Origin of the sequence: Herbidospora galbida, from assembly GCF_005233835.1 — a bacterium.
Lineage (GTDB): Bacteria > Actinomycetota > Actinomycetes > Streptosporangiales > Streptosporangiaceae > Herbidospora > Herbidospora galbida.
Genome location: NZ_SZQA01000013.1, coordinates 1 through 57,219 on the forward strand (window position 1 = coordinate 1; position 57,219 = coordinate 57,219).

Consider the following 57,219-nt stretch of genomic DNA (forward strand, 5'->3'; position numbering starts at 1 on the left):
CGAACCCGGAAGTTAAGCCCTCCAGCGCCGATGGTACTGCACCGGGGACGGTGTGGGAGAGTAGGACACCGCCGGACAATCTTTATATCGAAGGCCCCGATCGTTGATCGGGGCCTTCGACGTTTCGTGGGGGTATTGCCCGGCCTTATGGCCGGGCTTTCTGCGTTTCAGAACAGGCGGTCGGTGGGGATGTCGAGGTTGTCCAGCAGGTGGCCGGTGAAATAGACCGTGCCGAGGGCCAGCACCTTTTCTCCCAGCGCCTCGACATAGCCGGCGTCCACGGTGTCGACGTCGGTGACGTCCCAGTCGGGCGGTAGAGCCCGGGTGAAGTTCAGGTGTGTGTCGGGGAGTCGGACGAACGTCACGGGCAGGCCCTTGAGGGCCTCGATGGCGCCGTCCAGGTCCTTGTGGTCTGGAAGGCACAGGAGAACGCGGTCAATGTCTCCCCATTCGGCCAGGGCACGGTCGACCGACATCTGCACGCCGGCGCCGGTGATGGGGGAGTCGATGATCAGGCGGGTGCTCCCTATGTCGTGGTGGGAGAAGCGGGCCGGGAGGCGTACCGACACAGGGGTTGGCTCTTCGCTGGTGAGGTGGGCGGCGGCGGATCGTCCCAGGAGGGCGTTTCTGGTCCACGGCGTAGCCTCGGGGGTGATCTCCCGGAGGCGGTCTCCTGCGCGTGCCTTCAGTTCGGCGCGGGCTTCGGGGGACTGGGGGAGGGTCACGGCCCATTTGGTCTCGGGCGTGATGACGCCTGCCTTCTCCCGGGCTATCTCGGCCACGGTGTCTCCGAGGATGCCGAGGTGTTCCGCGAAGATCTCGGTGATGGCCACCACCTCGGCGGGGAACAGGGACACCTCGTCGGAGGCGCCGCCCATGCCCGCTTCCAGGACGATGTAGTCGGCCTCCACGTCCTGCGCGTGCAGGACGCCGGCGAGGGTGAACAGGCCGGCGGGGGAGAGGTAGCCGTCGGAGGGCGGCAGCGAGACGGAGGCCAGGCGGGCGCCCAGGGCGGCCTGTTCTCCGTCGGAGATCGAGACGCCGTCGACGCGGATGCGGTCGCGGTTGGTGCGGAGTCCGGGGCTGGTCACCGTCACCACGCGGGCGCCGGTCGAGGCCAGGTAGGCCGACGCGTAGGTGGCCGTGGTGCCCTTTCCCTTGCTGCCGACGACGGTCAGCACCGGTACGGCGGCCGCCGCGCCCACGGCCTCGGCCAGGCGCCGGGCGCGGGTCAGGTCGCGGCGCGAACCGGGGGTACGGGCGGTCCATTCCTCGAAGAAGGCCTCGTCGGAGCTCATTCCCGACAGCTTAGGGAACGGGCCTAAGCTGGGCGGGTGACGATCCACGCAGTTGAGGCCGCGATTCGTGCCCGCGGTGTCGAATGGGACATCGATCCGACCCTCGACCGGATGGCGGCACTCGTCGATCTGCTGGGGAATCCGCAGGCGGCGTACCCGATCATTCACATCGCCGGCACCAACGGGAAGTCGAGCACGGCGCGGATGGTGGAGGCACTGCTCAAGGAGCGGAACCTGCGGGTGGGGCGGTACACCTCGCCCGAGTTCGCCAGCATGCGCGACCGGATCTCCATCGACGGCGAGCCGATCTCCGAGGAGCGGTTCGTCGAGGTCTACGAGGAGCTGGAGCCCTACTTCGGGATCGTCGACGAGAAGTTCGGGCGGCTGAGCTTCTTCGAGGTGCTCACCGCGATGGCGTTCGCGGCCTTCGCCGACGCGCCGGTCGACGTCGCGGTCGTCGAGACGGGCATGGGCGGCACCTGGGACGCGACGAACGTCGCCGACGGCGCGGTCGCGGTGATCACGCCGGTCTCGCTCGACCACACCGAGTATCTGGGGCCCGACGTCGAGACGATCGCGGGGGAGAAGGCCGGGATCATCAAGCCCGGGTCGACCGTGATCCTCGCGCAGCAGCAGCTTCCGGCGGCTGAGGTGATCGTGCGGCGGGCCGCCGAGGTCGGGGCCACGGTGGCGCGCGAGGGCATCGAGTTCGGGGTGCTCGGGCGCGAGCTCGCGATGGGCGGTCAGCTGCTGCACCTGCGCGGGTTGAACGCCACCTATGAAGACGTGCTGCTGCCGCTCTACGGCGGTCACCAGGCCGGCAACGCGGCGACCGCGCTGGCGGCCGTCGAGGCGCTCTCGACGGCGGCCGAGCCGCTCGGCGAGGAGCTGATCAGGCAGGCCTTCGCCCAGGTCACCAGCCCGGGGCGGCTGGAGGTCGTACGGCGCGGGCCGACGGTGCTCGTCGACGCCTCCCACAACCCGGGGGGCATGGAGGCGACCGTCGACGCGATCGGGGAGTCGTTCGGATTCACGCGGCTGATCGCGGTGCTGGCCGTCATGGCCGACAAAGACGTCGAGACGATGCTGGAGCTCCTGGAGCCCGTCGTCGAGGAGGTCGTGGTCACCCGGAACTCCTCGCCGCGCTCCATGGAGGTCGACGACCTCGCCGACCGGGCCAGGGGCGTGTTCGGGCCCGATCGGGTGCACGAGTCGCCCCGGCTCGACGACGCCATCGACGTGGCCATCGGGCTGGCCGACGAGGGCGACGAGTATGGTTCCGGTGTGCTCATCACCGGTTCGGTGGTGACCGCTGGTGATGCCCGAATTCTGTTGAAGGCCGGATGATGAACTTCGATGTGACGCCGGGAATGCGGCGGCTGGGCGCCTCGGTGCTCGGCATGGAGGCGATCGTCGTCGCGCTGATGACCCCGGTCGCGATCATGATCGGCAAGGTCGATCCGCCGATCGCCGTCGGGGTCGGCTGCGGGCTGGCCGTCCTGTGCATCGTGGCCGCCGGGCTGCTCAAGAAACCGGTCGGGTACGTCCTGGGCAGCGTCGTCCAGGTGCTCGCGATCGCCTCCGGGTTCATGGTGTCGACCATGTTCTTCCTCGGGGTGATCTTCGGGGCGCTGTGGGTGACCGCGATTCTCGTCGCTCGCCGTGTCGAAGGGGCGACGAAGCGCTAAAGTCGGTCGCCATGGCCGTCCCCCCATTTCAGCCAGCCGTGCCCCAGCGGGTCCGGGCGCTCGCGGTAGACGTCGTGCGTCTGGCCCGGCGGCCGATCGTGACCGACGCCGTCGTCGGGATGCTGATCGCGGTGGCCCTGCCGCTGGCGATCGTGTCGATTCCCAACACGATCTCTCAGGTGGCGGCGCTGCTGCCGCCCGGTGTCTCCCAGATCGACATGATGCGGGCCCACGGCCTGGCGCTGCCGGTGATGCTGTTGACGGTGCCGCTGGCGGCGGTCGCGGTGCGGCGGTTCAAGGCGGCGCCCGTCCTGGTCCTGGGGCTGGCGATGCTGGCCGCCGCCGACGCCGGCGGGGGCTACGCCGACGGGCCCGTCCTGGTGGGCGTGCTGAGGGTGGTGCACGGCGTCGGGGCCGGGCTGCTGATCCCGGCGACGCTGGTCGCGGCCGGGGAGCGGCGGGCCCGGCGCGGGCTGCTCGCCCTGTGGGCGGGGATGCTGGCCGTCTCGCTGGTCACCGCCCAGGCGCTGGCGCTGTGGCCGATCGACAACGTGCGGTCGTGGGCCGTCACGCTGCAGCCCTTCCCGCTGCTGACGGGGGTGGCGCTCAGCCTCGCCGCCGTCTATCTGGTGCTCTGGCGGCTGGCCTGGGAGACCACGGCGGCGGCGACCGACCGGCTGCTGATCTCCACGCCGCCCGGGTCGGCGGAACGTTCCCGGCTGTTGATGGCGGCGGTCCCCTCGGCGGGGATCGCGGTGCTCGCGGTCGGCACCACCTATGACTGGCCCTCGGGCCTGGTCGTCGCGGTGGCCGGGCTGGCGCTCGCGGCGATGCTCGGGCTGGCCGTCTCGGCGGCCACGTCCGGGGCACGGACCCTCGGCTTCACCTGTGTGGCCGTGGGGCTCGTCGTGCTGCCGACGGCCGCCCAGGTGACCTATGTCGAGATGCCCTGGCTCGGGGGTCCCGGGCTCGACGCGATGGCCTGGCCGCTCGTGGTGGCGGTGATCGGCGCGCTCGGGGCCGCCGTGGTCGCCGGGCGGGCGGCCGAGGAGAAGAGCGCCAAGCTCGTGGGGGCCGGGCTGGTCGTGCTGGTCGTGGGCCTGTGCGCGATCAGGCTGCTGGTGCCGACCGTCGACGGGCTGCTGCTCGCGGTGCCGTTCGTCCTTATCGCCGCCGGCGCGGCGGTGGCGCTGGTGAGCGCGCTGCGGCTGGCCGGGCCCGTGGCGGCGCTGTTCGGGCTCACCCTGCTCTTCCCGGCCATGCTGGCCGGGTTCCTGCTCGGTACGGGCATCCAGGTGACCTGGCTCCGCTCGGCCGCGCCGTCGGGGATGGCGACCTACCAGGGCATGGTCGACGGGTTCGTCGAGGCCCTGCACGTGTGGGCGCTGGTCGGCGGGTTCGGCGTGGTGCTCGTGCTCGGCCTGTCGGCGCTGTCGGCCCGCCGGGGCAACCGGGTGGCCGCCGCCGAGGAGCCCAAGGTGGTCGTTCCCGCGCCGACGCCGTCGCCCGAAGCGCTTGCCGAGGGTGACGAATCCGACCGGTAAGCTTCCCTCGGATTCCCACGAAGCCTTCACAAAGGAGTGATCCCGTGTCCGAGCGCACGCTCGTCCTCATCAAGCCGGACGGTGTCCGCCGCGGCCTCATCGGCGACGTCATCGCCCGCATCGAGCGCAAGGGCCTGACCATCGCGGCCATGGAGCTGCGTCAGCTCGACGCCGACACCGCGAAGACCCACTACGCGGAGCACTCCGAGCGGCCGTTCTTCGGCGAGCTGGTCGACTTCATCACCTCCGCCCCGCTGGTCGCCCTGGTCGTCGAGGGCCCGCGCGCCATCGAGGCCTTCCGCGGCCTGGCGGGGCTCACCGACCCGGTGAAGTCGGCCCCCGGCACCATCCGCGGCGACCACGCCCTGGAGATCGGCGAGAACGTGGTCCACGGCTCCGACTCCCCCGAGTCCGCCGCGCGGGAAATCAAGATCTTCTTCCCCGACCGGTTCTGAGGAACCCTCCTGAAAGCCCCGGCCACGCCGGGGCTTTCTTGCGTTTTCGCCGCGTGAAAGCCCGTGACCAGCGGATTTATGTAATTGGGGTGGGGTCGGTGTGCTCGGCGTTGGGTACGACCCGTTACGATTCGAGTGCGATGCGTTACTCCCGCTAACCACCTGAAGGAAGGCCTCCTTCCCTATGGGCAGCCACTTTGCTTTCCTGGGCCGCGACATGGCGGTCGATCTCGGCACCGCCAACACCCTGGTCTACGTGCGGGGGCGCGGCATCGTGCTCAACGAGCCGTCCGTCGTGGCGATCAACACCTCGACCGGCCGCATTGTCGCGGTCGGCATCGAGGCGAAACGGATGATCGGCCGTACGCCAGGCAACATCGTCGCGGTGCGACCACTCAAAGACGGCGTGATCGCCGACTTCGACGTGACGGAGCGAATGCTCCGATACTTCATCCAACGCGTGCACAAACGGCGGCACTTCGCCAAGCCACGCATCATCGTCGCGGTGCCGAGCGGCATCACCGGCGTCGAGCAGCGCGCCGTCAAGGAGGCCGGCTACCAGGCCGGCGCCCGGCGCGTCTACATCGTCGAGGAACCCATGGCGGCGGCCATCGGGGCGGGCCTGCCCGTCCACGAGCCGACCGGCAACATGGTCGTCGACATCGGCGGCGGCACCACCGAGGTGGCGATCATCTCGATGGGCGGCATCGTCACCAGCCAGTCGATCAGGGTCGGCGGCGACGAGCTCGACCAGGCGATCATCACGTACGCCAAGAAGGAGCACTCGCTCATGCTGGGCGAGCGCACCGCCGAGGAAGTGAAGATCGCCATCGGTTCGGCGTGCGCGTCGGCCGAGGAGCCACAGGCCGAGATCCGCGGCCGTGACCTGGTCAGCGGCCTGCCGAAGACCGTGGTCGTGTCGGCGAGAGAGATCCGCGAGGCGATCGCCGAGCAGGTCAGCTCGATCGTCGACGCGGTGAAGTCGACCCTCGACAAGTGCCCGCCCGAACTGTCCGGCGACCTCATGGACCGCGGTCTCGCCCTGACCGGCGGCGGCGGCCTGCTCAAGGGCATGGACGCCCTGCTGCGTGAGGAAACCGGCATGCCCGTCCACCTGGTAGACAACGCGCTCGACTCGGTCGCGCTCGGCTCCGGCCGCTGCGTGGAGGACTTCGACGCCCTGCAGCAGGTGCTCGTGCCCGAGGCGAGGAACTGAGAACGATGAAAGACAGCCGCCGCTCCCGTCTGTTCCTCGGCCTGCTGCTGGCCGTGGCCCTGGTCCTGATCACAGTGGACCACCGGAGCGAGAACACGCCCGTGTTCGGGCCGCTGCGCACGATCGTCACCTCGGCGTTCGGCGCGGTCGAGCGTGGGGTCTCCACGGTCACCGAGCCGATCGGCGGCTTCGTCGGCGCACTCGCCGGCGCGCAGGGGTCGCGGGAGCAGATCACCAATCTGAAGGCGCAGAACTCCAAGCTGGAGGGCGAACTGTCCTCGCAGCGGATCGACAAGCGCCGGTCGGCCGAGCTGCAGGCCATGCTCGGCCTGTCCGGCCTCGGCGGTTACAAGGTCGTGCCGGCCCAGGTCGTGGCCCGCCGCGCGTCGCCCGGCTTCGAAGACGCCGTGGAGATCGACGCCGGCACCGCCGACGGCATCAAGCCCGACATGACCGTGCTCAACGGGCAGGGGCTCGTCGGGCGGGTGGTCCGGGCGACCGCGTCGACCGCGACCGTGGTGCTGCTGTGCGACCCGGCCTCCTCGACCGGCGCCCGGATCGAGAACAGCGGCGAGCTCGGGGTCGTCAGCGGCCTCGGCGCCAACGGCAACTCGGGTCGGCGGATCATGTTCCGCCTGCTCGACTCGACCCTGCCGATCGCGGCCGGCACCCGGCTGGTCAGCTTCGGCTCCCAGCAGGGCGTGCCCTATGTGGCCGGTGTGCCGATCGGCGTGATCGAGAAGGTCGAGGCGACGCCGGGTGAGCTCACCCGCACCGCCTACGCCAGGCCGTTCGCCGACCTGAGCTCGATAGACGTCGTCGGCGTGGTGGTCGAGGGGCCGAAGCGCGATCCGCGTGACGCGCTCCTGCCGCCGGCGCCCAAGCCCGCGGCCAAGCCGAAGCCGAAGCCCAAGCCCGCGACGTCGATCCTGCCCGGCCAGCAGGCCCCGCCGCAGATCGCGCGGCCCGGGACGGCGAACCCGGAGACCGGCCCGGGGAACACGGTGCCTCAGAACACCCGGCCCGAGAACACCGCTCCGGAGAACACCGCTCCGGAGAACGTGAGCCCGGAGGACACCGCACCTGAGAACGTCGCTCCGGGAAACGGGCCGACGACCGATCGCGACGACCGCGGCCCCGCCGAGCCCGTTCGCGGGCGCGACGGCGAGACGTCCATATCGGACGACGAGGCGGCGTGATCTGAATGCCCCGGATCCTGCTCACCACGCTGCTCGTGCTCACCGCCCTCGTGCTGCAGGTGACCGTGGTCAACCGGCTGCCGGTGTCGGTCGTGCCCGACTTCGTGCTGCTCGTGGTGATCGCGCTGGGCGCGATCCGGGGGCCGGTCGCCGGGGCGACCATCGGCTTCTTCTCCGGTCTGGCCGCCGATCTGCTGCCGCCCGCCGACCACGCCCTGGGCCAGCACGCGCTGGTCCTGTGCCTGGTCGGCTTCACGGCCGGGCGCTGGGCCGAGCGGTGGCCGCTGCTCACCGTGGCGGCCTGCGCGGTCGTGGCGCCGGCGTTCGCGCTGGCGGTGAGCGGTCTGCTGGGTGATCCGGGAATCGATCTACGCACGTTCGAGGCGGTGTGGCCCATGGCGGCGCTGGTCAACCTGCTGGCCGCGCCCGTCGTGGTGTGGGCGGTGCTGAAGGTGTACGGGCCCAGGCCCGAGAAGGCGACGGCGGCCGCGGTGCCGGGTTGGAGGCGGGCATGAACCGGATGCGGACCCGTTTCGTGGTCCTCCACCTGACGGTTCTCGCGCTGCTCGTGGTGCTCGGCGTGCGCCTCTACCAGGTGCAGGTCGTGCGAGGGCAGCAGTACGTGGCCAAGGCGACCGAGACGCGCACCCGCGCGGTCATGGTGCCGGCGCTGCGGGGCCAGATCCTCGACTCGACCGGGCGGCCGCTGGTGCGGAACCTCACCCGGCTCGTGGTGTCGGTCGACCGCACCCAGCTGGAGCGCATGCCGCGCGGCGGGCAGGACGTGCTCGAGAAGCTCTCCGCCGTGCTCGTCACTCCGGTGGCCAAGCTGCGGGAGCGCCTGCGGTCGTGCGGGCCGGGCGTCAGCCGTCCGTGCTGGACGGGGTCGCCCTACCAGCCGATCCCGGTCGACGACCGGGTCACCCAGCGCGAGGCGCTGACCATCCTGGAGCGCCAAGAAGAGTTCCCCGGGGTGACCGCCGAGGTCCAGGCGCTGCGCGACTACCCGGGTGGGTCCGACGCGTCCCAGCTGCTCGGCTATCTTCAGCCGGTCACCCAGGAGGAGCTGGAGAAGCGGCAGGGCCTGAAGACCAGCTTCTCGGGTGTCGACCTCGTGGGCCGCGACGGCCTCGAGGCCGTCTACGACCACCAGCTACGCGGCACCCCCGGTCTGCGCCGGGTCCAGGTCGACCGCATGGGCAAGGCGATCGGCGTCGAGCAGCAGGTCGCGCCGGTGGCCGGCGACACCCTGATCACCAGCATCGACGCGCGCGTCCAGTCGATCGTCGAGAAGGCGCTGGCCGACGCCATGAAGAAGGCGCCCCAGGCCGACGGCGCCGCCGGGGTCGTGCTCGACGCCCGCAACAGCCGGGTGATCGCGATGGGCAGTGTGCCCTCCTACGACCCCCGGGTGTGGACGGGCGGCATCTCCGAGACCGAATACCAGACGCTGCTCTCGGAGAAGGCGGGCAAGCCGCTGGTCTCCCGGGCGATCAAGGGCACCTTCGCCCCCGGTTCGACGTTCAAGGTCAGCTCGGTGTCGGCGATGGTCGCCGACGGCTACCCGCTCAACGGCACCTACGACTGCCCCGGCTCCTACATGGTCGGCGCGCGGGCGTTCAACAACTTCCGGGGCATCGGCCTCGGGCCCATGAACCTGCACACCGCGCTGGTGAAGTCGTGCGACACGATCTTCTACCGTGCGGCCTACGAGATGTGGCAGCGCGACGGCGGCATGCAGCCCAAGGCGACCGCCAAAGACCCGATGGCCGCGATGGCGCGGGCCTACGGCTTCGGCAAGCTGACCGGCATCGACCTGGTCGGCGAGTCGCCGGGCCGGATCCCCGACCGCTTCTGGAAGAAGGAGCTGTGGGCGGCCACCCGCAAGACCAACTGCAACCGGGCCAAGACCGGCTACCCCGAGGTGAAGGACGGCGCCCGCGCCGCCTTCCTCAAGCAGCTCGCCTACGAGAACTGCCTGGAGGGCTTCCAATGGCGTCCCGGTGACGCCGCCAACTTCTCGATCGGCCAAGGCGACGTGCTGGTCACGCCGCTGCAGCTGGCCAACGCCTACGCCGCGCTGGTCGGCGACGGCAAGCTGCGCAGCCCGCGCATCGGCTGGGCGCTGATGCGGCCCGACGGCAGCTCGTCCAAGATGATCGACTCGCCCGTGATCGGCAAGCTGCCGATCGACAAGAAGACCCGCGACTACATCAGGAACGCCCTCAGCGAGGTCGCCTCCGACGGTACGGCCGCGGGCGCCTTCGGCGGCTTCCCGATGGACGTGGTCCGCATCGGCGGCAAGACCGGTACGGCCGAGGTCTACGGCAAGCAGGACACCTCCTGGTTCGCCTCGTTCGCGCCCACCAAGAACCCGCGGTTCGTGGTCGTCGTCATGGTCTCCCAGGGCGGCATGGGCGGTTCGGCCGCCGCCCCGGCCGTACGCCAGATCTACGAGGGCATCTACGGCCTGAACAAGCAGCCGCCCGCCCTGCCCGCCGGCCGCCCGGCCGAGCGCCTGCCGGTCATCGGCCCCGACGGGACGGTGAAGCGCTGATGTCCACGCCGATCACCCGGTTCCGCAGGCGGTCGCTGGCCAGCCGGGCCATCGGGACCGACGCCGCCGTCTGGCGGATGGACGGCCTGCTGTTCGTCGCCGTGGCCGCGCTGTCGACGATCAGCACCCTGCTGGTGTGGTCGTCCACGCGCACCTGGACGGCGGTCGAGCCGACCGGCATGCTGAAGAAGCACCTGCTCATCCTGTGTATCGGCGCCGTGCTGTGCGGTCTGGTCTCGATGGTCGACCACCGGCGGCTGCGGGCCTACGCGCCGGTCGCCTACGCGGCCGGGCTGGCCCTGCTGGCGCTGGTGGTCACCCCGGTCGGGTCGACCGTCAACGGCTCCCATTCGTGGATCATGCTCGGCGGCGGCTTCGCGATGCAGCCCTCCGAGCTGGCCAAGCCGGCGCTGATCCTGCTGCTGGCGATGCTGCTGTCGGAGCCCGCCGAGGGCACCGACCGGCCCAGGCCGCTCGACGTGGCGCTGTCGCTGGTGGCGGCGGGGCTGACGATGGGGCTGGTCATGCTGCAGCCCGACCTCGGCACCACGATGGTGCTGACGGTGATCACCGGAAGCGTGCTGGTCTTCTCGGGCATCCGCAAGCGGTGGATCGCCCTCGTCGTGGTCGTCGCCGTGGTGGCGGCGGCGCTCGTGTGGATCCTGGGGCTGCTGCAGCCCTACCAGGTGGCCCGGTTCACCGCGTTCATGAACCCGGCCAGCGACCCCCGCGGCTTCGGCTACAACGCCACCCAGTCGCTGATCGCGATCGGCTCGGGCGAGATCTACGGCAAGGGGCTGTTCGAGGGCGGGCAGACCACCGGCCGGTTCGTGCCCGAGCAGCACACCGACTTCATCTTCACCGTCGCGGGCGAGGAGTTCGGCTTCCTCGGCGCGCTGACGGTGGTCGTCCTGCTGGGCGTGGTCCTCGTCCGGGGCATCACGATCGCGCGGCAGTGCGACGACCGGTTCGGCGCGCTGGTCGCGGCGTCGATCGTCTGCTGGTTCGCGTTCCAGACGTTCATCAACGTCGGGATGACGATCGGCATCATGCCGATCACGGGACTGCCGCTCCCGTTCGTCTCCTACGGAGGCACCGCCACGTTGGCCAACATGATCAGCGTGGGGATGCTGCAGGCCATCCACAGCGGGCGGCGTACCTGAGAGTGGTCCGCATGAAGGTGCGGCGGGCTCTCACTGGTGCCGCTACCGCTCGGCGAACACTCTGGGAACGAACCTTGAATAGGCGGTGACTCCGCAGACGGAGGAAGCGTGACCCCGGACGACGAGGCGCGTGAGCGAATGCGCGCGTTGGACCTGCTCCGCAAGGCTTTTCCCGACTACCGGATCGTGTACGGCAACGGCCGGTGGGCCGCCGCGGCGGCCGGCAACCCGCCGATGGTGTGGTTCGCCGACACCCCCGGCAGCCTCTGTGGGCAGTTGTTCATGGCCCAGGTCCGGAGTGGCGGTGAGGTGGGCCCTTTCCGGACGGGCCGTGAGAGCGGCTCGCAGGCTGCGCGGTGACCGTTTCGTGACGATCGCGACGCTAGCGTGGAACCGTCCCCACCTGGAGAGAGCATGACCTACTCCGCCCGCGGCGCCGACCGTTCCGCCATCCAGTTCGCGTCGGCGATCCGTGACCGCACCCTCGCGGCGCTGGGTGAGCCGCCCTCCACGGCGATCATCCACCAGATCGCAGAGGAGATCCACGCCGGTTCCCCGCAGACCTCGCGCCTGAAGTGCATGCGCCTGGCGAACGGCTGGACCGTCGAAGAGGCGATCGAGCGCTTCCACGGCATGTGCGACCGGGCCGGCATCAAGCGGCGCGGCCTGTCCGAACGTTCCTGGCGGGAGTGGGAGGCCGGGGCGCGGCCCGACCGCGAGTACACCGACCTGCTGTGCCGGCTGTTCGAGACCGGGCCGGTGCAGCTCGGCTTCGCCCGCGACTACACACCGGAGGAGGCCCGCCGGGCGCACGCCGCGGCCGGCGCCGCCGATCCGGTCGAGGACGCCGCGCGGGAGGCCAGCGAGCACGCCGAGGAGGTCGAGAACAGCGAGCTCGGCGTGGGCGCGCTCGAACGCTTACGCACGCAGGTGGTCTGGGTGGGCCGGCGATACGTCTGGGAGTCACCGCTCCCGTTGTTCGTCGAGATGCGCGTGTTGCAGGAGCAGACCCGCAAGGCCCTCGACCGCCGCATCCACCCCGGGCAGGCGCAGGACCTCTACTTTCTCACCGGCGCCCTGTGCGGCCTGATGGCCAACGCCAGCATGGACATGGGCCGCCGGCTGCCCGCCGACACACTCGCCCGCGCGGCGTGGACTTACGGCCGCATCGCGGGGCATACGTCCCTGATGGGGTGGTCACGCGGGATGCAGGCGTCGGTGGCCTTGTGGGACCGGCGTTACGAAGACAGTTTCCGGTACGCCGGAGACGCGCTCACCCACCTCAACTCGGGGTCGGGCGGGGCGCGGCTCTACATGCTCCGGGCCCGGTCGGCGGCGATGCTGGGCCGTACCGCGGAGGCGCGGGAGGCCCTGCTGCGGGCCGAGGAGGCGCGGTCGCGGGGCGGGCGTGACGAACTCCACGACGAGATCGCCGGGGAGTTCGCCTTCCGGCCCGCCAAACAGCACTACTACGCCGCCGTCACCCATCTCCATCTGGGCGACGCCTCCCAGGCGATCCACGAGGCGACCGAGTCGATCGCCCTCTACTCCACCGACGAGCGGGAGAACCGCTCCTACGGGTGCGAGGCCATGGCCCGCGCCCATCTGGCGATCGCCTACGTCATGGAGGACGACCAGGAAGGCGCCGAGCAGGCCGTGGCCCCGCTGCTCGAACTGCCCCCCGACCGCCGCATCGACAGCCTCGGCGCCACCCTCGCGGCCAGCCGGTCGCTGGTGTCCGACCGGATGGCCCGCCAGATCGAGGGATTCTGCTCCGTCGGCCTCACCCACACCCTGGCGGCATCCGACCAGCGGAGGCTCTCCCCGTGACCGTTCCCCTCGTCGCCGGACCCCCGGCCGCGCTCATCGAGGCCTGCCGCGAGGCCGGCCTGAACTCCGCCGGAGCCCGGCTCCTGCGCAGCTTCGCCAGCGTCGTCTACCACCTGCCCGAAGAGGGCCTGGTGGTACGCATGGCGACCGCCACCACCCCCGGCAAATACGACCGCCTGGTGACCTCCATCAAGGTCACCCGGTGGCTGGCCGCGCAGGGGTTCCCCGCCACCCGGCCCGCCGAGGTCCGCCAGCCCATCGCGGTCGACGGCCACCTGGTGACCTTCTGGCACTACGAGGAGCAGGACGGCCCGCCTCCCGGCCCCGTCCCGCTCGGCCTGCTGCTCCGGCGGCTGCACGCGCTGCCGCCGGTGCCGTTCGACCTGCCGACCTACGACCCGTTCGGGACCATCAGGCGGGCCATCGCGGACGCCCGCGCGATCGATCCCGAAGAGCGCGAGTGGCTGACCGAACGGTGCTCGGCGCTCTCCGACGCCTACTACGAGCGGCTGGAGTTCTCCCTGCCGTACGGACTCGTTCACGGTGACGCGCACCGGGGAAACCTGCTCCGTACACCTGGGGGGCACCTGCTGTGCGACTGGGACTCGGTGAGCGCCGGGCCGCGGGAGATCGACCTGGCGCCGACCATGGCCGGGGTCAGGTTCGGTCTCACCGAGGCGCAGCGCGACGGGTTCGTCGAGGCCTACGGCTACGACATCCGCCACTGGGCCGGCTATCCGGTGCTGCGCGACACCCGGGAGCTCCAGACCCTGACGGCGCTGCTCAGGAACGCCCACCTCGATCGCGACACCCTCGGGGTGCTGCGCTTCCGGCTGGCCTCGCTCCGGGCGGGCGACAACCGGACCTGGCGGGCCTTCTAGCTCCTATACCCTGGGTCACATGTCTGTCGAGTCGCTGTTTCCCCGCCTGGAAGCCCTGCTGCCCAAGGTGCAGAAGCCGATCCAGTACGTCGGGGGTGAGCTCAACTCGACGGTCAAGGACTGGGACGAGGCCACGGTTCGCTGGGCGCTGATGTATCCCGACGCCTACGAGGTCGGCCTGCCCAACCAGGGCGTCCAGATCCTCTACGAGATCCTCAACGAGCTGCCCGAGACCCTGGCCGAGCGGACCTACGCGGTCTGGCCCGACCTGGAGAGGCTGATGCGGGCCGAAGGCGTCCCGCAGTTCACCGTCGACGCCCACCGGCCGGTGCGCGCGTTCGACGTGCTGGGTCTCTCGTTCTCGACGGAGCTCGGCTACACCAACATGCTGACCGCGCTCGACCTGGCGGGCATCCCGCTCAGCGCGGCCGATCGGGGTCCTGACGACCCGATCGTGCTGGCAGGCGGCCACGCGGCCTTCAACCCGGAGCCGATCGCCGACTTCATCGACGCCGCCGTGCTCGGCGACGGCGAGCAGATCGCCATCGCGATCTCCGAGGTGATCCGCGAGTGGAAGTCCGAGGGCGAGCCCGGCGGCCGCGACGGCGTGCTGCTGCGGCTGGCCGAGACCGGCGGGGTCTACGTCCCCCGGTTCTACGACGTCGAATACCTGCCCGACGGGCGGATCAAGCGGGTCGTGCCCAACCGTTCGGGGGTCCCCTCGCGGGTGTTCAAGCACACCGTGATGGACCTCGACGAGTGGCCCTACCCGAAGAAACCGCTGGTCCCGCTGGCCGAGACGGTCCACGAGCGGTTCAGCGTGGAGATCTTCCGGGGCTGCACCCGCGGCTGCCGGTTCTGCCAGGCGGGCATGATCACCCGCCCGGTGCGCGAACGGTCGATCACCACGATCGGCGCGATGGTCGACAACGGCATCAGGGAGTCCGGCTTCAGCGAGGTCGGCCTGCTGTCGCTGTCGAGCGCCGACCACTCGGAGATCGGCGAGGTCGCCAAGGGCCTGGCCGACCGCTACGAGGGCAGCAACGTCTCGCTCTCGCTGCCGTCGACCCGGGTCGACGCGTTCAACATCGACCTGGCCAACGAGTTCTCCCGCAACGGGCGCCGGTCCGGGCTCACCTTCGCCCCCGAAGGCGGCTCGGAGCGGATGCGCAAGGTCATCAACAAGATGGTCAGCGAGGAAGACCTGATCCGGACCGTCACCACGGCCTACAGCCAGGGGTGGCGGCAGGTGAAGCTCTACTTCATGTGCGGGCTGCCGACCGAAGAGGACGTCGACGTCCTCGGCATCGCCGACCTGGCGCGGAAGGTCATCCAGGCCGGCCGTGAGGCGACGGGCTCGCGTGACGTCCGCTGCACGGTGTCGATCGGCGGGTTCGTGCCCAAGCCGCACACCCCGTTCCAGTGGGCCGCGCAGGCCGACCACGAGACCGTCGACCGGCGGCTGCGGGAACTCCGCAACACCCTGCGCAACGACAAGCAGTACGGCAAGGCGATCGGCATGCGCTACCACGACGGCAAACCGTCGATCGTGGAGGGCCTGCTGTCGCGGGGCGACCGTCGCGTCGGCAAGATCATCCAGGCGGTCTGGGAAGACGGCGGCCGGTTCGACGGCTGGAGCGAGCACTTCTCGTACGACCGGTGGATGGCCTGCGCCGCCAAGGCGCTCGACGGGGAGCCGGTCGACGTCGACTGGTACACCGTCCGGGAGCGCGAGGAGCACGAGGTGCTCCCGTGGGACCACCTCGACGCCGGCCTCGACCGCGAGTGGCTCTGGCAGGACTGGCAGGACGCCGTCAACGACGTCGAGGTCGAAGACTGCCGCTGGACGCCCTGCTACGACTGCGGCGTCTGCCCGACCATGGGCACGGAGATCCAGATCGGCCCCACGGGCCGCAAGCTGCTCCCGCTCACGGTCGTATCCTGAGGAAGACGGCCCGGGGGAGCGGCTTCCCCCAGGCCCACGAAACGAGACTGGAAGGAACACGGACCTCTGAAACCCGCACCCGATGGGCCCCCGCCCGCGCCGGTGGCGCAGCGTCTGCGCGTGCGCTACGCGAAACGAGGGCGGCTGCGCTTCACGAGTCACCGCGACATCTCCCGTGCCGTCGAAAGGGCGGTAAGGCGGGCTGACATCCCGGTGGCCTTCAGCGCGGGGTTCAGCCCCCACCCGAGGATCTCCTACGCGGGTGCCGCCCCCACCGGGGTGGCCAGCGAGGCCGAATACCTCGAGATCGCGGTGACCCGCCCCTGCCGTCCGCAGGAGTTGCGCGCCGCTCTCGACGCCTCGCTGCCGCCGGGTCTCGACGTGCTCGACGTGGTCGAAGCGCGCGCGGGCAGCCTGGCCGACCGGCTGGAGGGCTCGCTGTGGGAGGTACGCCTGCCGGGAGCCGATCCGGCGGCGGCCGAGAGTGCGGTGAAGGAATTCATGACCGCAGGAGAGGTCGCGGTCGAACGCCTCACCAAGAAGGGGATGCGGAACTTCGACGCCCGGGGGGCCGTGGCGTCGCTGACCGCTGACCAGGACGATCACGTGGAGGGAGGGCCGAATCAGTCGTGTGTCATACTTCGCATGGTTGTTCGGCACGAAACTCCGGCCGTCCGACCCGACGACGTGCTCATGGGTCTGCGTCTCGTGGCCGACTTCGCGCCGCCGTCACCGCCTTCGGTGACCAGGCTGGCGCAGGGGCCCCTTGACGCGTCGACCGGTGAGCCCGCCGACCCGCTCGAAGCCGACCGGGTTGGTGGAGACCAATAGGACTTGCCGCCATGGCCCCGGAAGGTGGCCGGGCGGACCGCGAGAGACGAGAAGAGCCCCCGCGCGGCGCGGAAACGTGCCCGGGGGCTGACGGGAGAGCGCCCGCATGCTCGACAACGAGCCCACTGTCGGCGATACGACAACTGCAGATACGACGTCCTCGGTGACAACGGCGAAGCCTGCCCGCCGCCGGGCGGCCAGCCGTCCGGCCGGTCCGCCGCCGGAACCCGACGACATCCCCCCGGCGCCCGCCATCCAGGCGTCGGTGGCCAGTGCCCTCAGCACGGGCGATTCGACGACCGGTACGGCCTCTCAGGCCGCCACCGGCACCTCGGCGTCCAACGGCGCGCCCGCCCCGGCCCCCGAAGCCGCCGAGCCCGCCGAAGCCGCCGAGAAGCCCAAGCGCACCCGGCGCCGGACCCGTTCCGCCGACGACGAGGTCGCCGAGACGGTCGCCGCGCCCGCCGCCGAGGCCGAGGCCGAGGTGAGCGAGGGCCGCCCGGCCCGCAAGCGCGCGACGCGCAGCCGCGCGGCCAAGGACGCCGCGGCCCAGGAGGCCCCCGCGCAGGAGGCCGCCGAGCAGGCGCCCGACGTCGTTGTGGTGTCGGCCGCGCCCGAGGTCACGGCCGCCGTCGAGGAGGCTCAGGGTGACGTCGCGCCCGACGCCGAGACGGCCAAGCCCGCGCGGCGGAGCCGTACCAGGAAGAAGGTCGAGGAGACGCCGGAGGCGGTCTCCGACGAGGACGAGAAGCCGACCAGACGGCGCCGCACCCGCAAGAGGGACGAAGAGGGCGTCACGGAACGATCCAGCGCGCTGAACGCGGCAGAGGCGCAGGTCGCGGCCGCGATGATGTTCACGCTGCCCACCGAGGAGCCGCTCGACGACGAGCCGGCCGGTGAAGACCTCGAAGACCTCGACGAGGGCGCCAAGCCGTCGCGGCTGGCCGACCCCTTCGGCTTCCACGCCGCCGAGCAGCAGCCGCAGCAGTACACCTTCCAGCGCCCGGCCGCGATCTTCCAGCCGCTGTTCCAGGCGCCCGACGCCGCCGCCGCGGTCCCCGCCCGGCCGCAGCAGCCCGCGCCCCAGCCGCCGGTCCAGCCGCAGCCCGAACCCGAGCCGGTCGCCGCCGAGGAGGCCGAGGAGGAGTCCGACGAAGACGTCGACGACGAGTCGGGCGAGGGCTCGCGCCGCCGCCGGCGCCGCCGTGGCGGCCGTGGCCGAGGGCGTGGCCGTGACGAGGGCGGCGAGGCCCAGGAGTCCGAGGAGGAGCCCCAGGCCGGCGTCGAGGAGTCCGACGAGGACGCCGACGACGAGGGCGACGGCTCCGAGGGCGGTTCGCGCCGCCGTCGCCGCCGGCGCCGCCGGGGTGGCGAGGACGAGCCGGTCGTCTCCGACGACCCGCCCAACACCGTGGTCCGCATCCGGGCGCCGCGCGCCGGCCGCACCACCACGTCGTCGGTCGACGAGGTGCAGGGCTTCCGCGGGTCCACCCGGCTGGAGGCCAAGAAGCAGCGCCGCCGCGAGGGGCGTGAGCTGGGCCGCCGCCGTCCGCCGATCATCACCGAGTCGGAGTTCCTGGCCCGCCGCGAGTCGGTCGAGCGCGTCATGGTCGTGCGCCGCCACGGCGGCCGCACCCAGATCGCGGTGCTCGAAGACGGCGTGCTGGTCGAGCACTACGTCGACCGCGAGGCGAGCCAGTCCTACGTCGGCAACGTCTATCTGGGCAAGGTCCAGAACGTGCTGCCCTCGATGGAGGCGGCGTTCGTCGACGTCGGCAAGGGCCGCAACGCGGTCCTCTACGCCGGTGAGGTCAACTTCGACACCGCCGGGCTCGAAGGCCAGCCGCGCCGCATCGAGGCCGCGCTGAAGTCGGGCCAGTCGGTGCTGGTGCAGGTCACCAAAGACCCCATGGGTCACAAGGGCGCCCGCCTGACCTCCCAGATCAGCCTCCCCGGCCGTTACCTGGTCTACGTGCCCGACGGCTCGATGACCGGCATCTCGCGCAAGCTCCCCGACAAGGAGCGCACCCGGCTCAAGCAGATCCTGCGCAAGGTCATGCCCGAGAACGCGGGCGTGATCGTGCGCACCGCCGCCGAGGGGGCCTCGGAGGAGGAGCTTGCCCGCGACGTCGCCCGTCTGGCGGCCCAGTGGGAGAGCATCCAGAAGAAGGCCAAGTCGGCGAGCCCGCCGGAGCTGCTGTCGGCCGAGCCCGACATGACGATCCGCGTGGTCCGCGACGTCTTCAACGAAGACTTCGCCAACCTGGTCGTCTCGGGCGACGAGGTCGCCCGGACGGTCGAGGAGTACGTCGACTACGTCGCCCCGCACCTCGCCGAGCGCGTCGCCAAGTGGGACGAGGACGTCGACGTCTTCGCCGCCTACCGGGTCGACGAGCAGATCGCCAAGGCGATGGAGCGCAAGGTCTGGCTGCCCTCGGGCGGCTCGCTGGTGATCGACCGGACCGAGGCGATGACCGTCGTCGACGTCAACACCGGCAAGTTCACCGGCCAGGGCGGCAACCTGGAGGAGACGGTCACCAGGAACAACCTGGAGGCCGCCGAGGAGATCGTCCGTCAGCTCCGGCTGCGCGACGTCGGCGGCATCATCGTGATCGACTTCATCGACATGGTGCTGGAGAGCAACCGCGATCTGGTGCTGCGCCGGCTGCTCGAGTGCCTGGCGCGCGACCGCACCAAGCACCAGGTGGCCGAGGTCACCTCGCTGGGTCTCGTGCAGATGACCCGCAAGCGGGTGGGCCAGGGGCTGCTGGAGGCGTTCTCGACGCAGTGCGACTGCTGCCACGGGCGCGGGGTGATCATCTCGACCGAGCCGGTCGACGGGAAGCCCGAACCACGCGGCACGCAGGGCAAGATGGCGATCGAGAAGGCCGTGGCCGAGAAGCTGGAGAAGGCCGACAACGGCGGCAACGCCGTCGCCGCGCACGACTCCCGCGACTCGGTGACCGACACCGTCGACGACCAGCCGCGCTCCCGGCGCAGGTCCCGACGGTCAAGATCAGCGGATTAGTTCACCACCGGCGGGCCGCTCGGTTCGACCTCGGGACCGGAACCCGGTACCCTAGAGAACCGGCGCGCCCTGGTGGCGCGCTTGGCTTCGCGCGCCCCTCCTGGTTCGCCGGTTCACTGTTAGCGATCGGATGTCGGGGCGCAGCATCCAGTAGACAAGAAGGGTTCCGCGGTGTACGCGATCGTTCGTTGCGGCGGCAGGCAGCAGAAGGTCTCCGTCGGAGACGTCATCGAGGTGGACGCGGGTGCGGGCGAGGTTGGGTCCTCGCTGACGCTTCCGGCTCTCCTCGTCGTCAACGACGGCGATGTCACGCATGACGCCGCCGCCCTGGCCCGTTTTGCGGTGACCGCCGAGGTTCTCGGTGAGGTCAAGGGCCCCAAGATCCGCATCCTCAAGTACAAGAACAAGACCGGTTACAAGAAGCGCCAGGGTCACCGCCAGCGGTACACCCAGGTGAAGGTCACCGGCATCGACTCCGGGAAGTAGTGAATCATGGCACACAAGAAGGGCGCCTCGTCCACCAGGAACGGCCGTGACTCGAACGCTCAGCGGCTCGGTGTCAAGCGCTTCGGTGGCCAGCTCGTGAACGCCGGCGAGATCATCGTCCGCCAGCGTGGCACGCACTTCCACCCGGGCGACAACGTCGGCCGTGGCGGCGACGACACGCTGTTCGCGCTGTCGGCCGGTCACGTGCAGTTCGGCCGCAAGCGCGGTCGCCGCGCGGTCAGCATCATCCCGGTCGCGGAGTAGATCCGCACACACCGGTAAGGACGAGGCGGGTCGGTTTCATCCGATCCGCCTCGTCGTGTTTCCTCAGAAAGGGTTGAGCCGCTGTGGCGGATTTCGTGGACCACGTCCTCCTGCACATCAAGGCGGGAGACGGCGGAAACGGCTGCGCGTCCGTCCACCGGGAGAAGTTCAAGCCGCTCGGCGGGCCCGACGGCGGCAACGGCGGGCGTGGCGGCAACATCGTGCTGGAGGTCGACGCCAACACCTCCACGCTCCTGGAATATCACCACCGGCCGCACCGCAAGGCGGGCAACGGCAAGCAGGGCATGGGCGCCAACCGTGACGGCGCGACCGGCGAGGACATCATCCTGAAGGTCCCCAACGGCACGGTGGTCAAGGACGCCCGCTCCGGTGAGGTGTTGGTCGACCTCGTGGGGCCCGGCACCCAGTACGTCGCCGCGTCGGGCGGGTTCGGCGGGCTCGGCAACGCCGCGCTGGCCAACGCCAAGCGCAAGGCGCCCGGGTTCGCGCTGCTGGGCGAGCCGGGCGACGAGGGCGACATCGTCCTGGAGTTGAAGACCGTCGCCGACGTGGCGCTGGTCGGCTTCCCCAACGCCGGGAAGTCGTCGCTGATCGCGGCGCTGTCGGCGGCCCGGCCCAAGATCGCCAACTACCCGTTCACGACGCTCATCCCCAACCTCGGGGTGGTCACCGCAGGGGAGACGGTGTTCACCGTGGCCGACGTGCCGGGTCTGATCCCGGGGGCGTCCGAGGGCAAGGGCCTGGGGCACGAGTTCCTCCGCCACGTCGAGCGGTGCTCGACGATCGTCCACGTGCTCGACTGCGCGACCCTGGAGCCCGGCCGTGATCCGCTGACCGACTACGACGTGATCGAGTCGGAGCTGGAGGCCTATGGGTCGTTGCAGGACCGGCCGCGCATGGTCGTGCTGAACAAGGTCGACGTGCCCGACGGGCGCGAGCTGGCCGACATCGTGAGGGCCTCGCTGGAAGAGCGGGGTGTACGGGTCTTCGAGGTCTCCGCCGCCACCCACGAGGGCCTCAAGCCCTTCGCCTTCGCGATGGCCGAGATGGTCGAACTCGACCGGGCCAACAAGCCGATCGTGGAGCCGACGCGGCTGGTGCTGCGGCCCAAGCAGCTCGGCGAGACCGGCTTCACGGTGCACCGCGTCAACGAGCGCACGTTCCAGGTCACCGGTGAGAAGCCCGAGCGCTGGATCCGGCAGACCGACTTCACCAACGACGAGGCCGTGGGCTACCTCGCCGACCGCCTGGAGCGGCTCGGGGTCGAGGAGGAGCTGGTGAAGGCAGGGGCCGAGCCCGGGGTCGAGGTCGTGATCGGCTCGATGGAGAACGGTTACATCTTCGACTGGCAGCCCACCATGGGCGCCAGGGTCGCCGGGCCCAGAGGCAGCGACAACCGCATCTAGGGGGAAAAGTGGTCAGGGAGCGCATCGGCGCGGCCGGGCGGATCGTCGTCAAAGTGGGCTCGTCGTCGCTGACGACCCCACAGGGCATGATCGACGTCGACCGTGTCGACGCGCTGGTCGACGTGCTGGCGGCCCGCCGCACGGCCGGAACCCAGATCGTGCTCGTCTCCTCCGGCGCCATCGCGGCCGGGCTCGGCCCGCTCGGGCTGAAGGCCCGGCCGAAAGACCTGGCCACCCAGCAGGCCGCCGCCTCGGTCGGCCAGGGCGTGCTGGTGGCGCGTTACACCAGCTCCTTCGCCCGCTACGGCCTGCGCGTCGGCCAGGTCCTGCTGACCGCCGACGACATGATGCGGCGCTCCCACCACCGCAACGCCACGCGCACCCTGGCGCGGCTGCTGGAGCTCGGCATCGTCCCGGTCGTCAACGAGAACGACACGGTGGCCACCGACGAGATCCGCTTCGGCGACAACGACCGCCTCGCCGCCCTGGTCGCCCACCTGACCCACGCCGACGCGATGGTCCTGCTCTCCGACGTCGACGCCCTCTACGACGGCGACCCCCGGCGTCCCGGAGGAGCCAACCGCATCACCGAGGTACGCGGCCCCGAAGACCTCGAAGGCGTCGAACTCGGCACCTCCGGCCGGGTGGGCACCGGCGGCATGATCACCAAGGTCCAGGCCGCCAAGATCGCCACCGGCGCCGGCGTGCCCGTCGTGCTCACCGCCGCCGCCCACGCCGCCCAGGCGCTCGCCGGAGACGACGTCGGCACCGTGTTCCACCCGGGCGGCCGCCACCCCGGCACCCGCCTGCTCTGGCTCGCCCACGCCACCACCGGCCGGGGCCGGCTGCATCTTGACGAAGGCGCGGTGAAAGCGGTGGCCGGGCGGCGGATGTCGCTGCTGCCCGCCGGTGTTCTCAAGGTCGAGGGCGAGTTCTCCGCCGGAGACCCGGTCGACCTCTGCGGGCCCACGGGGGAACTCGTCGGGCGCGGGCTGGTCAACTTCGACTCCGGCGAGATCCCCGACCTGCTCGGCCGGTCGACCCGGGAGCTGGCCAGCGCCCTCGGGCCCGAATACGAGCGTGAACTGATCCACCGTGACGACATAGTGATTCTCTAGGAGCGGTCAATGAGCGAGTTCCTGCAGGTGGCGAACGCGGCGAAGGAAGCGTCCCGGCTTCTCGCCCCGCTGCCGCGCGCGGCCAAGGACACCGCGCTGCGCGCCATCGCCGACGCGCTGGTCGCCCGCGCGGAGGAGATCGTCGAGGCCAACGCCGCCGACGTCGCCAAGGCCCGGCAGGACGGCACGTCCGAGGCGATGATCGACCGGCTGCGGCTCGACGTGCCGCGCATCGGGAAGATCGCCGACGCCGTCAGGGAGATCGCCGAGCTGCCCGACCCGGTGGGCGAGGTCGTCCGCGGCTCGACGCTGCCCAACGGCCTGGAGCTGCGGCAGATCCGGGTGCCGCTGGGCGTCATCGGGATCATCTACGAGGGCCGGCCGAACGTGACGGTCGACGCCGCCGCGCTCTGCCTGAAGAGCGGCAACGGGGTGCTGCTGCGCGGCTCGTCCAGCGCCTACTCCTCCAACACCGCCCTGGTGAAGATCATGCAGGAGGCCCTGGAGGCCACCGACGTGCCCGCCGGGGCGGTGCAGCTCGTGCCGGGCCTGACCCACGAATCCGCCAAGGAGCTCATGCGGGCGCGCGGGCTCGTCGACGTGCTGATCCCGCGCGGGGGCGCGTCCCTGATCAACAGGGTGGTCGAGGAGTCGTCGGTGCCGGTCATCGAGACCGGCGTGGGCGTCTGCCACGTGTACGTGGACGCCGCCGCCGACCAGGAACGCGCGCTCGCGATCCTGGTGAACGCCAAGGCCCAGCGGGTGTCGGTCTGCAACTCGGCGGAGACGCTGCTCGTCCACGAGGCGATCGCGGCCGAGTTCGTGCCCAAGGCGATGGCGGCGCTGACCGAGGCCGGCGTGACCGTCCACGGCGACCCGGCGTTCGCGGCCGTCGGCGGTGCCGCGGTGGTCCCGGTGACCGAGGAGGAGTACTCCACCGAGTACCTGTCCTACGACATCGCCGCCGCCGTCGTGCCGTCGCTGGAGGGGGCCGTCGCGCACATCACCCGCTACGGCTCCGGCCACACCGACGCGATCGTCACCGACTCGCAGACGGCGGCCAAGCGGTTCGTCGCGCTGGTCGACTCGGCCGCCGTGGCGGTCAACGCCTCGACCCGGTTCACCGACGGCGGCGAGTTCGGCTTCGGCGCCGAGATCGGCATCTCCACCCAGAAGTTGCACGCGCGCGGCCCGATGGGCCTGCCCGAGCTGACCTCCACCAAGTTCGTGTACGTCGGCGAAGGCCACGTCAGGGGCTAGGCCCATCGGCGGTCAGACCGTGTCGTCCAACGTGGTCACGCCCGCCGGCATGAGGCCCTTCAGCGTGTCGATGACCGACCACATGGGAGAGGTCGACGGCGGCGGCGTCGTAGTGGCGGCTCGCCCGCTGCCGTCGCCCTCCAGGGAGCTGATCCGGAAACTCTGCTCGCGTGGCTGCGCGCCCGCGATCAGGCCCGCACGAGGACCCTGGTGCCGAGGCCGGCGTCGCGGGCCCGCAGGGCGGCGTCGAAGCGGCTCTCGGCCTCCAGCTTCGTCAGCACGTTGCTGACGTGGTTGCGGACCGTCTTCGGCGCCAGGCACATCACCTTGGCGATCTCGGCGTTGCTCCGGCCGTCGGCCAGGTGCTCCAGCACCTCGTGCTCCCGCGTGGTCAGTTCGGGGAAGGTGGTCCGGGTCGACCGCGTGGTCAGCTTCTCCCGCAGTCCGGCGGCCACCTCGCGGGCGAAGACCAGGTGACCGACCCCGACGGCGCGGATCGCGGCGGCCAGTTCGGCCGGGTGGGCGCTCGTCATGACGTAGCCGCGGGCGCCGGCCCGCATGGCTGCCATCATGCTGAGCTCGTCGGCGTGCTGGCTGACCACGATGATCTTCACGTCGGGGCAGCGGCGGGCGATGTAGTCGACCTCGTGCAGGAGGGTCAGGTCGATCAGCAGGATGTCGGGACCGAGCTTGACGGCGGCCTTCAGCGCGTCCGGACCGTCGTGGGCCAGGGCCAGCAGCTTGATCCCGGGGACATCGGCCAGGGCCCACCGGACCCCCTCGGTGTAGAGGTAGGTCTCGCCGGCCACGACGACGGTAACGGGTTCGCTCATGGGTCAAAGAGTGGCTTAAGGCTCTTGAGGATGACTTGGCGACCACTTCAGTCACTCTGCGTGAGCGTCGGTGAATCATGGGAGGCATGGATCTTCTCGTCACGCTGAGCTTCATCGTGGCCGTCGTCGCGGGGGCCGACCGGCTGCTGCTCGCCCTGGAGCGGTATGGGCTGGTTCGCTGGCGGCACTCCGCCCCGCGTCCGGCCGAACGCGGCGCCAGCCTCGACCACCTGCTCCGGTGAGGCCCGCCCTGTACGACGCCGCCGCCCTGTTCGGCCGGGTCGCCCTCGGAACCACGTTCATCCAGCACGGCTGGGCCAAGGCCCGCGGCGGCATCGACGCCACCACCCAGGCGATGACCCAGGCGGGCGTGCCCGCCCCCCGGATGTCGGCCTGGTTCGCCACCGTCGCGGAACTCGGCGGCGGGATCCTGCTCGTGCTCGGGCTGCTGACCGCCGTCGCGGGGGCCATGCTGTTCGCGGTGATGTCGGGCGCGTTCCTGTTCGTGCACGTCAAGGACGGCTCGTTCGAACTCGTCACGGCCCTCGGCGCGGTCGCGGTGATGCTCGCCGTGGCCGGACCCGGCCGGATCTCGCTGGATCGGTACCTGTTCCGACGATGACCGGCGTGCCTCCGGGGAAATGTCGTGGCGCTCCACTATCGTGACCACACCTATGGGTGGACGTCTGGGGCGGGTCGGCCCATACGCGCTCCTGGAGCGCCTGGGCCGTGGTGGCATGGGCGAGGTCTATCTCGCGTCCACCAAACGGGGTGAGCAGGTCGCCCTGAAGATGCTCCGCGAAGCCATCGAAGGCGACGCCGACGCCCGATTACGGCTTGATCGCGAGGTCCGCGCGCTGCGGCGGGTGGAGAGCCCCTACGTGGCGCGGGTCCTCGACGCCGATCTCTCCGGTGACCGGCCCTACCTGGTCATGGAGCACATCGCCGGCGACACCCTGCTCAGCGCGGTGAAACGCGACGGGCCGCTGCCCGAGGTGGAGGTCATCCGCCTCGCGCGCGGCCTGGCCACCGCACTGGCGATCATCCACGCCGCCGGGATCGTCCACCGCGACCTGAAACCGGCCAACGTGCTGATCGGCGACGAGGGCCCGGTGCTGATCGACTTCGGCATCGCCCAGGTCCTCGACGCGACCCGGATGACCCAGACCGGGACCTTCCTCGGCACCCCCGGCTACGCCGCGCCCGAACTCTTCGCCGGGGAACAGGTCGGCGAACCCGCCGACCTGCACGCCTGGGCGGCCACCGTGGCCTTCGCCGCCACCGGCCGCCCCACCTTCGGCGGCGGCTCCGCCGAGTCGCAGATGTACGCCATCCTCCACGGCAAGGCCGACCTCAAGGACGTGCCGCCCGCCCTGCTCCCGCAGATCAGGGCGGCCCTCAACCGCGACCCGGCCAAACGGCCGACCGCCGCGATCTTGGCCGACCGGATGACCCGGCTGGTCCGCGCGGCGGAGGAACACGACGTCCGCGAGAAGGAGTCCCCGACCGAGGGCGAGACGTCCCGGCGCTCCCGGGGCCGGGAGAACGGCGCCGACGACTCAGGAGGCCGCGACACCGACGGCGGCCGCCGCAATCGCGAGAACCGGGGGAGCGCCCCCGAGGGCCGCCGCGCCCGCGAGAGCGCGGCCGACCCCGCCGAGGGCGGGCGGCGCGGTTGGAGTGCCAATAACGCGGGTCCGGTCGACGGCGGGCGGGATTCGGGCGGCGCTGGTTCGGGTTCGGCCGACGGCGGCCGTCGTGCCCGGGATGCGGCGGGTGCCGGGTCGGCTGAGGGCGGGCGTCGTGCCCGGGATGTGGCGGGTGCCGGGTCGGGCGATGGCGGCCGTCGTCCCCGGGATGCGGCCGGTTCGGGTTCGGCTGAGGGCGGGCGTCGTGCCCGGGATGCGGCAGGTTCGGGTTCGGCCGATGGCGGGCGGCACGCGTGGGATGCGGCCGGTTCGGGTTCAGCTGAGGGTGACCGCCGAGCCCGGGATGCCGCAGGTGCCGGTTTGGCCGAGAGTGGTCGTCGCACCCGGGACGCGGCCGGTGCCGGGTCGACTGAAGGTGGCCGCCGGACCCGTGACTCCGCCGGTGCCGGCTCGGCTGAAGGCAGCCGTCGGGCCCGGGATGCCTCGGGTGCCGGGGCGGCCGAGGGTGGTCGTCGCACGCGGGAAGCCTCGGGTGTCGGCCCGGCGGACGGCGGCCGCCGGACTCGTGAGGCCGGTGCGGCCGACGGCGCCCGGCGGACCCGCGACTCCGGCTCGGGCGGCTCGGGTGACGGCGCGCTGTCGGTCGAGTCGCGGCGTACCAAGGACAAGGCCGCCAGGGAAGAGGCCGACTCGCGGCTCGGGGCCGAGGCCGTGGTGCAGACGCGGCGGAGGCGGAGCGTCAAGCCGCCGCCCGAGGCGGTTCCCACTGGCGGGACGTCGCTGCTGGTGCTGGCCGCCGTGGCGGTGCCGTGTGTGATCGGGTGTGTGGTCTACCCGGTCGCCACGTTCGCGGTGACCGGGGTGTTCGTCGTGCTGGCCCGCGCCCTCTGGGTGGGGCACTGGCTGACGAAGAGGCGCCGGCCCGGACGGCTGAAGAAGGCGCTGCGGATCGGGCTGTTCCCGGTGTCGTTCTCGGGTGCGCTGATCGCCGGGGTCGCCTGGCCGGGGCTGCCGGCCGGGGCGCTGGCGTTCGGGGCGATGTGGGCGACCGCAGGGGGGCGGCTGGCTCCCGTCTGGTGGGAGCAGGCCGTGCCCGTCACGGTCGCGGGGCTCGTCTTCAGCGTGGTCTGCGGCGCGATCATCGGCCGCGAGGTCGAGAAGGTCGGCGCCGAGCTGCCGGAGCTGCGCAGGGAGGGGCTGCGCGCGCTGGCGGTGCTCGGCGGGTTCGTCGCGATCTGCGCCGCCGCCGTCAGGATCGTCGGCTCGCTGTTCTAGTTCTCCCGCCGTGAGAACCGGTTGAAGATGCGCTCTCCGGCGTTGACCGCGCCCTCGGCGACGTCGCGGAGGACGCCGATGAACGGGTCCTGCGACTGCGCCCACGACTCGCGGTAGGACGCCGCGGCGGCCTTGACCTCGTCGGAGATCTTGGCGGTGTGGTCGTCGGTGCGGCGGGGGTAGTCGCCGGTGAGGATGCGGTCGTAGTCGCCGCTGCGGCGCCAGCGGTCGAGCTCGGCGACCCGGGTGACCGCGAACGGGTGGGTGGTGCCCAGCAGGTTGAGGACCTTGAGCAGGCCGTCGCGGACGTCGCCGGCGGTGTCGTACTCGCGGGCCTGGTCGAGGAAGGCCTCGATGTTCATCTCGTGCAGGCGCGAGCCGCCGGCCAGCTTCATCAGGGCGCGCAGCGCGGCCTCGGGGTCCTGACCCGCGAGAAGACCGCCACGGTCGGCGGACATCTCGGCCTTGCGGGCCCACTCTTCGAGGGCGGCGACGATCACGCGCAGGCCGATGTAGCCGAGGGGGATCCAGGCGACCCGCGTGGCCAGCCGGGTGAGGATCTGCAGCATCGTGCCGTAGACCGCGTGCCCCGACAGGATGTGGGCCGTCTCGTGACCGACGACGAACCGCAGTTCCTCTTCGTCGAGCAGGTCGAGACAGCCGGTCGATACGACGATGAAGGGCTCGTCGAAGCCGATCGCCATCGCGTAGACCTTGGGATCCTGCTGGACGTAGACCTCGGGGATCCGGGCCAGGTCGAGGATGTAGGCGCTGTCGCGGCCCATGTCGTAGAGGCCCCGGAACTGGGTCTCGGAGGTGCGGACCGCCGAGGCGAGGAACATCAGGCGCAGCCGCCGCTCGGAGAAGAGCCCGGAGGTGCGCTTGAGCACCGAGTCGAACCCGGTCAGCGAGCGCATCGCCACCAGGGCGGACCGGTCCGCGGGGTGCTCGTAGGCGCGGGAACTGATGCCGGGCAGCGGCGTGCGGGTGCGATCGGGAGTGGTCATGCTCGGCATGCTACGTCGGTGTTTCCCGCGCCGCGCATGAACCCGGAGAGAGGCCGGACGTTATCGTCCGTGCTATGAGAAACGGGGCCACCACCAGGCGGCTTGGCATCATGGGCGGCACCTTCGACCCCATCCATCACGGCCACCTGGTGGCCGCGAGCGAGGTCGCGCACCACTTCGACCTCGACGAGGTCGTCTTCGTGCCGACGGGCCAGCCGTGGCAGAAGGCCGACCGCACGGTCTCGGCCGCCGAGGACCGCTATCTGATGACCGTGATCGCGACGGCGTCGAACCCGCGCTTCTCGGTCAGCCGGGTCGACGTCGACCGGCCCGGCCTGACCTACACGATCGACACGCTCCGTGACATCGCCTCGGCGTACGGGCCCGAGACCGAGCTCTACTTCATCACCGGCGCCGACGCGCTGGCCCAGATACTCGGCTGGCGCGACGCCGAGGAGCTGTTCACGATCGCCCATTTCGTCGGCTGCACCCGGCCCGGCCACACCCTGCACGACCCGGGTCTGCCGACGGGCAAGGTCAGCCTGATCGAGGTGCCGGCCCTGTCGATCTCCTCGTCGGAGTGCCGGGAGCGGGTCGCCGCGGGTCAGCCCATCTGGTATCTGGTCCCCGACGGGATCGTGCAGTACATCGGCAAGCGGGGTCTTTACCGATAGGGCGGCAATAGGCTTGAAGAGCGCCCCGACGGGTGGGCACTCTGGGATCACATCCCCGTCATGGAGGAACAAACCGCATCGTGACCGCATCTGAACGATCGATCCAGCTCGTTAAGGTCGCCGCCGAGGCCGCGGCCGACAAGCTCGCCGACGACATCGTCGCCTACGACGTGAGCGACCGGCTGGTGATCACCGACGCATTCGTCGTCTGCTCCGCGTCCAACGACCGCCAGGTCCGCGCCATCGTCGACGAGATCGAGGAGCGCCTGCGCGTCGACGCCGAGGCCAAGCCCGTACGCCGTGAGGGCGAGAGGGAGGGCCGCTGGGTGCTGCTCGACTACATCGACATCGTGGTCCACGTGCAGCACGAGGAGGAGCGCCACTTCTACGGGCTGGAGCGCCTCTGGAAGGACTGCCCGGCCATCGCGCTGCCCGAGAGCGTCGCCGAGGCCGCCGCCCAGCGGGCGCGGGGTGAGGGGTGAGCCGGCGGATCGTCTGCCTCCGGCACGGCCAGACCCTCTGGAACGTCGAACACCGGTTCCAGGGCCACACCGACATCCCGCTCGACGAGACCGGGGTCGCCCAGGCGGCCCGGTCGGCGTCGCTGCTGGCCGCGCTCAGGCCCACGAAGATCGTGTCGAGCGACCTGAGCAGGGCCCACGACACCGCCCTCGCTCTCGGGCGGGTGACCGGCCTGCCGGTCACCGTCGACAAGGAGCTGCGCGAACGCGGCGGCGGCGAGTGGGAGGGCCTGACCAGCGACGTCATGGCGGCCCGCTGGCCGGCCGAATACGCCGCCTTCGAGCCGCCGGGCGGTGAGACCGAGGTCGAGGTCGCCACCCGGGTGTCGGCGGCGATCCTGCGCTGGGTCGAGGAGATCGACGACGACGGGCTGCTCGTGGTCGTCTCCCACGGCGCCGCGCTGCGCCTGGGCATGCTCTCCGTGCTGGGGCTGCCGCGCGAGCTGTGGCACACGCTCGGGGGGCTCGGCAACTGCTCGTGGTCGCTGCTCAAGCAGGGCCGCAAGGGCTGGCGGCTCGGCGAGCACAACGCCGGCACCCTGCCCGAGCCGGTCAGCAGTGACGACAAACCGGAGTTCCAGGACGACGGCACGCGATAGTGGCCTCCCGGGAAACGGGCTGAGCCTGTAGTCGTTGGGACTATGCACTTGTTGTCCCTCTGGCGACTCAAGTCCTATCTCCGGCCCTTCGCAACCGTCGTCATCGTCAGCTGGATCGCCGCGGTCGCCGGTATCGCCGCCGGGCTCGCGATCCCCATGGTCGGCAAGGAGATCATCGACGGGCCCATCGCCCGCGGTGACCTCGCCGCTCTGATCCCCCTCGGCCTGCTCGCCCTCGCGCTGGGCGTGGTCGAGGCGGTCATGACCTGGTTCCGCCGCTGGACGCAGGGCGTCGCGGTGTTCGGCGTGGAGACCGCCCTCCGCGACGACCTCTACGCCCACCTCCAGCGGCTGCCGATGAGCTTCCACGACGAGTGGCAGTCGGGACAGCTCCTCTCCCGCGCCACCACCGACCTCGGCACCATCCGCCGCTTCTTCGGGTTCGGCGCGCTGTTCCTCGTCATGAACGTCATCCAGCTCGTCGTGGTGACGTTCCTGCTCCTGCGGCTCTACTGGCCGCTCGGCCTGCTGGTGGCCCTGGCGGCGGTGCCGGTCATCGTCGTGTCGGCCCGGTTCGAGCGGCGCTACCGGGCGGTCTCCCGTACGCTCCAGGACCGCCAGGGCGACCTCGCCACCCACGTCGAGGAGTCGGCGCTCGGGATCCGCACGATCAAGGCGTTCGGCCGGGGCGGTCACGTCTTCTCCCGGTACGACGCCCTCGCGGTCACCGTGAAGGAGACCGCGCTCGGCAAGGTGCGGCTCTCGTCCCGGTTCTTCACCTTCCTGGAGATCGTCCCCAGCGTCACCCTGGCGCTGGTGCTGCTGCTCGGGGCGATGGCGGTCGACGGGGGAGCGCTGACGCTGGGCGCCCTGGTGGCGTTCACCTCCTTCGTGCTGCAGCTGGTCTGGCCGGTCTCCTCGCTGGGGTACATCCTGGCCATGGGCCAGGAGGCGATGACCGCCGCCGACCGGGTGCTGGAGGTGCTCGACACCGAGCCCGCCATCGTCGGCGGGACCCTCGTGCTCGACCGGCCGCGCGGGTACCTGCGGTTCGAGGGGGCGGGGTTCCGCTTCCCGGGGGCCGACCGGCCCGTGCTCGACGACCTCTGGCTGGAGGTCCGGCCCGGCGAGACCGTCGCCGTCGTGGGGGCGACCGGCTCGGGCAAGACCACGCTCACCGCGCTGGTGCCCCGGCTCCTCGACGTCACCTCGGGGCGGGTGACCGTCGACGGCCACGACGTACGCGACCTGACCCTGCCGTGTCTGCGGTCGATCGTGGCGACGGCGTTCGAGGAGGCCACGCTCTTCTCGATGAGCGTGCGCGAGAACGTCACGCTCGGTCACCGCGACGCCTCCGACGCCGACGTGTGGGCCGCGCTGGAGGTGGCGCAGGCGACCTTCGTCCACGACCTGCCCTGGGGGCTCGACACCCGGATCGGCGAGCAGGGCATGTCGCTGTCGGGCGGGCAGCGGCAGCGGCTCGCGCTGGCCCGCGCGGTGCTCGGGCGGCCCCGGATCCTGGTGCTCGACGACACCCTGTCGGCGCTGGACGTGGAGACCGAGGCGCTGGTCGAGGACGCGCTGCGCCACGTGCTGGCCGACGCGACCGGGATCGTGGTCGCCCACCGGGCCTCCACGGTGCTGCTCGCCGACCGGGTCGCCCTCCTCGACGGCGGCACGATCACCCACGTCGGCACTCACCGGGAGTTACTGGCCCGGGTCCCGGGGTATCGGGCGCTCCTGGCGGCCGAGGAGGTGCTGAGTTGACCGACTGGCGCGGCGTCGCGGCCGAGAACCGCGACGACCTCGACGAGGAGGCCAACGTCCTGCTCCGGGCCCGGTCGCGGCGGCTGCTGGGCGAGCTGCTGCGCCCGCACCGACGGGCGATCGCGCTGCTCGTCGCGCTGATCGTGGTGGCCAACGCGGCGGGGCTGGCGATCCCCTACCTGGTGAAGGTCGGCATCGACACCGGCATCCCGGCGGGCACCCGCACCCTGCTGCTGATCGTGGCGGCCATCCTCGGCTGCGCGGTCACCCAGGCGCTGACCCGGCAGGCGTTCCTGCGGTTCTCCGGCCAGATCGGGCAGGAGACGCTGCTGGAGCTGCGGCGGCGGGTGTTCAAGCAGTTCCAGCGGCTCTCCCCGGCCTTCCACGAGAAGTACACCTCCGGGCGGGTGATCTCGCGGCTGACCTCCGACGTGGAGGCCATCGCCGAACTGGTCGCGGGCGGCTTCGACGGGCTGATCACCGCCGTGCTGACGCTGTTCGGCACGGCCGTGATGCTGCTGGTCCTCGACGTGCGGCTCGGCCTGGTGGCGCTGGCGCCCTTCCCCGTGCTGTTCCTGATGGCGCGCTGGTTCCGGCGGGCCTCCCTGGTGACCTACCGGCGCAGCCGCGAGGCGGTCGCCGGGGTGATCGTCCACTTCGTGGAGTCGATGACCGGCATCCGGGCGGCCCAGACCTTCCGCCGCGAAGACCGGAACCAGGAGATCTTCGAGGAGCTCGACGAGCGCTACCGGGCCGCCAACCTGGCCGGCATGCGGCTGATCGCGCTGTTCCAGCCCGGCGTGAAGCTGCTCGGCAACGTCACCATCGCGGCGGTGCTGGTCTACGGCGGCTGGCTGGCGATCCACGGCGAGGTCACCGTCGGGGTGCTGGCCGCCTTCCTGCTGTATCTGCGTCAGTTCTACGAGCCGATGCAGGAGATCTCGCAGTTCTACAACACCCTCCAGTCGGCGGGGGCGGCGCTGGAGAAGCTGTCGGGGGTGCTGGAGGAGCGTCCCGGCGTGCCCGAGCCGCTGGTGCCGGTCGCCCTGCCGGCCGCCCGGGGTGAGGTCGTCTTCCGGGACGTGCGATTCCACTACCACCCCGACGTCCCGGTGCTGCACCGCCTCGACCTCGTCATCCCGGCGGGCCAGACCGTGGCCGTCGTCGGGGCGACCGGGGCCGGGAAGACGACGCTGGCCAAGCTGATCGCCCGGTTCTACGACCCCGTCACCGGCGCGATCACCCTCGACGGCGTCGACCTGCGCGACCTCGCCGAAGACGAGCTGCGCCGCGCGGTGGTGATGGTCACCCAGGAGAACTACCTGTTCGGCGGCAGCGTGGCCGACAACATCAGGTTCGGGCGGCCGTCGGCGTCCACGGCCGAGGTCGAGGCGGCCGCCGCCGCGGTCGGGGTGCGGGGGTTCGTCTCCTCGCTCGACGGCGAGACCGGCAAACGCGGCGCCCGCATGTCGGCCGGGCAGCGGCAGCTCGTCGCCTTCGCCCGGGTGTTCCTGGCCGACCCGGCCGTGCTCATCCTCGACGAGGCCACCTCCAGCCTCGACGTCCCCAGCGAACGGCTCGTCCAGCGCGCTCTGCGCACTGTGCTGACGGGCCGGACCGCCCTGATCATCGCCCACCGGCTGTCGACCGTGGAGATCGCCGACCGCGTTCTCGTGATCGACGGCGGCCGGGTGGTCGAAGACGGCCCGCCCGGCGAGCTGATCGCCGCGTCGGGACGGTACGCGGGCCTGCACCAGGCCTGGCTAGAGAGCTTGACCTAGTTCGTGCTCATTCACCGGATGATGGGTAGATCACGTCTTATGACTCGCTTGGTGGCGCTGGGCGTGGAAGAGGAATTCCACGTCGTCGATCTCGTCAGCCGCCGGCTGACCCCACAGGCCCATGTCGTCCTCGACGGGCTTCCCGACAAGAGTTTCTCGGCCGAGCTGCAGCAGGCCGTCGTCGAGACCAACAGCACCCCGACCCCCGACCTGGCCGCCCTCCGCGCCGACCTGGTCGAACTGCGCCGTCGCCTGATCACCGGCGCCGAACCCCACGGCCTCGGCATCGTCGGCTCCGGAACCGCCCCCCTGCACGGCACCGAGGGGTTCGAGCTCACCGCCGACGAACGCTACGAATATCTGCTCGACAGCTACCAGTTCATCGCCCGCGAGCAGTTCATCTGCGGCGGCCAGGTCCACGTGGAGATCACCGACCGCGACCTGGCCGTGCTGGTGGCGCAGCGGGTGCAGCCGTGGCTGCCCGTTCTACTCGCCGTCTCGGGCAGTTCGCCCTACTGGTTCGAGACCGACAGCGGCTACGCCAGCAGCCGGACCCTGGCCTGGCAGCGCTGGCCGACGGCCGGGCCGCTCGGGCCGTTCGCGTCGGCGGCCGAATACGACCAGGCCGTCGCCGACCTGGTCACCTCCGGGGTGATCGACGACCGGGGGATGGTCTACTTCGACATCCGGCTGTCGGCGCACGTGCCGACGATGGAGCTGCGGGTGTGCGACGCGGTTCCCCGGGTCGACGACATGGTCCTGCTGGCCGGGCTGTTCCGGGCCCTGGTCGTCAGGGAGACCGACGCCGTCGAGGCCGGGGCCCCGCCCCGGTTCGACCAGCGGCCCGCGCTGCTGCGCGCGGCGACCTGGCGGGCGGCCCGCTCCGGGCTGAGCGGCGACCTCATCTCGCCGCTCACCGGGAAACCGGGCCCGGCGGGCCTGCTGCTGGAGACGCTGCTGGAGGAGCTCCGCCCGACCCTGGAGGCGCTCGGCGACTGGGAGACCGTGTCGGCGCTGGCCCTGGAGGCCGTGCGGCTCGGGGGGTCGGCGGCGCGGCAGCGGGCGGCGTACCGGAAGAAGGGGCAGGCCACCGATGTGGTGGACCTGCTGTTGCGGGAGACCGCCGAAGGCTGACCGGGGGTCCTGCCGCGGGAGGAGGTTTCCGGCGACGCCGCCGGTTACGCTCCTCGCGTGGTGTGGATCGAGCGCGTCTTCGAGCCTGACTACATCCTGGTGCGGCTGGCGATCCTGCTGGCCGCACTGGTGGGTGACCTGGTGTGGATCATCCCCGGCGTGGAGGTCCGCGACTGGGCGCTGGCCCTGGTCGCGCTGGCGCTGGCCGGGGTGTGCCGGTGGTCGCCGCCGGCCGCCACGCTCATCGCGGCCGGGCTGCTGCTCTTCGGTGAGGTGCAAGGCTTCGCGGTCACCCCCGCGCTCAAGGTGCTGACCTGCGTGCTGCTGTTCGAGACGGCCGTGCGCTCGCCGCTGCGGCAGGTGCTCGGGGCGGCCCTGGCCTGCTCACTCGTCGTCTGCTGGCACGCCGGCTCGGCCGGCGAGGTGGTGTTCCGCGTGGTGATCCTGCAGGGCGTGCCGCTGCTGCTCGGCGGCTACGTGCGGCTGGCCAGGGAGGCGGCGCGGCGGGAGCGTGACGGCGCGGCCGAACGGGTCGAGGCGGCCCGGGAGGCCGAACGCGCGGCCATCGCCCGTGAACTGCACGACCTGGTCGCCCACCACGTGTCCTCGATGGTGCTGCGCGTCGGCGTGGCCCGCCACGTGCTGGCGCCCGGCGCCGATCCCCGGGTGACCGAGGTGCTCGACGACCTCCACGCCGCGGGCACGGCCGCCCTCGACGACCTGCGCCGGCTCGTCGGCGTGCTGCGGGCGCCGCTCGACGCCTCGTTCGTCGACCCGGGCGGGCTGCCCGACGCGCTGGGCGCGGTGGTCGACCGGGCCAAGGGCACCGGGCTGGTGGTCGAGTCGGCCGTCGACCCGGGGGTGGCCGACCTCGATCCGGTACGCGGCCTCGCGGTCCTCCGCGTCGCCCAGGAGGGCCTGGCCAACGCCGCCGCCCACGCGGGCCCCTCGGCCCGGGCCTCGCTGCGGGTGACCCGCCTGGGCGGGACGGTCCGGGTGGAGATCGACGACGACGGGGCCGGGCGGGAGCCCGCCGCCGCCCGCACCGGGCACGGCCTGCTCGGCATGCGCGAACGGGTCGAACTGCTCGGCGGCAGCCTGACCGCCGGACCGGCCGGACCGGGGCGGCCCGGGTGGCGGGTGCGGGCGACCTTCCCGGAGGTGCTGACATGATCCGCGTGCTTCTCGTCGACGACCAGCAACTGGTCCGGATGGGCCTGCGGATGCTGTTCGAGTCGTCCGGCGACGTCGAGGTGGTGGGGGAGGCCGGCGGCGGCGCCGACGCGGTCCGGCTCGTCGACGACCTGATCCCCGACGTCGTGCTGATGGACCTGCGGATGCCGGGCCTCGACGGGGTGGCGGCCACCCGCCGGATCACGGCCGCGCGCCCGGCGACGCGGGTGCTGGCCCTGACCACGTTCGACGACGACGAGAACCTCTACGCCGTGCTGAACGCCGGGGCCTGCGGGTTCCTCGTCAAGGACACCCCGCCCGCCGAGCTGCTCGACGCCGTGCGGAGGGCCGCCGACGGCGACCGGGCCTTCTCTCGGTCGGCGCTGGCCCGGATTGTCGAGCGCGCGGTCACCCACGTCCCGGCCGGCGAGCCGCCGCCGCTGCCCATCACCCGGCGCGAGCGCGAGGTGCTCGCCCTGGTCGGCGCGGGCCTGTCGAACCCCGAGATCGCCGAGCGGCTCAGCCTCGGCGTGACGACCGTGAAGACCCACGTCGCCAGCGTGATGGCCAAGACCGGGTGCGCCAACCGGATCAGGCTGGCCGTGCTGGCCGTGGAGCACGGACTGGCATAGGCCACCGGTACCCTGCTGGGCATGTTCTCCGCCTATTCCGGATGGGTGATCGGCGCGGCCCTGCTGCTGGCCGTCGTGTCCCTCGTCACGGCGATCCGGAACCGGCCCATGGGGGCGCTCATCCTGGCCGGGCTGGTCCTGGTCGAGCTGGCCCTCGTCGTGCAGGCCGTGATCGCCCTTCCGAAGGCCGGTCAGGTGACCGAGCAGGCCACCTTCGTCGGCTACCTCATCGGCACGGTGGTCATCCCGCCGGCGGCGCTGTGGTGGGGGCGGGCCGAACGCACCCGGTGGGGGCCCGCGGTGATCGCCGTGGCCGCCTTCACCGTCGGGGTCATGACGGGGCGGCTGCTGCAGCTCTGGGACCTGCCGTGAGAACCGGGGTGAACACCGGGCCCGGGCGGGTGCTGGTCGCGGTCTACGGGATCTTCGCGCTGGCCGCCTCGGCGCGGGCCGGGGTGCAGATCGCCGCGAAGTTCTCCGAGGCGCCGCTGGCCTACTCGCTGTCGGCGTTCGCGGCGGTCGTCTACATCGTCCTCACCGTGGCGCTGGCCAGGGGGAACGAGCGGCTGGCGGTGGCGGCGTGCCTGATCGAGCTGGCCGGTGTGCTCGTCGTCGGGACCCTGTCGATCGTCGACTCGCAGGCGTTCCCGCACGCGACCGTCTGGTCGGGTTACGGCAGCGGCTATCTGTTCATCCCGCTCGTGCTGCCCGTGGTCGGGCTGGTCTGGTTGTTCGGAAACCGCAGACGCGGGCAGGGGTGACCGTTCCCCAACGAATCTGGAGGAACGGCCGTGAGCACGATCGAACACACCGTGGACGTTGATGTGCCGATCCGGACCGCCTACAACCAGTGGACTCAGTTCGAGTCCTTCCCCGAGTTCATGGAAGGCGTGGAGTCGGTCAAACAGCTCGACGACCGGCGTACGCACTGGGTCGTCGAGATCGCCGGGATCCGGCGCGAGTTCGAGGCCGAGATCACCGAGCAGACCCCCGACCACCGCATCGAGTGGCGGTCGCTGGAGCGTCCCCGCCAGTCCGGCACGGTGACCTTCGAGACCCTCGGGGCCGCCGCCTGCCGGGTCACCCTTCGGATGGAGTACGACCCCGAGGGGTTCACCGAGACCATGGGCGACGCGCTGCAGATCGTCCGCATGCGGGTCAACGGCGACCTCGACCGGTTCAAGGAGTTCATCGAGTCGCGCGGCGACGCGACCGGCGGCTGGCGCGGCGACGTGAACGACCGGCACGAGCCGGGCGGCACCCTGCCGGCCGACACGACCCTGCCCCCGCCCGGGCCGACGCCCCGCCCCTACGGCAACCCCCGGTACGACGAGGGCCCGCCGATGACCCCTCCGGTGGCCTGATTCACCCGTGGGCGGCCGCCGGGCCGCCCACGTTTGTTACAACTGGTTTGCCTAACTGGACAAAAAGGTCCTAAACTTTGTCGAATCATAGGATGATTCGATGAGTGGGGGATTGAGTTAGGCATGGCAGCGATCGCCGCCCGCCGAAGTCGTACCGGATCGATCGCCTGGCTGGTGGCCGTGGGGATCGTGCTCGCCGCACTGAACCTGCGTACCGCGGTCAGCAGCGTCGGCCCTGTGCTCGACCAGGTCAGAGACTCTCTCGGCATGTCGGCGGTGACCGCGGGGGTGCTCACCACGCTGCCGGTCCTCTGCTTCGCCGCCTTCGGCGCGGTGACCCCGGCCCTGTCCCGACGGGCCGGGGAACACCGGCTGCTGGTGGCCGCGCTGGTGCTCACCGGCGTGGGCCTGCTGATCCGGTCGATGGTCGACGACGCCGCGGTGTTCCTGCTGGCCAGCGCCGTCGCGCTCGCGGGGGGCGCGATCGGCAACGTGCTGATCCCGACGCTGATCAAGCGGCACTTCCCGGCTCGTCCGGGGCCGATGACCACGCTGTACTCGGTCGGGCTCGCGTTCGGCACGATGATCTCGGCGGCCGCGACCGTGCCGATCCAGAAGGCCGCCGACGGCGACTGGCACGTCGCCCTCGGGGTGTGGGCGGCGCTGGCGGCCGTGGCGGTCATCCCGTGGCTGGCGCTGCTGCGCACCGAGCCCGAGCGCGGGTCGGCCGCCGGGATCAGGCCGGGGGACCTGCTCCGCAACCGGCTCGCCTGGGCCATGGCCGGCTACTTCGGGTCGCAGAGCCTGATCGCGTACGTCATCTTCGGCTGGTTCCCGCAGTTCCTGCTGGACCACGGGTTCACCGGCGAGCAGACCGGGACCGTCATGGCGATCTTCGCCGCGGTCGGCATCCCGACCTCGCTCGTGGTGCCCGCCCTGGCCACCCGGATGCGCGACCAGCGGCCCCTGATCCTCGGGTTCGTCGCGATCTACGTGATCGGCTTCGCCGGGCTGATGACCGGCCAGGCGATCGTGGTGTGGACGCTGGTGCTCTCGCTGGCCATGGGGTCGTTCCCGCTGGCCCTGGCGCTGCTGGGGCTGCGCACCCGGACCGCCGAGGCCACCGCCGCGCTGTCGGCGTTCGGGCAGAGCGCCGGATACCTCATCGCCGGCGCCGGGCCGCTCCTGGTCGGCCTGCTCTACCAGGTCTCCGGCGGCTGGACGCTGCCGTTCGCCCTGCTCTTCGTCGTGGTAGCGGCCCAGGCGGTGACCGGGTGGTACGTGGGCGCTGATCGCGTCCTGGACGCCGTGCCCGATAATGACAGTCATGGACCTTCGCGCATCGACCCAGGTCACCTATCCCAAGGGCGGGCTGACCGGGTCGTCGGAAGTGGTCGCGCGGGTGCCGCTGGGGGGCGGCCACGGAGTGATCGTGGCCCGGACCCCGTTCCACCCACTCGACCACGCCTGGCCCGACCAGCCGGCCGACACCGGTCTGCTCGCCGGGGCCCGGGTGGTCGACTGCCAGACCGGTGCGACTGACGGCCAGACCCTCTACATCGGCGACGAGATCCCCGTGAAGCGGGGCGCCGAGGGGTGGCACTGGCTCGTCGTCCACATCATGGAGGAGCCCATCGAGGGCCAGGTCGAGCTGTGGGTCGACCCCGACCGGCGGCACGGCCTCTCGGCCGGCCACACCGCCTGCCATCTGACGGCGCTGGCGCTCAACGAGGCGCTGGCGCCGCTCTGGCGTAAGGAGGCCCGCGCCGACAGCCTCGGCCACCCCGACTTCGACCAGCTGGCGATCACGTCGTCGCGGATCCTGAACCACGGCAGCCGCGACGTCTACCGGCTGGGCAAGTCGCTGCGGCGCAAGGGCTTCGACCCCGCCGGGCTCGATCTCGCCGCGCTGACCGAGCAGGTGGGCGAGCGGCTCAAGGAGTGGATCGCCGCCGACGCGCCCGTCTGGGTCGACTGCCCCGATGAAGATCTCACCGCCCGCCGCACGTGGCGCTGCCTGCTGCCCGGGGCGGAGGCGTCGATCCCGTGCGGGGGCACCCATCTGACCAGTACGGGGGAGCTCGGCGCGGTCGCGGTGGAGTTCGCCCTCGACGGCGACGAACTGGCGATGACGACGCGCGTGGCCCGCGGATAGCGGGTTTTCAGGGGGAAATGAGGGTGGCCGCCCGAGGCGACCTGACCTCGCCTCGGGCGACCACGCATTAAGCCTAGGCCATGGGAGGTGGATCGGGCCAATCTGCCCCCATCCTTTACGTCATCCGTGGGGTTTTCCTGATCGATCCGACCGTCTGGCGGGCCGCTTCGAGGGCGCTGTTGACCGCGACCTCGCTCAGCAGACCGGGGGCCGCGACGCTGTCTCCGGCGAGCCGGACGCCGTCCCCCCGGTCGATGGCCGGACGGTCGCGCCAGGTTAATCCGGGCAGGTCAAGGGCGCCGGTGCGGCCTGAGGCGAGGGCCTCCCTGCGCCAGGTGAGGCGCTCGCGCCAGCGGGGGAGACCGAGGTCGGCGAGCCGCTCCAACCGGGCGATCGCCGCGCTCTTGCCCTCTCCGGTACGGAGCGGAATCTGGAGCTGAATCAGGCTCTCGTTCTCGGGCGCGAGGGTCGGATCGGGCGAGGAGTACCGTTCCAAGAAGCCGCCCTCGTCGAGATCGGCGATCAGGAAGACGTCGGCGGGGTCGCGCGTGACCCCCAGGTCGAGCAGGGCCGCCCGCCCGCTCTCCCACGTCAGGGCCGGGTCGCCGAGGAGGGTGCGGGCGGCGTCGAGGCTCGTGGCGACGATGACGGGGCCCGGGGGGAGCTCGGTGACCCGTGAACCGGTCTCGATCATGACGCCCAGGGCGCGGGCGCGCGCGGCCATGCGCTCGATCATGCGGCCCCAGCCGCCCACGACGTAGCGGGGGGCCGGGAAGCCGGGGCGGGAGACCCGCCGGAAGCGGTCCCAGACGAACTTCGCCGACAGACGGCCCGGGTCGGCCTCGTAGGTGACCACGCCCAGCAGGCCGGCCACGGCGCTCGTCGCCTCCTCGCCCAGGTGGCGGTGTCCCCAGCTCTCGAAGCTCTCGTGTACGGGGGCCTCGCGGCCCCGCCTCAGGAGGGCCCTCAGCAGGGGGCGGGGAGGGCGGGGGAGCAGGCGGGAGCCGTACCGGACCCGGAGCCTCCGGAACTCCTTGGGGCCCAGCGACCGGTAGGGCCCGGCCAGGCCGCGCCGGTCGAGCCAGCGGAACGGCGCGCCGTCGGAGTAGAGGACGTGGGTGCCGTCGTTGGCGACGTAGGGCGCGGCGGTCGACCGGGCCCGGCCGCCGAGGGTCTGGTGGGCCTCGTGCAGGAGGACGTCGGCCCCCTCCTCCGCGCAGGCGATGGCCGCGGTCAGCCCGGCGAGCCCGCCGCCGATGATGGTGATCTGCGTCATGCACCCGTGGACGGGCGCGGCCTCACAGATGTGACATCTTCTCCGGATTGGCGACGACGTACACCGTCTGGATCAGCCCGTCGGCCACGACCAGCGAGAAGACCGCCGCCGCCCGCCCGTCGGCCTGGACGACCACCGCCGGCCCCCCGTTCACGCTCGCGATCTCGATGGTGAGCTCGGCGGCGGCCCCGTCGAGGAAGCGGCTGACGCCGCGCTCGGAGGCGATGCCGATCAGGAACCTGGCCACATTCGCGGCCCCCGCGAGGATGTTCCGCGGCGCCTTGGCCTTGCCGCCGCCGTCGCCGACCAGCGTGACGTCTCTGGCCAGCAGGGCGGTCAGCCCGTCGAGGTCGCCCCCGGCGGCGGCGCTGACGAACCGCTCGGTGATCGCGCGGCGCTCGCCCCGGTCGACGTCGTAGCGGGGCCGGCGTTCCCTGACGTGGTCGCGGGCGCGTTTGGCGAGCTGCCGGACCGCCGCCTCGTCGCGGCCGAGGACGGCGCCGATCTCGGCGTGGCTGTAGCCGAACGCCTCTCTCAGGACGAAGACCGCCCTCTCCAGTGGCGAGAGCGTCTCCAGGACGACCAGGAGCGCCAGCTCGACCGTGTCGGCGAGCTCGGCCTCCTCGGCGACGTCGGTGGTGCTGACGAGCTCGGGCAGCCACGGGCCGACGTAGGCCTCGCGGCGGGTCTGGACGTGCCGGAGCCGGTCGATGGCCAGGTTCGTGGTGACGCGGACGAGATAGGCCCGCTCGTCGTCGACGTGGCCCTCGGGCAGCTGCGACCAGCGCAGCCAGGCCTCCTGGACGACGTCTTCGGCGTCGGTGACGCTGCCGAGGACGCGGTAGGCGACCCCGAGCAGGACCTTCCGGTGCTCACTGAAAGTCATGACTCCCTAGACGTATCACTTTCGCGGGATGTGACGCGGATCGCCCGGTATGCCGGGAGCCAGTCGTCGCGATAGGCGGTCCTGATGGATTCGGGCAGGGAGTTCAGGACGCGGTCGGCGAGGTCGTCGGCGGCGGAGTCGAGCATCCAGGGCAGGTAGCGGGCGGTGTCGTCGCCCACGCGCTGACGGTGCAGCGCGCCGAAGCGGGCCCACTCCTCCTCGGGCAGGGTGGCGGCGATCAACGGCAGGGTCTCGCGCTCCTCGTGCCGCAGGTGGGCGGTGAGCCGGTCGCGCAGGACGGCCACGTTCTCGGCCAGGTCGTCGAAGCCGCTCGACTCGACGGCCGCCAGGGCGGGGTCGATCACGGCGTGCTCGGCCTCCATGGCGTCGAGGAGGGCGAGGTCGGTCTCCGGGACCACCTTCCGCAGAGCGGGCCACAGGGCGTCGTCCTCCGAGGTGTGGTGGATGTGCAGGTAGGTGGTGAACAGCTCCCAGGTCACGGTGGCCTTCAGCAGGCCGTCGGGGGTCTCGGTGAGGCGGGCGATCCGGTCGAGCTCGCGTCTGAGGGCGTCGTGGAGGACGTACATCATCGTCATGTCGATGCTCATGTCGCGGACTTTATTATCAACGTGCTTAACCGTCAATAATTTAAGTGTCTTATGCTGTCGAGGTGCGGGAGTACATCGGTTATCTGTTGCGGACCCTGTACGCCCGCCTCGCGTCCGACGGCTCCGGGCCCCGCGACTACGTGATCCTCGACACGCTGGCCGACCAGGCCGCCGGGTCGCAGCAGGAGCTGGCCGAACGGCTGGGCATCAACCGGACGATCATGGTCAAGCTGATCGACCGGCTGTCGGAGGAAGGGCTCGTCGTCCGGACCGTGAACCCGGCCAACCGGCGCTCCCACGTCATCTCGGTCACCCCGAAGGGCCGCGAGGCGCTCGAAGGGCTCCGCGCCACCATGGCCGCCCGCGACAGCGCCCTCACCGCCGCCCTCACCCCGGCGGAGAGCGACCGCTTCACCGAACTGCTCGGCCGGCTGGTCGGCTCGGCCGGCAGCACCGAACACCTGGTCTCCCGCGCCCACTTCGAGCTGCGGCGCAGAGGCGACGCCCTGCTCGCCCACACCGGGATGAAGATGCGCTTCGTCGGCCCCCTGATGACCATCGGCCGGCTCGGCCCCTGCCCCCAGCAGCGGCTGGCCGAGGTCATGGGCTACACCGAGGCCGCCGCCGCCCAGGTCGTCGACGAACTCGCCGAAGCCGGCCTGGTGGCCCGCGGCCAGGACCCGCTCGACCGGCGGCGCTACGCCCTCGAACTCACCCCGCTCGGCATGGAGCGGCTCGAAACCGCGCAGGAGTCGGCCGATACGCTGCAAGGAGAGGTGATCGCCGCTCTCGGAGGCCCCGCCGAGGGCGAGGAGTTCAGGGAGCTGCTCCGGAGGCTGGTGTGACCGACCGCAAGCCCGGCGGGATGAATTTCGAGACCTGGATCGACCGGCAGATCCGCGAGGCCACCGCCCGCGGCGAGTTCGACGACCTGCCCGGAGCCGGCAAACCGCTGCCCCGGGGGCGCGACGACGAGATGGGCTGGATCAAGCGCAAGCTCGACGAGGAAGGCCTCGAGTTCCCGCTCCCCGGCGGCCTGGGGCTGCGCCGGGAAGCCGAGAAGGTCAGGGACGCCGCCGTGGCGGCCCGGTCGGAAGACCAGGCCCGCGCCCTGGTCGCCGAGATGAACGAACGCATCAAAGACGCGCTGCGCCACCCCATGGCCGGACCGCCCGTCGTCGTCCCCATCCTCGACGAGGAGCAGGTGATCGCCGCCTGGCGGGCCGCCCACCCGCCCGCGCCCCCGAAAGCCGTCGCGCCGCCGCCGGCGGCGCGACCGTGGTGGCGCCGCCTACTCGGCCGCTGACCGCTGGACGCGGGGATCGATGACCAGGGTCGTCGACCGCTCCGCCGCCACCTGCAGCGTCCGCAGCTGCAGCAGCGCCGGGTGCTCCTCCAGGAGCCGGGCCGTGTTCGCCAGCGACCGCAGCGCCGCCGCCTCCGCACGGGCCTCCTCCAGCACCGCCTTGCCGCGCTCCCGCGCCACGACCGCGTCCATCGCGGCCCGCCGCAGCTCACCCGGCAGCATCAGGTCCCGCATCCGGAAATCGGTGACCTCGATGCCGAGGGGGGCGACCTCTGCGCGTACCGGCTCGACGTCGAGCGTCGCCCGGTCGCTGATGAGCGACTCCAGATCGACCTGGCCGACCTTGGCGCGCAGCCCCTCCTGCAGGGCCGCGTAGAGGACCTGAGCCGGCTTCGCGGCCTTGTTGGTGTAGGCCACCGGGTCGCTCACCAGCCACGACGCCGTCGCCGAGACCCGGATGGAGACGCCGTCCCGCGTCAGGACCTCCTGGCCGGGGACGTGCAGGAGCTGAGGCCTGACGTCGACCGTGACGTGGGTCGTCCGGCGGGGGTTGTAACGGTGCCGGCCCGGCCCGAGAAGCCGCTCGAAGCGCCCGTCGTGGAAGGCCAGCACCCGCTGCCACTCCATGACCGTGATCTTCGCCATCTTCGCTCACCCCTTTGCCCATTGAGAGGACGGCCTCCGGCGGGCCGTCACGGAGCCACGGGCGGGGGCGTCCCCGTCCGTGGACGGGAGCCCGCAGGGCCCAGGCGACCGCATCGAACACGACCCGCCGGAGGTCGCCGCAAGGGAATCGAACCCAAGGTCTTGGCGACCTGCCAGAGAAGGAGGTGCGACGCGATACGGGGAACGCGACCCGGCGATACCCGGGGCGCCCCTGACCTGCCGGCACCGGGATCAACGGTAGGCGGGGGGATGCGGTGGACGCGAGGGGATTTCGGGGGGCGGCGCACGCGTTCACCCCTCGTTCCGGAATCCGCTATGCTGGCACAGCACTCACGCACCAACGAGTGCGGCGGGGCTATAGCGCAGCTGGTAGCGCACTTCCATGGCATGGAAGGGGTCTGGGGTTCGAATCCCCATAGCTCCACAGAATCGAAGCAGGTCAGTAGGGGTTTCGGAGAGATCCGGAGCCCCTTTTTCGATCTTCAGGGTCGCGGGGAGCCAAACGGGGAGCCACCTCAGGCGGACTTAGCCTGTGAGCGCTCCTCCAGAGTCGAGCTCCTGAGCAGCTTGAACGGCGTGGTGTTGCTGAGGTTGTGGCCATCTGATCGGAAGCACTAGGCAACGCCGAGACTTACGGGTCTTCGTGCTTCCTCTTACTCGATCTGTACGCCACCCGTAGATGGCGAACTGGCTGTGGTTGGACGTCGCTTCGAGGGCTCGCCACCACGCCCTTCCTTCGGTCCTATGTGACGACGTGATCCCCTATGAAGTCGTAGGCGATTGCGGTGGAACGCTGGTGGTCATGATCACGAGCACATGGGCGTCAAGCGGCGGCCTTTTCACCGCGTCCAGCAGGGTGCGTGCTTGGTCCCGGGTGAGGGCCTTACCTAGGGGACCTGCCGTGCGGTCGAGGCGGGGTTTGTGCGGGGAGATGCAAATGAAATGGGCGCGTCGAATTGACTATCGGGAATGACGATTGGTCACGTATTGGTGTGGTAGTTCGGTTCATCGCAGCAGGGTGCCTGTGATCATGTCTGTTCATCACCCGAACGCATAGATCAACCGCCTGACCGTTGTGCCCCTTTGTTACCTTTTGCCGTGCCGCCGTACGATCCCGACGCACCGGGGCCCGCCATGTATGTCTACGCGCGGGTGGCCGACCACATCGCGGCACGTATCGCGGCCGGCGAACTGGTACCGGGCTCGCGGCTTCCTGGAGAGCGGGACCTTGCCGCAGAGTACGGCGTCGCTCTGGGAACCGCGAGGCGTGTGATTGAGGAACTTCGCGATCGTGGACTAGTCGTTACCTTGCCGGCAAAAGGAACCTACGTCGCGCGCCCGGAAGATGCTGCTTGAGCGGCTGTGGAGTAGCACCGGAGATTTGGCTTTCGAGCAACGGGCTACGGTGAAGAACTGAAAGGTGACGGTTAAAGTTTCCCCGATTGAGGTCGGGCGCAGGTAGGACCCTCTCTTAGGAGACAGTCCGGCGTTCCGCGCGTAATGTCTTGGTATGCCCTCCATGCAAGACTCAGATGGCGACGCAGCCCCGCCGAGTAGGCATATGCCATCACCGCCTTCCACTTCCCCTAGGCGGATCACCAGGAGCTTCCGGAATCTCCGTCGCCCCGCGCGTGCAAGCTTAGAGGCGCCACTACCTCGCCATCGGCGACCGCTTTTGCGGCGTATTCTCGTCATCCTCGCTGTCCCTCCGACCGCGATCCTTCTGTGGTTCTGGGTCTTCTTCGCAAGCGGTTATGGCGGATGGTTTACGGTCTTCGTCGTTTCCGTATGCATGATTTACGTGTATCTAAGCAGAAATGCGCAACCGCGAGTACGTAACGCAATCAGGGTTGCGGTTTTTATTCTTGTTGCGCTGGATGTATTAGCAAGTCGAGAGGGCTATCAAATTGGGACCCTCATCGGCCTAAATGGTCATGGGCCGAAATCGGCCGTGGTAGCCGGCGTAGCAGTGTTTGCCCTAGCGATTGCTGTGGGGCGCGGCATTTATATCCGCTGGCAGCGCTCGGCGATGATCCCTATTACGGCACCCACGCCTAGAGAGTTGGAGGTGACGCTGACGCCCAAAGAGCGCGTTGAACTTCTGACGAGCCAGCGCCAGACAGCACTGGGGGCCATCACTTCGTTAGGTGTCGCTTTGAGCGTCCTATTCACTGCTGGCGGCCTTATCTACTCCGGGCTGACTTGGGAGACCAGTAAAGAGACGCAGATTACCGATCGGTATACCAAGGCTGTAGAACAGCTAAGCTCGGAGATTGTCGAGGTGCGCCTAGGCGGTCTCTATGCACTTAACCGTATCGCCATCGATTCCGAAAAAGATACGTCGACAATTCAAAACGTCATGGCTGCTTTTGTGCGTAATCGGGACTTCTGTAAGCAGAAGATTGGCGATGACCCGTGCGCTCCACTCAACTTAAAGGGCCGTTTGGCAGCAGGCATCGAACGAATTTCTGTTCCCGCAGATGTGCGAGCCGCTTTAGAGCTCGCCTGCTCCTTGCAGCCTCCTGCCCTTGAGGATAATGTATATTACGTGCCGATAAACCTTGCCGGCGTCCGCTTTCGTGAAGCAGATCTGTTGGACGCGTCTCTGCGGGGAGCCGACTTTACGCGAGCGGACCTGGCGAGTGCGGACCTGGGGAATGCGGATTTAACGAGCGCGGACATGAGCGAGGCCAACCTGACGAACACGAATCTGAATAACGCATTTCTAACGAACGCGATCCTGTTTGAGGCGGACCTTGCGAGTGCAGATCTGACTAATGCGCACCTTACGGACGCGATCCTTACGGATGCGGACCTTGCGGATGCCGTTCTTATGGGTGCGGACCTGGCTGGCGCGTATCTAGCAGGTGCGGATCTGAAAGGCGCGAACCTGAAGGATGCGGATCTGAAAGGTGTGAATCTGGAGGGCGCGGACCTTCGCAATCTTAAGGGCTTAACGGTGGATCAGATCAAAAAGGTCGCGGTCACCGATGCTGATACCATTTTCTAATCGCAATGCAGGGCTATTCGGACTTCATGATGCGTGGCGTAAATCTTTGAGTTTGGTTGTCGGGCGATGCCTGTTGCTCATCAATGCGGCAGTTATACCGAATATGCGCCTTCGCATCCGGGTCCAGCGCTATTTGTGATCGAATCAGCAGCGAATTTAAGATCTTGTAAGCGCCCTACCCTTCAGAGATGCCACACGTACTCTCCTGGTGGCATCTGGCTATGGCGCTGGGGAGGCTGCCGCGCATCTCTAGAGTTGTTTACGCTGGCCGCGTGAATCTCGCTCGCATCGCAGAAGCAGACTGATAGAGCATGTCATCTGGTCAGCGCTCGTCAACGCCAAGCCCGGCTTGGCGAGCGCGGGAACTCGACGAGTATCGACCTCGCCTCCGGGGAGTCACGGGAGCTAATTCGGGGAGCCAACTCCTTATGACTTTCGCTGACTCACCGCGACTCAATCAGAGCGTCGATACAGGTGAGAGGCAACCCGCCCGACTCGCCGCGACCCAGATCGACTCCCTGGCTTCGATGGCATGGAAGGGGTCTGGGGTTCGAATCCCCATAGCTCCACTGGCGAAATGGATGGCCCGTGGTTGACGCCCCTTCGGGGCGGCTGCCACGGGCCATTTCGCCATTCTGCACACGGGGGGACGACCCCCCGAACCCCCCGATACGAGAGGGCTGTCGCCCCCTCGTGCTCCCCCTGGCCGCTTACGCGTCCTGGCGTCGCTGCGCTCCGGGGGTCGCTTTCGCTCCCTGGCGAAGGGCTTCGCCCCTCGCGCTCCCTGATACGGCCTCGCTTCGCTCGGATTGAGCTCGCTTCGCTCGAACCCCCCGTTTAAAAGGCCGGAATAGAATCGGAAGTACAGCCTTCTGCGTCAGCTCGTCGGGACCTCTATGAACGTCATGAAGCGACTCGGCATCCCCAAGTCCCCATCGCCCGACTGACACCCCACTACAGGCCCTACGCCTCGTAGCTCGTCGTATCTGTCGGGCTGCCCTGAGACGTCCACCCGCCGACCCTTCTCAAACACTCACTTAGTTGGCAGTATCGGGCACCTTCTAGCCCTGCCAGTGAGTACGAGAGGCGGAGGATCGAGGTTTCGCTCATCAGGATGTGGTTCTCTAGGCGCCGATCCGTTGTGCGAGCTCGGGCGTGTGCGGGCGCTGCATGGCGGTATTGCTCGTGCTTGCATCCCTATAGACATTATCGATCGGAGCAACATCGTCTACCCGGGATGCATCGACTCATGGTTCGGAAAAATATCGTTTTTCGGAGAAGCCCGCCGTTTGCAGGACGCCATCATCATCGAACTTTAAGTGAACGCCCGAGCGGCAGACTCGCAACCATTTCTCGCCGGGCACGTAGGGCTCAATCCATTCAACGTCTTCGTTCATGTTTTGCAGGTAGGCGATGATTTCCGGCAGTTTCGGCGCAGGGAATGCCTCGCCTGAACCGATCGGCGGCGGCAAGATCAGATCTCCTCTGGGCTCGACCATGATAAGCCACAGCACATTCGCTTCAGAGAATCCCAGTTCCACGTCCCCGAACGCATAGATTGAGGGTGTCCCGGTGGTCACCCCGTCCGCGGGCCCCATTCGCCGGAGAACGTCGTCCAGCGACATCCCCAAGGCGACGAAACCGAGTCTGCCGGTCAGGGCGAATTCCCATAGCTTGATCATCTCGCTCATTGAACTGTTCCATTGACGTCGGGGCGGAAGTGGGCCTGGCCTTGAGGGTTCGCTCACCCTCTCCCGGCATGCGCTAATTCTCCGACGATGGCTCTCGGGGAGATCTTCGGCTCTGTCGCTGCGCGACGGCCACGGCACAGACGAGTGCCTTGCCGTATCTCTCGGTTTTTCTTGGCGTATGTTTATCGGCGGCTCCCTGTAAGCTTCCAGGTTTCCATCACGTCAGCTTGCCCGCAAACTGTGGTTGTTTCCTCCGGGCGTGAACTAAGAAAGGTTTGTCGGCTGATATGGGAAGCATGAAGACGCGAAGGCTTGCGCTGTCCTTGGCCACGGTCGTCGTCAGTGTGGCCACTCTCGGGCTGCTGCCGGGTCAGGCGCAGGCCGGCACGGCCGACTGTGACGCCACCTTCCGGCCTGACCTCTACAAGCAGGTCTACTCCTTCACCGCATCCGGGCGCACCGTCAAGCTCATGAACGGGGGCGGCCTGAACTTCAGTTACGCCAATGTCGACGGCGGTCAGTCGGGGGACCTCGTCTGGATCGACCGCAGCAGGAACGGGATCCCCAACTCGATGCCGAAGTATCCGAGCACGGCGGAGGTCGAGAGCCAGGGCGGATGGAAGCAGTGTGGGCCGTTCAAAATCGAGTGGTGGACGACCGACGGGCGGATCACCGACCTCGTCATGAACTGGAACACGACCCAGCAGCGCCATTACGCCACGCGGGTCTGCATCAGGCCGAACGGCGGAAGCGTCAGCTGCGGTAGCTGGTACGTGGACCGGACCTAGTCGCCGGAACTCCGGACGTCTGTGAGAAGACGTGAGTAATGGATGACCCGTGGTTGTCGCCCTTTCAGGGCGCCTGCCACGGGCCATTCTCGTTTGGGGACACTCGGGCACCTCGCGCTCCCTGACCAGGCTCCGCTGGGTCCTTGGCGCAGGCTCCGACTTCCTTGATCGCTCGGGATGCCCGTGTTGACGGTGCCTCGGGTCTTTGGCACACTCTTCGCGGTTCGTCCTGAATCGCCCCTTGGGTGACAGGGCTGGTGCTCTCGACGTGTCTCTTCCGAGAGCCGGACCGCTGCGTGATCGGAAACCAGGAGACCAGACATGGTGGTAGACGACGACATCTCCGGCTGAGACCGGACCCGATAGGCCGCAGGCAGGCGCGCGACAAGTGCTGCCGCCGTGGCCATCTCGTCGTTCCCCTGTTTCCTGCCGGGCGGCCTTTGCGCGCCCGCGTCACGCTTGAGGTTTTCGCATGTCCGACGCGTTCGTCGTCTGTTCGAATCTGTCCTTCTCCTGGCCCGACGACACCCCGGTGTTCCAGGATCTCTCCTTCTCCGTCCCGGCGGGCCGGACCGGTCTGGTGGCGCCCAACGGCGCCGGGAAGAGCACGCTGCTCCGGCTGATCGCCGGGGAGCTCCGGCCGGCGGCCGGGTCGGTCACCGTCGGGGGAGTGCTGGGGTATCTGCCTCAGACGTTGCCCCTGGCCGGGGAGCTGACCGTCGCGGAGGTGCTCGGGATCGCTCCGGTGATCAGGGCTCTGGACGCCATCGAGTCCGGAGACGCGAGCGAGGAGCACTTCACCACGATCGGCAACGACTGGGACGTCGAGGAGCGGACGCGTGCCCAGCTCGACCGGCTGGGGCTCGGTGACGTCTCCTTCGACCGGGCGCTGCACACCTTCAGCGGCGGTCAGGTCGTCTCGCTCGGGCTGGCGGCGCAGCTGCTCAGGCGGCCCGACGTGCTGCTGCTCGACGAACCGACCAACAATCTCGACCTGGACGCCCGGCGCAAGCTCTACGAGGTGCTCGAAGGCTGGCACGGCTGTCTGCTGCTGGTCAGTCACGACCGGGCGCTGCTCGACCGCATGGATCGCATCGCCGAACTCCACCAGGGCGACGTCCAGTTCCACGGCGGGAACTTCACCGCGTACGAGGAGGCCGTGCGGGCCGCGCGGGAGGTCGCCGAGAAGAACGTCCGGAACGCCGAGCAGGAGGTCAAGCGCGAGAAGCGGGAGTTGCAGCAGGCCCGTGAGCGGGCCGAGCGCCGGGCGGGGAACGCCTCGCGCAACCTCAAGAACGCGGGGCTGCCGAAGATCTTCGCCGGCACGATGAAGCGGAACGCCCAGGAGTCGGCGGGGAAGGCCCACGAGACGCACACCGCGCGGGTGACCCAGGCCAAGGCGCGGCTGGACGAGGCGGGCCGGGCGCTGCGCGACGAGCAGAAGATCGCGCTGGAGCTGCCGGGGACCAACGTGCCGGCCGGGCGGACGGTGTTCCACGGGACGAACCTGCAGGTCCACTACGGCGGGCGGGCCCTGTTCGCCGGTGAGGGCGCCGACCTGACGATCCGGGGGCCCGAGCGGATCGCCCTGACCGGGCCCAACGGGGCCGGCAAGTCGAGCCTCCTGCGGTTGATCAACGGCGAACTCGAGGGACGCGAGACCGGGCGGGTCGCCTATCTCTCCCAGCGGCTCGACCTGCTGGACCTCGGCCGGACCGTGGCGGAGAACCTGGCGGCGTTCGCGCCCGGGATGCCGCAGGCGCAGCGGATGAACCTGCTCGCCCGCTTCCTGTTCCGGGGGGCGCGCATCCATCTCCCGGTCGGGGCGCTGTCGGGTGGTGAGCGGCTGCGGGCCACCCTCGCCTGCGTCCTGTACGCCGAACCCGCGCCCCAGCTGCTTCTGCTGGACGAACCGACCAACAACCTCGACCTGGTCAGCGTCGCCCAGCTGGAGAGCGCGCTCACCGCCTACGAAGGGGCGTTCGTGGTGGTCAGCCACGACGAGCGGTTCCTCACCGAGATCGGGGTGGACCGCTGGCTGCGGCTCTCCGAGGGCCGCCTGGAGACCGGGGCGGCTCCGGACCTCGGGACGTCCGCGCCGTGACTCCTCTGCTCGCCCATGACCTCGTCCGTACGCTCGGCGGCCGGCGGGTGCTCGACGGCGTCTCCCTCACCGCGGCCCCCGGTCACCGGATCGGGCTGATCGGGGAGAACGGGGCCGGGAAGTCCACCCTGCTGCGGCTGCTCGCCGGGGTGGACGAGCCCGACTCCGGCACCGTCGTCCGGCCCGCCGACCTCGGCTTCCTGCACCAGCGGATGCCGTTCGACGCCTCGTCCACCATCGCCGACGTGCTCGACGACGCCCTGCGCGAGGCCCGCGACGACCTCGCCGAACTCGACCGGCTCGCCCAGGCGCTCGCCGACGTACCGCCGGACTCTCCCGGCTACGTCGACCTGCTCGGCCGGTACGGCGAGCGGCTCGACCACGCCCAGGACCACGAGGCCTGGGACGCCGACCGGCGGGCCGAGATCGTTGTGGCCGGGCTCGGCCTCGGGGGCGTGCGGGCCGACCGCGCGCTCGGGTCCCTGTCCGGCGGGCAGCGGGGCCGGCTCGCCCTGGCCGCGCTGCTGGTGCGGCGGCCCTCGGCGCTGCTGCTCGACGAGCCCACCAACCATCTCGACGACGCGGCGACCGCCTTCCTGGAGGAGCAGTTGCGCGGCCTGCCCGGAGTCGTCATGGTGGCCAGCCACGACCGGGCCTTCCTCGACGCCGTCTGCACCGACCTGATCGACCTCGATCCTGCGGTGGGCGGGCCCGTGCGGTACGGCGGGAACTACAGCGCCTACCAGGCCGAGAAGCGCGCGGAGCGGCAGCGCTGGGAGCGGCGGTTCGCCGAGGAGCAGGAGGAACTCGCCGAACTGCGCCGCGCCGCCGCCGTCACGGCGCACCAGGTCGCGCCGGGCCGGATGAAGCGCGACAACGAGAAGATGGGCTACGGCCACACCAGCGGACGGGTGCAGAACCAGATCTCCCGGCGAGTGCGCAGCGCCGCCCGGCGACTGGAGGACCTGGAGCGCGACCAGGTCCCCAAGCCGCCCGAACCCCTCCGCTTCCACGCCACCGCACTCGCCGCCGCATCCGGCGAGTCCGCCGAGTCCGCCGACGGGATCCTCATGTCGCTACGCGACGTCCGTGTGCCCGGCCGGCTCACGCTCGACAGTCTCGACGTCTCAGCCACTGCGCGGCTGCTGGTCACCGGGGCCAATGGTGCGGGGAAGTCGACGCTGCTCGCGGTGCTGGCCGGGCGGCTGGAGGCCGTCGGCGTGGTGCGGCGGCGAAATGGGCTGAGGGTCGGGTTGCTGGCTCAGGACACCGAGTTCGACCAGCCCGATCGCACCGTACGGGAGACCTATGAGCTGGCGCTCGGGGCCGAGCGGGCCGAGGCGGTTCCGCTCGGCTCGCTCGGTCTGCTCGGCCCGCGTGACCTCGGCCGGAGGGTCGGGGAGCTGTCGGTCGGCCAGGGTAGGCGGCTCGCGCTGGCGCTGCTCGTCGCCGATCCGCCCGAGCTGTTGCTGCTCGACGAGCCCACCAACCACCTCTCTCCCCGGCTCTGCGACGAGCTGGAGGAGGCTCTGAGCACGGGGCCGGGCGCGATCGTGATCGCCAGTCACGACCGGTGGCTGCGCTCCCGCTGGCCGGGTCGCGAGATCCGGTTGTGAAGTCGTGGCGGGTCCAGGCCGACTTGCCGTGGGAGGGGGCGGGCACGAACACCCAGTCGGCGGTGGCGACCACGTCGCGGTGCGGCGACTCGATCGAGGTGGCCGAGCACCGGCGCTGCCGGCCCGCGTGGTCGAGGAAGAACACCTTGCCGACCGTCTTGGGTAGGTGACCGTGCCGGCGGGACGATGGGAACGGTCCTGGTGAACGCGGGCCGGAGGTTATCGGGCCCGAAGGCCGGGGCCCTGCGCAGCGCCGCGGCGGGGCCGGAGATCAGCAGGGCGAGGCAGAGGACGACGCCACCGGCGAATGTCGGGGATGACCCTTCGGAACGCGCGAAAAGAACGCCACGCAACCCAGGGATCACGGTGCACGGATGTCGTCCGTCCGGAGGGGGACCCGACACCGCCGCTACTGGTCGTCGTGAGGGGTCACGCGTAGAGGAAGTAGTAGCGGTAGCGGCCCTCCCACACGCATGAGTAGTCGTTCCACCAGCCCTGGGCGACGCCGTGGGCGCCGATCCGCTCGCACTCGGCCGACGTCCTGAAGACGCCGGAGAGCCGCGCGTCGGCCTGGGCGGGGGTGGCGCCGATCATCACGGAGGCTCCGAGAACCACGACGGCCGAGACGAGAACTGCGCGTGCCTTTCGCATTCGTCCTCCTGGGAACGTGGAGATCATGACGGCGGACATTATCACTCACCGCGCGTTAGGAAAATTGTCACGCCTGCATCCGGGCGTAACCGGCCGTGAAACTTTCATCGATCGGCGCGTTGAAGTGGCGTTTGTTCGCGCGCATTCACCGACGGTGAAAGCGAAATTACTTTCCGGGGGCTGTCCCCTTCCGTACACGGCGGCCTTGAAGGGCCTCGCAGGTGCGTATCCGACGGCCCGTGCAGGGCATGCATCTTCTGTACTTCTTAGCGCCGTGTCGATGTGGGTTGTCCGGTTTATGCCACTCTGAAAAACGGGTTAAGAAACTTTTGACCATCGTGACTTATGTGTCATATCGTCTCCCCGCCCATATCGATGGAAGCCGCGACTCTCGTGCAGGACGTCGCTGCCGGGGGAGCGGCGATCATCCGACCGACCGGAGTCGCACTATGCAAGTTCGAATACATATGGCCGCGGTCGTCGGCATGGTGATGACCATGCTGGCCACACTCGGCGTGTCGGTGGCCCTCGCGCCGCCGGCTCACGCGCAGGTGATCTCCGACATCGCCTACGCGCCCGCACAGCCGGCCGGTAGCAGGGGGCACCTGCTGGACATCTACCTCCCGTCGACCGGGATGACGCCCCGGCCGCTGCTGATCTGGCACAGCGGCTCGGCGTGGACGAGCGACGACAGCAAGCCCTTGGGGGCCGAGATCGCGGCCGTCTTCAACCCGCTGGGCTTCGCGGTGGCCGTCGTCAACGTCCGGTCGAGCGCGCAGGCGATCTTCCCGGCGCAGGTGCACGACATCAAGGCGGCCATCCGCTATCTGCGCGCCAACGCCGCCACCTACCAGCTCGACACCAACCGCTTCGCGATGGCGGGCGACTCGTCGGGCGCCTGGCTGACGCAGATGGCCGTCTTCTCGGGCGGCGTGACCGCGCTGGAGGGAACCGTCGGCACGACCGGCGTCTCCAGCGCCGTGCACGTGGGCCTCGCCTTCTACAGTCCGACCGACTTCCTGCAGATGAACTCGCAGAACCTGCCGACCGGAGGGCTCGACCACAACTCGCCCGCCTCGCCGGAGTCGCTGCTGGTGGGCTGCCCGATCCAGACCTGCCCGGCCGCGGTGGCCGCGGCCAACCCGATGACGTACGTCGACTCCGGCGACCCGCCGCTGCTGTTCCTGCACGGCCAGGCCGACTTCCTGGTGCCGCACGGGCAGAGCGTCCTGCTCTTCAACCGGATCAAGGCGCAGTGCGGCAACGCCACCTTCGTCTCGGTACCGGCGGCCGACCACATGATGGTCCAGATCATGGACCCCGCGCAGTACGGCAACGAGACCGTCAAGACCACCGCCAACTGCGGCGAGACCGTCAGCACCGGCACGCTGAACCCCAGCTGGGCCAACTTCGTCACCTGGGTGCGCAGCGGACTCAAGCTGGGCAACGCCTGTGAGGTCACCTATTCCACCGGCACCTGGACCGGCGCCTTCAACGGCGGCGTGGTCGTCAAGAACACCGGCACCACCCCCGTCCAGAACTGGAACGTCTCCTGGACGTGGTCGGGCAACCAGGCGATCACGAGCGCCTGGAACGCCACGGTGACCCAGACCGGCGCCCAGGTCACCGCGAAGGACGCCGGTCACAACTCCTTCATCGGCGCGGGCTCCAGCCAGAGTTTCGGCTTCTCGGCCACCGCCTCCGGGACGAACGCCATTCCGGCCCAGTTCAAGATGAACAACATCGTCTGCACCCGAGTGCCCTAGACGACCCCTGCCGGGCCCGACCCGAAAGGCGACGGCCCGGCGCCCCTTTGGTTTTCGGAAAAACCACGTTGTGAAGTCGGGGACCCATTTCCGAAAC

General features: G+C 70.3%; 53 protein-coding genes, 1 tRNA gene and 1 rRNA gene. 46 read left to right on the plus strand and 9 right to left on the minus strand.

The window, feature by feature from the left end; genetic code table 11:
• A 5S ribosomal RNA gene (rrf, locus tag FDA94_RS15150) occupies positions 1–77 on the plus strand; the annotation flags it as partial.
• A 90-nt stretch (positions 78–167) separates the two neighbouring features.
• Here the strand turns inward: rrf and FDA94_RS15155 are convergent.
• Positions 168–1,298, minus strand: coding sequence for a Mur ligase family protein (locus tag FDA94_RS15155; protein WP_137247707.1), 1,131 nt, complete (start codon positions 1,296–1,298; stop codon positions 168–170).
• 36 nt (positions 1,299–1,334) lie between these two features.
• Here FDA94_RS15155 and FDA94_RS15160 point away from each other — a divergent pair, with 36 nt between their 5' ends.
• The 20 genes from FDA94_RS15160 to FDA94_RS15255 all read left to right on the plus strand — a co-directional run bounded on the left by FDA94_RS15160 (position 1,335) and on the right by FDA94_RS15255 (position 24,190).
• The gene (locus FDA94_RS15160) at positions 1,335–2,645 is read left to right on the plus strand and encodes a bifunctional folylpolyglutamate synthase/dihydrofolate synthase (RefSeq protein ID WP_246059932.1); all 1,311 of its coding nucleotides are present in this window, start codon (positions 1,335–1,337) and stop codon (positions 2,643–2,645) included.
• Positions 2,642–2,986, plus strand: coding sequence for a DUF4233 domain-containing protein (locus FDA94_RS15165; protein ID WP_212735332.1), 345 nt, complete (start codon positions 2,642–2,644; stop codon positions 2,984–2,986). Before FDA94_RS15160 ends, FDA94_RS15165 begins: the two co-directional genes overlap by 4 nt.
• A 38-nt stretch (positions 2,987–3,024) precedes the next feature.
• Positions 3,025–4,530: a lysophospholipid acyltransferase family protein gene (locus tag FDA94_RS15170; RefSeq protein WP_137247708.1), complete on the plus strand. Its 1,506-nt coding sequence runs from the start codon at positions 3,025–3,027 to the stop codon at positions 4,528–4,530.
• A gap of 44 nt (positions 4,531–4,574) precedes the next feature.
• A complete protein-coding gene (gene ndk, locus FDA94_RS15175; RefSeq protein ID WP_062335193.1) occupies positions 4,575–4,985 on the plus strand; it encodes a nucleoside-diphosphate kinase in 411 nt (136 codons plus the stop codon).
• Positions 4,986–5,169: 184 nt separating this feature from the next.
• Entirely contained in the window at positions 5,170–6,201 is a 1,032-nt protein-coding gene (locus FDA94_RS15180) for a rod shape-determining protein (RefSeq protein WP_030454832.1), read from the plus strand.
• 5 nt (positions 6,202–6,206) lie between these two features.
• Complete coding sequence (gene mreC / locus FDA94_RS15185; RefSeq protein ID WP_137247709.1) at positions 6,207–7,400, plus strand: rod shape-determining protein MreC; 1,194 nt, start codon at positions 6,207–6,209, stop codon at positions 7,398–7,400.
• 5 nt (positions 7,401–7,405) lie between these two features.
• Entirely contained in the window at positions 7,406–7,915 is a 510-nt protein-coding gene (gene mreD / locus FDA94_RS15190; protein WP_137247710.1) for a rod shape-determining protein MreD, read from the plus strand.
• Complete coding sequence (gene mrdA / locus FDA94_RS15195) at positions 7,912–9,957, plus strand: penicillin-binding protein 2 (RefSeq protein WP_137247711.1); 2,046 nt, start codon at positions 7,912–7,914, stop codon at positions 9,955–9,957. The genes mreD and mrdA overlap by 4 nt, the downstream gene beginning before the upstream one ends.
• Positions 9,957–11,120 carry a rod shape-determining protein RodA gene (gene rodA, locus FDA94_RS15200; protein WP_137247712.1) on the plus strand — a complete coding sequence of 388 codons (1,164 nt, stop codon included), beginning with the start codon at positions 9,957–9,959 and terminating at the stop codon, positions 11,118–11,120. Before mrdA ends, rodA begins: the two co-directional genes overlap by 1 nt.
• Positions 11,121–11,228: 108 nt before the next feature.
• On the plus strand, positions 11,229–11,480 hold the full coding sequence (locus FDA94_RS15205; RefSeq protein WP_062335186.1) for a hypothetical protein: 252 nt from the start codon (positions 11,229–11,231) through the stop codon (positions 11,478–11,480).
• Positions 11,481–11,534: 54 nt separating this feature from the next.
• Positions 11,535–12,950, plus strand: a complete 1,416-nt coding sequence (locus FDA94_RS15210; protein ID WP_137247713.1) for an NsdA family TPR-like regulatory protein — start codon at positions 11,535–11,537, stop codon at positions 12,948–12,950.
• Positions 12,947–13,831 (plus strand): phosphotransferase family protein, encoded by an 885-nt coding sequence (locus FDA94_RS15215; protein ID WP_137247714.1) that lies wholly within the window; start codon positions 12,947–12,949, stop codon positions 13,829–13,831. Before FDA94_RS15210 ends, FDA94_RS15215 begins: the two co-directional genes overlap by 4 nt.
• A 19-nt stretch (positions 13,832–13,850) precedes the next feature.
• Positions 13,851–15,776 carry a TIGR03960 family B12-binding radical SAM protein gene (locus tag FDA94_RS15220; RefSeq protein ID WP_137247715.1) on the plus strand — a complete coding sequence of 642 codons (1,926 nt, stop codon included), beginning with the start codon at positions 13,851–13,853 and terminating at the stop codon, positions 15,774–15,776.
• A gap of 120 nt (positions 15,777–15,896) precedes the next feature.
• Positions 15,897–16,607, plus strand: a complete 711-nt coding sequence (locus FDA94_RS15225; RefSeq protein WP_246059934.1) for a TIGR03936 family radical SAM-associated protein — start codon at positions 15,897–15,899, stop codon at positions 16,605–16,607.
• Between the two features lie 163 nt (positions 16,608–16,770).
• Positions 16,771–19,635 (plus strand): Rne/Rng family ribonuclease, encoded by a 2,865-nt coding sequence (locus FDA94_RS15230; RefSeq protein WP_425460147.1) that lies wholly within the window; start codon positions 16,771–16,773, stop codon positions 19,633–19,635.
• Positions 19,636–19,806: 171 nt separating this feature from the next.
• The gene (gene rplU, locus FDA94_RS15235) at positions 19,807–20,121 is read left to right on the plus strand and encodes a 50S ribosomal protein L21 (RefSeq protein ID WP_030454821.1); all 315 of its coding nucleotides are present in this window, start codon (positions 19,807–19,809) and stop codon (positions 20,119–20,121) included.
• A 6-nt stretch (positions 20,122–20,127) separates the two neighbouring features.
• Positions 20,128–20,385, plus strand: coding sequence for a 50S ribosomal protein L27 (gene rpmA / locus FDA94_RS15240; RefSeq protein WP_030454820.1), 258 nt, complete (start codon positions 20,128–20,130; stop codon positions 20,383–20,385).
• Between the two features lie 83 nt (positions 20,386–20,468).
• Positions 20,469–21,812: a GTPase ObgE gene (gene obgE, locus FDA94_RS15245; RefSeq protein ID WP_137247717.1), complete on the plus strand. Its 1,344-nt coding sequence runs from the start codon at positions 20,469–20,471 to the stop codon at positions 21,810–21,812.
• 8 nt (positions 21,813–21,820) lie between these two features.
• Positions 21,821–22,930 (plus strand): glutamate 5-kinase, encoded by a 1,110-nt coding sequence (gene proB / locus FDA94_RS15250; RefSeq protein WP_212735333.1) that lies wholly within the window; start codon positions 21,821–21,823, stop codon positions 22,928–22,930.
• Between the two features lie 9 nt (positions 22,931–22,939).
• Positions 22,940–24,190 (plus strand): glutamate-5-semialdehyde dehydrogenase, encoded by a 1,251-nt coding sequence (locus FDA94_RS15255; protein ID WP_137247718.1) that lies wholly within the window; start codon positions 22,940–22,942, stop codon positions 24,188–24,190.
• A gap of 188 nt (positions 24,191–24,378) precedes the next feature.
• Here FDA94_RS15255 and FDA94_RS15260 read toward each other — a convergent pair whose 3' ends face one another.
• Positions 24,379–25,023, minus strand: a complete 645-nt coding sequence (locus FDA94_RS15260) for a LuxR C-terminal-related transcriptional regulator (RefSeq protein ID WP_137247719.1) — start codon at positions 25,021–25,023, stop codon at positions 24,379–24,381.
• A gap of 86 nt (positions 25,024–25,109) precedes the next feature.
• Here FDA94_RS15260 and FDA94_RS39170 point away from each other — a divergent pair, with 86 nt between their 5' ends.
• The 3 genes from FDA94_RS39170 to FDA94_RS15270 are packed head-to-tail and all read left to right on the plus strand — an operon-like array spanning position 25,110 to position 27,947.
• A complete protein-coding gene (locus FDA94_RS39170) occupies positions 25,110–25,265 on the plus strand; it encodes a hypothetical protein (RefSeq protein ID WP_170990948.1) in 156 nt (51 codons plus the stop codon).
• Positions 25,262–25,645: a DoxX family protein gene (locus FDA94_RS15265; protein WP_137247720.1), complete on the plus strand. Its 384-nt coding sequence runs from the start codon at positions 25,262–25,264 to the stop codon at positions 25,643–25,645. Before FDA94_RS39170 ends, FDA94_RS15265 begins: the two co-directional genes overlap by 4 nt.
• 52 nt (positions 25,646–25,697) lie before the next feature.
• On the plus strand, positions 25,698–27,947 hold the full coding sequence (locus FDA94_RS15270) for a serine/threonine protein kinase (RefSeq protein WP_137247721.1): 2,250 nt from the start codon (positions 25,698–25,700) through the stop codon (positions 27,945–27,947).
• Here FDA94_RS15270 and FDA94_RS15275 read toward each other — a convergent pair.
• Positions 27,944–28,963, minus strand: a complete 1,020-nt coding sequence (locus FDA94_RS15275) for a M48 family metallopeptidase (RefSeq protein WP_137247722.1) — start codon at positions 28,961–28,963, stop codon at positions 27,944–27,946. The genes FDA94_RS15270 and FDA94_RS15275 overlap by 4 nt on opposite strands.
• Positions 28,964–29,028: 65 nt before the next feature.
• Between FDA94_RS15275 and nadD the strand changes: the two genes are divergently transcribed.
• The 13 genes from nadD (at position 29,029) to FDA94_RS15340 (ending at position 40,754) form a co-directional block, all read left to right on the plus strand.
• Positions 29,029–29,628: a nicotinate-nucleotide adenylyltransferase gene (nadD, locus tag FDA94_RS15280; protein WP_137247723.1), complete on the plus strand. Its 600-nt coding sequence runs from the start codon at positions 29,029–29,031 to the stop codon at positions 29,626–29,628.
• A gap of 80 nt (positions 29,629–29,708) precedes the next feature.
• Positions 29,709–30,110 carry a ribosome silencing factor gene (rsfS, locus tag FDA94_RS15285; RefSeq protein ID WP_137247724.1) on the plus strand — a complete coding sequence of 134 codons (402 nt, stop codon included), beginning with the start codon at positions 29,709–29,711 and terminating at the stop codon, positions 30,108–30,110.
• Positions 30,107–30,748 (plus strand): histidine phosphatase family protein, encoded by a 642-nt coding sequence (locus tag FDA94_RS15290; RefSeq protein ID WP_137247725.1) that lies wholly within the window; start codon positions 30,107–30,109, stop codon positions 30,746–30,748. Before rsfS ends, FDA94_RS15290 begins: the two co-directional genes overlap by 4 nt.
• Positions 30,749–30,799: 51 nt before the next feature.
• Complete coding sequence (locus FDA94_RS15295; RefSeq protein ID WP_246059936.1) at positions 30,800–32,515, plus strand: ABC transporter ATP-binding protein; 1,716 nt, start codon at positions 30,800–30,802, stop codon at positions 32,513–32,515.
• The gene (locus FDA94_RS15300) at positions 32,512–34,296 is read left to right on the plus strand and encodes an ABC transporter ATP-binding protein (RefSeq protein ID WP_137247727.1); all 1,785 of its coding nucleotides are present in this window, start codon (positions 32,512–32,514) and stop codon (positions 34,294–34,296) included. The genes FDA94_RS15295 and FDA94_RS15300 overlap by 4 nt, the downstream gene beginning before the upstream one ends.
• 39 nt (positions 34,297–34,335) lie before the next feature.
• Complete coding sequence (locus FDA94_RS15305; protein ID WP_246059938.1) at positions 34,336–35,430, plus strand: carboxylate-amine ligase; 1,095 nt, start codon at positions 34,336–34,338, stop codon at positions 35,428–35,430.
• Between the two features lie 57 nt (positions 35,431–35,487).
• Positions 35,488–36,603, plus strand: coding sequence for a sensor histidine kinase (locus FDA94_RS15310; protein ID WP_212735334.1), 1,116 nt, complete (start codon positions 35,488–35,490; stop codon positions 36,601–36,603).
• Positions 36,600–37,235 carry a response regulator transcription factor gene (locus tag FDA94_RS15315; protein WP_137247729.1) on the plus strand — a complete coding sequence of 212 codons (636 nt, stop codon included), beginning with the start codon at positions 36,600–36,602 and terminating at the stop codon, positions 37,233–37,235. Before FDA94_RS15310 ends, FDA94_RS15315 begins: the two co-directional genes overlap by 4 nt.
• A gap of 21 nt (positions 37,236–37,256) precedes the next feature.
• Positions 37,257–37,607 (plus strand): hypothetical protein, encoded by a 351-nt coding sequence (locus FDA94_RS15320; RefSeq protein ID WP_137247730.1) that lies wholly within the window; start codon positions 37,257–37,259, stop codon positions 37,605–37,607.
• Positions 37,604–37,996, plus strand: coding sequence for a hypothetical protein (locus FDA94_RS15325; RefSeq protein WP_137247731.1), 393 nt, complete (start codon positions 37,604–37,606; stop codon positions 37,994–37,996). The genes FDA94_RS15320 and FDA94_RS15325 overlap by 4 nt, the downstream gene beginning before the upstream one ends.
• A gap of 30 nt (positions 37,997–38,026) precedes the next feature.
• Entirely contained in the window at positions 38,027–38,599 is a 573-nt protein-coding gene (locus tag FDA94_RS15330) for an SRPBCC family protein (protein ID WP_137247732.1), read from the plus strand.
• A 123-nt stretch (positions 38,600–38,722) separates the two neighbouring features.
• Positions 38,723–40,141, plus strand: coding sequence for a CynX/NimT family MFS transporter (locus FDA94_RS15335; RefSeq protein ID WP_137247733.1), 1,419 nt, complete (start codon positions 38,723–38,725; stop codon positions 40,139–40,141).
• Entirely contained in the window at positions 40,032–40,754 is a 723-nt protein-coding gene (locus FDA94_RS15340; RefSeq protein WP_137247734.1) for an alanyl-tRNA editing protein, read from the plus strand. Before FDA94_RS15335 ends, FDA94_RS15340 begins: the two co-directional genes overlap by 110 nt.
• Positions 40,755–40,869: 115 nt before the next feature.
• On the opposite strand, the gene FDA94_RS15345 is transcribed toward FDA94_RS15340, so the two are convergent.
• Genes FDA94_RS15345 through FDA94_RS15355 form a run of 3 tightly spaced genes read right to left on the minus strand, consistent with a single transcriptional unit; the run spans position 40,870 to position 43,524 of the window.
• Positions 40,870–42,030, minus strand: a complete 1,161-nt coding sequence (locus FDA94_RS15345; protein ID WP_137247735.1) for an NAD(P)-binding protein — start codon at positions 42,028–42,030, stop codon at positions 40,870–40,872.
• Between the two features lie 22 nt (positions 42,031–42,052).
• Positions 42,053–42,916, minus strand: coding sequence for an RNA polymerase sigma factor SigJ (gene sigJ / locus FDA94_RS15350; RefSeq protein ID WP_137247736.1), 864 nt, complete (start codon positions 42,914–42,916; stop codon positions 42,053–42,055).
• Positions 42,913–43,524 (minus strand): hemerythrin domain-containing protein, encoded by a 612-nt coding sequence (locus FDA94_RS15355; protein WP_137247737.1) that lies wholly within the window; start codon positions 43,522–43,524, stop codon positions 42,913–42,915. The genes sigJ and FDA94_RS15355 overlap by 4 nt, the downstream gene beginning before the upstream one ends.
• Before the next feature lie 62 nt (positions 43,525–43,586).
• Here FDA94_RS15355 and FDA94_RS15360 point away from each other — a divergent pair, with 62 nt between their 5' ends.
• Together FDA94_RS15360 and FDA94_RS15365 are read left to right on the plus strand one after the other, a co-directional pair.
• Positions 43,587–44,369: a MarR family winged helix-turn-helix transcriptional regulator gene (locus FDA94_RS15360; protein WP_246059939.1), complete on the plus strand. Its 783-nt coding sequence runs from the start codon at positions 43,587–43,589 to the stop codon at positions 44,367–44,369.
• Entirely contained in the window at positions 44,366–44,830 is a 465-nt protein-coding gene (locus FDA94_RS15365; RefSeq protein WP_137247739.1) for a DnaJ family domain-containing protein, read from the plus strand. The genes FDA94_RS15360 and FDA94_RS15365 overlap by 4 nt, the downstream gene beginning before the upstream one ends.
• On the opposite strand, the gene FDA94_RS15370 is transcribed toward FDA94_RS15365, so the two are convergent.
• Positions 44,816–45,475 carry a slipin family protein gene (locus tag FDA94_RS15370; RefSeq protein WP_137247740.1) on the minus strand — a complete coding sequence of 220 codons (660 nt, stop codon included), beginning with the start codon at positions 45,473–45,475 and terminating at the stop codon, positions 44,816–44,818. The genes FDA94_RS15365 and FDA94_RS15370 overlap by 15 nt on opposite strands.
• Before the next feature lie 372 nt (positions 45,476–45,847).
• Here FDA94_RS15370 and FDA94_RS15375 point away from each other — a divergent pair.
• The 3 genes from FDA94_RS15375 (at position 45,848) to FDA94_RS15385 (ending at position 48,506) form a co-directional block, all read left to right on the plus strand.
• Positions 45,848–45,920: transfer RNA gene (locus tag FDA94_RS15375), tRNA-Ala, on the plus strand.
• Between the two features lie 710 nt (positions 45,921–46,630).
• Positions 46,631–46,852, plus strand: a complete 222-nt coding sequence (locus FDA94_RS15380) for a winged helix-turn-helix domain-containing protein (RefSeq protein WP_137247741.1) — start codon at positions 46,631–46,633, stop codon at positions 46,850–46,852.
• Between the two features lie 319 nt (positions 46,853–47,171).
• Positions 47,172–48,506, plus strand: coding sequence for a pentapeptide repeat-containing protein (locus FDA94_RS15385; protein WP_170990949.1), 1,335 nt, complete (start codon positions 47,172–47,174; stop codon positions 48,504–48,506).
• Positions 48,507–49,753: 1,247 nt separating this feature from the next.
• On the opposite strand, the gene FDA94_RS15390 is transcribed toward FDA94_RS15385, so the two are convergent.
• Positions 49,754–50,197 carry a hypothetical protein gene (locus FDA94_RS15390; RefSeq protein ID WP_137247743.1) on the minus strand — a complete coding sequence of 148 codons (444 nt, stop codon included), beginning with the start codon at positions 50,195–50,197 and terminating at the stop codon, positions 49,754–49,756.
• Between the two features lie 296 nt (positions 50,198–50,493).
• On the opposite strand from FDA94_RS15390, the gene FDA94_RS15395 reads away from it, so the two are divergent.
• From FDA94_RS15395 to FDA94_RS15405, 3 genes are all read left to right on the plus strand, one after another.
• A complete protein-coding gene (locus FDA94_RS15395) occupies positions 50,494–50,985 on the plus strand; it encodes a hypothetical protein (protein ID WP_137247744.1) in 492 nt (163 codons plus the stop codon).
• A 472-nt stretch (positions 50,986–51,457) separates the two neighbouring features.
• Positions 51,458–53,089, plus strand: a complete 1,632-nt coding sequence (abc-f, locus tag FDA94_RS15400) for a ribosomal protection-like ABC-F family protein (RefSeq protein ID WP_137247745.1) — start codon at positions 51,458–51,460, stop codon at positions 53,087–53,089.
• Positions 53,086–54,705, plus strand: a complete 1,620-nt coding sequence (locus tag FDA94_RS15405; RefSeq protein WP_137247746.1) for an ABC-F family ATP-binding cassette domain-containing protein — start codon at positions 53,086–53,088, stop codon at positions 54,703–54,705. The genes abc-f and FDA94_RS15405 overlap by 4 nt, the downstream gene beginning before the upstream one ends.
• Before the next feature lie 429 nt (positions 54,706–55,134).
• Here the strand turns inward: FDA94_RS15405 and FDA94_RS15410 are convergent, their stop codons facing one another.
• Positions 55,135–55,356: a hypothetical protein gene (locus FDA94_RS15410; protein ID WP_137247747.1), complete on the minus strand. Its 222-nt coding sequence runs from the start codon at positions 55,354–55,356 to the stop codon at positions 55,135–55,137.
• Positions 55,357–55,853: 497 nt separating this feature from the next.
• On the opposite strand from FDA94_RS15410, the gene FDA94_RS15415 reads away from it, so the two are divergent.
• Positions 55,854–57,122 carry a cellulose binding domain-containing protein gene (locus tag FDA94_RS15415; RefSeq protein ID WP_170990950.1) on the plus strand — a complete coding sequence of 423 codons (1,269 nt, stop codon included), beginning with the start codon at positions 55,854–55,856 and terminating at the stop codon, positions 57,120–57,122.
• Positions 57,123–57,219 lie beyond the last annotated feature (97 nt).

Coding starts and splice junctions, on each gene's coding strand:
- FDA94_RS15390 (WP_137247743.1), bottom strand. CDS start 50,197: ATGAGCGAGATGATCAAGCTATGGGAATTCGCCCTGACCGGCAGACTC.
- mreD (WP_137247710.1), top strand. CDS start 7,406: ATGCCCCGGATCCTGCTCACCACGCTGCTCGTGCTCACCGCCCTCGTG.
- rodA (WP_137247712.1), top strand. CDS start 9,957: ATGTCCACGCCGATCACCCGGTTCCGCAGGCGGTCGCTGGCCAGCCGG.
- FDA94_RS15255 (WP_137247718.1), top strand. CDS start 22,940: ATGAGCGAGTTCCTGCAGGTGGCGAACGCGGCGAAGGAAGCGTCCCGG.
- FDA94_RS15155 (WP_137247707.1), bottom strand. CDS start 1,298: ATGAGCTCCGACGAGGCCTTCTTCGAGGAATGGACCGCCCGTACCCCC.
- mreC (WP_137247709.1), top strand. CDS start 6,207: ATGAAAGACAGCCGCCGCTCCCGTCTGTTCCTCGGCCTGCTGCTGGCC.
- FDA94_RS15315 (WP_137247729.1), top strand. CDS start 36,600: ATGATCCGCGTGCTTCTCGTCGACGACCAGCAACTGGTCCGGATGGGC.
- FDA94_RS15370 (WP_137247740.1), bottom strand. CDS start 45,475: ATGGCGAAGATCACGGTCATGGAGTGGCAGCGGGTGCTGGCCTTCCAC.
- FDA94_RS15410 (WP_137247747.1), bottom strand. CDS start 55,356: ATGCGAAAGGCACGCGCAGTTCTCGTCTCGGCCGTCGTGGTTCTCGGA.
- FDA94_RS15345 (WP_137247735.1), bottom strand. CDS start 42,030: ATGACGCAGATCACCATCATCGGCGGCGGGCTCGCCGGGCTGACCGCG.
- FDA94_RS15220 (WP_137247715.1), top strand. CDS start 13,851: ATGTCTGTCGAGTCGCTGTTTCCCCGCCTGGAAGCCCTGCTGCCCAAG.
- FDA94_RS15305 (WP_246059938.1), top strand. CDS start 34,336: ATGACTCGCTTGGTGGCGCTGGGCGTGGAAGAGGAATTCCACGTCGTC.
- sigJ (WP_137247736.1), bottom strand. CDS start 42,916: ATGACTTTCAGTGAGCACCGGAAGGTCCTGCTCGGGGTCGCCTACCGC.
- FDA94_RS15180 (WP_030454832.1), top strand. CDS start 5,170: ATGGGCAGCCACTTTGCTTTCCTGGGCCGCGACATGGCGGTCGATCTC.
- FDA94_RS15415 (WP_170990950.1), top strand. CDS start 55,854: ATGCTGGCCACACTCGGCGTGTCGGTGGCCCTCGCGCCGCCGGCTCAC.
- FDA94_RS15335 (WP_137247733.1), top strand. CDS start 38,723: ATGGCAGCGATCGCCGCCCGCCGAAGTCGTACCGGATCGATCGCCTGG.
- rpmA (WP_030454820.1), top strand. CDS start 20,128: ATGGCACACAAGAAGGGCGCCTCGTCCACCAGGAACGGCCGTGACTCG.
- abc-f (WP_137247745.1), top strand. CDS start 51,458: ATGTCCGACGCGTTCGTCGTCTGTTCGAATCTGTCCTTCTCCTGGCCC.
- FDA94_RS15320 (WP_137247730.1), top strand. CDS start 37,257: ATGTTCTCCGCCTATTCCGGATGGGTGATCGGCGCGGCCCTGCTGCTG.
- FDA94_RS15165 (WP_212735332.1), top strand. CDS start 2,642: ATGATGAACTTCGATGTGACGCCGGGAATGCGGCGGCTGGGCGCCTCG.
- nadD (WP_137247723.1), top strand. CDS start 29,029: ATGAGAAACGGGGCCACCACCAGGCGGCTTGGCATCATGGGCGGCACC.
- FDA94_RS15270 (WP_137247721.1), top strand. CDS start 25,698: ATGGGTGGACGTCTGGGGCGGGTCGGCCCATACGCGCTCCTGGAGCGC.
- FDA94_RS15210 (WP_137247713.1), top strand. CDS start 11,535: ATGACCTACTCCGCCCGCGGCGCCGACCGTTCCGCCATCCAGTTCGCG.
- mrdA (WP_137247711.1), top strand. CDS start 7,912: ATGAACCGGATGCGGACCCGTTTCGTGGTCCTCCACCTGACGGTTCTC.
- FDA94_RS39170 (WP_170990948.1), top strand. CDS start 25,110: ATGGATCTTCTCGTCACGCTGAGCTTCATCGTGGCCGTCGTCGCGGGG.
- FDA94_RS15355 (WP_137247737.1), bottom strand. CDS start 43,524: ATGAGCATCGACATGACGATGATGTACGTCCTCCACGACGCCCTCAGA.
- FDA94_RS15275 (WP_137247722.1), bottom strand. CDS start 28,963: ATGCCGAGCATGACCACTCCCGATCGCACCCGCACGCCGCTGCCCGGC.
- FDA94_RS15260 (WP_137247719.1), bottom strand. CDS start 25,023: ATGAGCGAACCCGTTACCGTCGTCGTGGCCGGCGAGACCTACCTCTAC.
- FDA94_RS15380 (WP_137247741.1), top strand. CDS start 46,631: ATGTATGTCTACGCGCGGGTGGCCGACCACATCGCGGCACGTATCGCG.
- FDA94_RS15395 (WP_137247744.1), top strand. CDS start 50,494: ATGAAGACGCGAAGGCTTGCGCTGTCCTTGGCCACGGTCGTCGTCAGT.